Genomic DNA, 57,671 nt, shown 5'->3' with positions numbered 1-57,671 from the left:
ATAAAACACCATGGCAAGCGCCATGGAACATAGTTGCCCCAGCCTATGGGTCCATGTGGTGAGAAAAGCTGTTGCAAGTAAGACTGTTACTGCATTTACCGTCATCAACAGCGCGTAGCGACTCGTCCCGAGCATCTCGCCATACAAAGAAGCAAACTGGAGCGGAAGGGTGAAGGTGTTCTGGGCATAGGCAAGACCATAGAGCGCGAACAACCCAAAAAAGATGATAAGAACGGGAGGCATCCGCAGTGTCTTGCTGGAATGAGCCGTCTCCTTGGTATACATGGTTTCACTCTTTGGGATTCCAAAGATCAACAGGAGTGTAGAGAGGAAAATCAGCAAGGAGGAGAAAGCAAAGAGTAACACAATTGAACGTGCATAGAGGAAGGAAGCTGCAACAGGACCAAGCGCCACCCCGATATTCGTTCCCAGATAGAGAAGACTGAACGACTGGGAGAGTTGCTCGGGTCGGCTGAAGTCAGCAACCATGGTATTGGTGAGGGGAGAGGTGCCTCCACGGAAAGGACTGGAAAGAAGAATGAGGTATGGCACCAGATGGGGAAAAGACCTAACCATCAAGGCACAGGAAAGATATGAGATACTGACCACAACCTGACAGATTACCAGAGGAATTTTTCTCCCCCATCTGTCTGCTACATACCCACTGGAAAATTGGCCAAACATGGTGGCAATGACACTGCATGAGACGAAGAATCCCGCCTGGGCTGGAGTAAGATTAAGGTTACCGGTAAGAATAAGGACCAGGAGTAGCTGCACAAAATCACCGAACCTATTAATGATTCGGATGATGAAAAGAATATAAATATTCTTCTCCAGACCTCTATACAAAGAAAGACCCGTCACAGAAGGACGAGTCGTACGTATACTGCTCATGCTCTCCCTACCCGGTTTGGAGGGTAGGGATTGCTTGCTCTTTGGTCAACACTCGCTGTGGCCACAAGAGAAACATTTCTTGCAACCTTCAATATTCACGAACGTGACATTACCACAAATTGGACACATATCAGGTTTCACAGAGGAACCGGAAGCAGGAAGCCCAAGATCGAGCTGCCCGACCTCTTCCTCCTCATCTTCCTCATCAGGAAGGCGGGAGGCATCCCGGTCAGAGTCTGAGGAACCAATATGCTGTTGCAACACCTGTGCAACTGCATCAGGTAAGCTCATTACCCGATTTCTTCCGAATCCCATGGAGCGGCCACTGCCGATCCCTGAGAGCTGGCTGATAATCGCCTGGGCTCGTTGGTCGGGGGTCAGGGGAGAGGGCATGCGAAGCAGCAAGCTGATGAGTCTTCCAAGTCCCTCTGCATCGGCTGCAACATCACTTCCCACCTTTGCCACATTGATGAAGACCTCAAAGATATCACTAGGATTTGGGCCATCACAATTAACCGTGATGTATGCCGTTCCAATAGGAGTGGCCTTGCGATATGTGGTCCCCCTTAGGACAGTGGAACGTACCCGTGGCTTGGGTTCACTGGAACGAGTAACGACCGGAGTTTCCTTCTTCTCTTCTTTCTTGACCGTCAATACCTGCGTATCACGTGATCCATCACGATAGGTGGTTCCCCCCTTACATCCCAGATCATAGAGCAATTCATAGAGCTTCTCTGTCTGCTCAACCGTGTACTCCTTGGGAGTATTTCCTGTCTTGGAGATTGAAGAATCCACCCACTTCTGGATTGCTGCCTGCACCCTGACATGCCCTTCGGGAGCAAGGTCCATTGCAGAAACAAAGTAGTCTGGTTTCTTCTGCCCGGGATGAGCCTGTACCCAATCATCATACACCTTCACCCGTTCGATGTTCGTTCCCATCCTTCCTGTGCGTTCCCATTCCCAGAAATAATAGGGCTCAATCCCAGTGGATGTGTTTACCATCGTACCGGTGGTTCCAGTCGGAGCCTGGGTAAGGAGGGTGACATTTCTGAGGCCTTGTTCACGGACTTTACTACGGATCTCCTCGGGCATCTGCTTCATGAAGCCGCTCTCAAGCAACTTATCAGCATCAAAGAGGGGAAAGCTTCCCTTCTCTTTCGCAAGATCACAACTTTCACCATATGCTTCCAAACAGATGAACTTGTACAGCTCTTCAATAAAGGTCAGGGACTCATCGCTTCCATAGCCAAGTTCCATCTTGATCAACATATCGGCAAGTCCCATGGTCCCGAGTCCGATACGACGCTCACTCTGCTGCTGTTTCCTGTTCTCCTCGAAGAAGTAGGGGGTATCATCAATGACATCGTCAAGGAAGCGGACTGCCAACCGAACGGCCCTTCCCAAATCCTTGTAATTCACCTTCTTGTTCTCCACAAACTGGCTAAGGTTGATGGATCCAAGATTACAGACACCCCAAGGAGGAAGCCCCTGCTCCCCACAGGGATTGGTACTCTGGATGGAAGCGTAGTACCAGGAGTTGGACATCTTGTTGTAGCGATCGATGAAGAATACTCCAGGTTCGGCACTTGCCCAGGCGCTTTCTATAATAGCGTCCCAAATCTTTCGTGCCTTCATCGTATGGTAGACTTGGACCTTATGCCCACTGTTCTTCCATTTCTCAATATCTCCATCCCACTTTTCATTGTAGTCAGGGTCGGTGGTATCAGGGAAGTACGTATGCCAATCCCCATCACTGCGTACAGCGTCCATGAAGTCATCGGTAATTCCGACCGAGATATTTGCGTTGGTAATCTTGCCCATTTCCCGCTTTGACTCAATGAAATCAAGGATATCAGGATGCCAGACATTAAGGATCAACATCAAGGCACCTCGGCGGGATCCACCCTGTTCAATCAGGCCGGTTACGAAGCTGAAGAGCCCACCCCAGCTTACTGAGCCACTGGAACGGCCGTTTACGCCCTTGACGTAGCTGTGCCGTGGCCTGAGGGACGATATGTTCATGCCGACTCCCCCACCTCGGCTCATAATTTCTGTCATCTGGCCCAATGAGGCTATGATGCCACCACGACTGTCCTTCGGGGAAGGGATCACGTAGCAGTTGAAATAGGTCAGGTTCTGATCCGTTCCCGCACCGGTAAGAATCCTGCCTCCAGGGACGAACTTCCAGTCCTCCAGGAGCCAATTGAACTCTTTTTCCCATTGCTTTCGAACCTCCGGCTTCTCTTGGGAAGCAATACCTTTCGCTACACGAGCAAGCATCTGTGCTGGGTCGGTCTCAAGCGGCTTATCAACATCCTCACGTTTCACGTGCAAGACAGTGCCTTCATCAAGCTTGACGGTAATGGCATCCCCATCGTTCAATTCGGTAACCACTCCAATCTCTCGCTGACCAGTCTTCGGGTTGCTCACAGCAACCACGACATCCCCAACCTTCAACGTCTTCTTCTGGACGTCTTTCAATGCATAACGGTCGAGGAAAATCTTACGACCCAACGGGTTCAATTCATTCTTAGCAGCGCTCATGTAATCCCTCTATATATAAAATTAATTCACAATTCATGAAGACAAACACACCCCCTCGATTGGCAGAAATGCAATGCGAGGAAGCTGGTCGGACCTCGTCAATCCTCATCTACCATAGCATGGCGGACTGAACTTGGCAAGCAGGCAATACAACATTTATAGCGCTATATAAAGTTGCATAACGCTACATATAGTGTTATATAGGTTTTATAGCAATCATGTATCATGTCTTAAATAATGCATATTGGTGCCGTCGGAAAAGGACAAATAGAGAGAATCATTTTTCTTGTTATTCCTTGCTGGTAATGGGTGAACCATGATAAAAACACCCCCACAAAGCAGGTAAAAACACTATGCATATTTTGTGCTTCTTTGGGGGTCCTATCATAGGGTCAAACGTGAAATTATATCTGATGGCTAGTGCTATCTTACGAGTGAAGGGCCTCCAAACTAGGGGAGGCCCTCCTGATACACACCCCGAAGGGAAAAACCACTAGTAACCGAGCTGAACCATGGTATCGGCAACCTTCTTGAAGCCAGCAATATTCGCTCCCTTCACGTAATTGACATATCCATCATCTTCCTTTCCCTCGGTAATACAAGCTTGATGAATCTTTCCCATGATACCCTTCAGTTTCTCATCGACCTCCTCAGCACTCCAAGAAAGATGCATGGCATTCTGGCTCATCTCGAGACCACTTACCGCAACACCACCGGCATTTGCAGCCTTTCCAGGTGCATAGGGAATTCTCTGCTTGATGAAATAGGCTGCTGCTTCAGCCGTGCATCCCATGTTTGAAGTCTCCACCACGTACTTGATCCCATTGGCAACCAACGTTCTGGCATCCTCCAGGTCAAGCTCATTCTGGATGGCACAGGGGAAAGCAAGATCAACAGGGACCTCCCAAGGCTTCTTTCCTGCAACGAATTTTGCCCCAAAGCGTTCCGCATAGGGTGCAACAACATCATTGTTGCAAGAACGCAGATACTGCATGAATGCCCACTTTTCGGGCGTTCCTACTCCCTCTTCATCATAGATATACCCATCTGGACCACTGATTGCTACGACCTTGGCTCCCAATTCGGTCGCCTTCATAGCAGCTCCCCAAGCAACGTTTCCAAAGCCACTTAAGGAGATTCGTTTTCCTTCCAGACTGTCCTGATGCGTTTCAAGCATAGCTTGGGCAAAGTACATTGTGCCGTATCCAGTTGCCTCTGGGCGGACCAAGGATCCTCCAAAGCCGAGGCCTTTACCGGTCAACACACCAGTATTCTCTCCCCTGATACGCTTGTATTGTCCGTAGAGAAATCCAATCTCACGCGCTCCTACTCCGATATCCCCGGCAGGCACGTCTGTCTCAGGACCGATATATTTCTGTAACTCAGTCATGAAAGAACGGCAGAAGCGAAGGATTTCGCTGTCGCTCTTGCCACGGGGATTGAAATCACTACCGCCCTTGCCACCGCCCATGGGAAGTGTGGTCAGGCTGTTTTTCAGAGTCTGTTCAAACCCTAGAAACTTCAATGTTCCAAGGGTAACACTGGAGTGAAAGCGTAAACCTCCCTTATAGGGACCGATTGCATTGTTGAACTGCACGCGGTATCCACGGTTTACTTGAAGATTTCCTTCATCATCCTCCCACTCGACTCGAAAGGTGTACACACGGTCAGGTTCGGTCATTCTCTCGAGAATCCGATGCTTTTCATACACCGGGTTCTCATTGACCACGCTGAGAACACTTTCCACCACCTCGCCGACTGCCTGGATGAATTCAGGTTCGCCTGGATTCTTTCTCTCCAGTTCTTTCATTACTGATTCAAGGGTATACATACCTAGACTTTTCTCCTTGGTCTGTGCTGCAACAGGACGTTGCTTGTTCAAAAAGCGTAAACCTACCATACCAATATGTCAACGTTAAATTATGATAAGCGTGATTATATTTTATATAGTTACCCTATCTTACAAAAATATACAGTAAAATTGAATTTTTAATCAATTTTTTGAATATACTGAAATGATATGCAAACTCGGTCTATCATGATAAAATACCTGCTATGTATACACTTGACCCAACGTGGTTGCCGTTCAGTAACCTCATGCTGAAACATATCTACAACGTGCTGCTCATCTGCAACGACTATGACCGTTTTCTCTTGGAGGAAGACGGACGGGTTGAGGAGGAGTTATATCTCGAATATACCCAGCTTGGGCTGAACAATCCCCCAAAATTCACCCACACCAGTACAGCTGAAGAAGCGCTGAACCTATTGAATCAAAGGAAGTTTGATTTGGTGGTCACCATGCTTGACCTCGGGACCGACTCCGTTGAGCAATTGGCAACGACCATCAAGAAGATCGACCCGCAAATGCCGGTTATCGCACTTTCCCCCTCTTCAAGCCACAAGAGAAACAAGCTGATCAAGGGATCAGACGGCAAGGACATCGACTACTTCTTCTACTGGCAGGGGGACCCCACCATCTTCCTAGCCATGATCAAATTGGTTGAGGACGGAATGAACCTGGAACATGATACCCAGGAAGCGGATGTCCAACTCATCATTCTGGTAGAGGACTCTGTACGGTTCTATTCTTCCTACCTACCCATGATGTACACCACCTTGATCCAACAGAACCGCTCAGCCATCCTCGAGGCACTGAACAACTGGGGGAAAACCCTCAGGATGCGTGGCAGACCTAAGATTGCGCTTGCCAGGACCTATGAGGAGGCCCAGGAACTCTATACAAAGTATCGGCACAATATCCTGGGAATCATCACCGACATGTCCTATCTTAAAGAGGGAAAGCAAGACAAATATGCCGGCCTGCATCTTACAAAAATGGTCCACGCAAATGATCCTGAAATTCCAATCTTGATTCAAAGCAGCGACAACACTGTCCAGGAGATGGTAGAAGACGCAGGGGCCTACTTTCTATGGAAAAACAACTCAGCACTCCTGTTTGAACTCAATAAATTCATGACCAAGCATTATGGGTTCGGACCCTTCATTTTCCGCGACCCCGATACCATGGAGGAGATTGCCCGGGCTGAAACTATGCGCGACCTGCAAAGGGTCCTTCCCAAGATCCCGACGAAAAGCTTTGATTTCCATTCCAGGCGAAATGACTTTTCACGTTGGCTCAGGGCACAGAGCCTCTATGCCATTGCAGCAAGAATCAAGGACCTGAAAATTCCTGCAAACGGAGACGCAAAGGTAGTACAACAACAGATGACTGAAATCATCCGCAACTACCGCAAGGAAAGGACCAAGGGAGTCATAGCCCAGTTCAGTAGGAACAACTATGACGAGACCCTGTTCTTCAGCAGAATTGGGGGAGGATCGCTAGGGGGAAAGGGCCGTGGCCTCGCCTTCATTGACATGGTGCTACGGGCCGCCAAACTCCCGGAAAAATACCCGGATGTATATCTCTCCATTCCACGTACCGTAGTGGTAACCACCGACCAGTTCACCCAGTTCCTTGAAGAGAACGATCTGAATGATATCGCTTCAGGAGATCTTCCTGATGAGACCTTGCTTAAAATATTCCTCTCCAAACCACTGAGCAATGAGTTGGTACTGAACCTCGCTGAAATCGTCCAAGTTATCCACCAGCCAATCTGTGTCCGTTCTTCCAGTCTTCTGGAAGACTCACACTACCAGCCATTTGCAGGAGTATATGAAACGTGCATGCTTCCCAACCAAGGATCCGACGAGACAAGGCTCCAGGAACTCTGTGATGCGGTTCGCGCAGTCTGGGCTTCCACCTTCTTCCGTAGTGCAAAGGAGTACCTCAAGGCAACCGAGCATATGCTGGAGGATGAGAAGATGGCCGTCATTATCCAACAGGTCATAGGAAGCAACCATGGCCCTTACTGGTATCCAAACATCAGTGGGGTTGCCCGCTCCCTGAACTACTATCCCTTGGGAGGAGAAAAACCTGAGGATGGTGTTGGTATGCTCAGCTTCGGCTTTGGCAAATCGGTAGTGGACAACGGATCGGCCCTGCGTTTCAGCCCTACCCATCCAAAGCGACCAGCACAGTTCCTTGGAGGCAACCAGACCAGCAGCCAGAGTACCTTCTACGCCCTAAATATGAAAAACGGCTACCATCCGCTTGAAGAAGGGGGACTTGAGAATCTTGAACTGCTCAATTTCCGTGAATCATGGGCATATCCAGAAGCTATCAGATACATTGCAAGCACCTATGATTTGGCCAGTGGTATGCTTAGTGAGTCTGTCAGGACTGAGGGAGAGAAGGTCATAACCTTCAACGGCATACTGAAGTATGACGCATTCCCCTTGGCCTCTATCGTCAAGGATGTGCTTCAGTTGGGAACAGAGGCAATGGGAAAACCAGTGGAGATAGAATTTGCCGTAAACCTGAATCGAGCTGCCCCAAAGATGAGGGAATTCAGCCTTCTCCAGATTCGCCCGATTGCAGCAGGGAACGAGGAGAATGATGTAACCATCAGCGAAAAGGAACGAGAGAGGGCTGCCATCCATTCCCATGTGGTCATGGGAAACGGAAAGATAGACCACGTACAAGACATTATCTATGTAAAGGTTGAAAACTTCTCTGCCTCTGCAATGAGAGGAATGGCCAAGGAACTCGGCAAGCTCAATGCAGCAATGGTTGTTGCGGAGAGAGACTATGTATTGGTAGTAGCGGGAAGATTGGGTAGTTGTGACCCTTGGCTGGGTATCCCAGTGACTTGGTCGCAAATATCCCGAAGCAAGGTCATCGTTGAAACTGGTTTGCAGGGGTTCCAAGTGGAACCTAGCCAAGGAACCCACTTCTTCCAGAACATGACGAGTCTTGGATGTCTCTATTTAACAATAAACCCGGCATATCGATCTGGTTCAATGCAGTATGAGAAGCTTAAAACACTCCCGATGGTTTCAGAAACGGAACACTTCATTCATGCAAGAAGCGAAAAGCCATTGACCATAAAGGTCAACGGCTTCGACGGAGAGGGAGTAGTACTCATCGATTAATGCTCCGGATGGGCCTCTTTGTAGGCCCAGACCCAGATTGCCGTGTGAGAGTGGACTGCTGCCACAGCCTTCTCACTATTTCTATCCATAATCGCCTGATGTAACTGCCGATGTACCTCATCAACTCCCTCATGGATGGGATTGATGGTCTTGGTGAACAACTCGATTACGAAGGTATAGATATTCTCCACGATACTGTTGTGAGAAAACCGTGCAAGCAAGCGATGATAATGCAGGTCCAGGGCACCCGCTTTCTGGGCAGAAGCCTGTTCATCTCTAAGTGCCTCCTGGAACTCCCTCATTGTTTGATCGAGTAAGGCCAACTCGTCATCGCTTGCCGACTCGATGACTAATTTGACGATACCCTCTTCCAATAATTGCCTCACTTGGGTGAGTGATTTATAATCACGATCCTGGACGAGTATCTGGAACAGCTGGGGGTCGAAGAGTCGTTTGTTTGAAGCGCTGGAAACAAACGTTCCATGCCCTTGCTTGATTTCAACCACCCCATAGGCAGAAAGAATTTTCAAGGCTTCACGCACCGTACCACGCCCAACTTTCAGGCTCTCGGCAAGGGAGATTTCATTGGGAATCATATCTCCGGGAGAAAGCTTCTGGTCGATCAAGAGCTCCTTGATTTTCTCTATCACCAATTCAACCGCTGACTGGCGGCCTTCGTGTACCCTGAATATGTCTTCCATGGAAATAATTCCCCCTGCATACAGCACTGTATCATACCAAGAACCCGTGAGGAAAGCGAAGAATCATTAATCCTTGTAATCATCCCTGGAAGGGGAGAAACACTCTATGAGTTCAGTATCCTCAAGGATCTTGGAACCATGGGGATCCATCGAAGGGAAGTAGTATGCATCCCCAGCGTGCAGATCTAAAATCTCGCCATCGCCCTTGATGAAATGGATATGGCCCTTTACCACAAAGCCATTCTGGCTTTCTGGGTGGGTATGCATATCCAACGTGGATCCTTTCTCAAGGTAAAAATAGCAGATCATGCTATCCTGGTCATAGGTCAAGGTAACCCGTTCAATTCCCTTTGCACGTTCCACTCTCTTGTCTGTATGCAGATTTCCTCTATGTTTCTTCTGGTCCATTAGTTATTTCCCCTTCTCTCAGCAATCAAGGCAAGCAGGGCATTCCATCCCTTCTGGAACGAAGAGCGGAACAGCTCAACCCCGCCATAGTCGTAGTACTCATCAACAGTCATTCCATCAAGATCAAAAGCACGCTGGTAGTCAGGAAGTTCCTTTCTGAGCGTCAGTATCTGTTGTTCATCCAGAGTATTGCCGATACGATCAACCACCTCCTTGTCTTGTTCAATCAGGACATCGGCAGTCCCTTTCCAGTTGATGGTGATGCCCAAATCTCCACCCACCAGCTCAGTGAAATCTTCAAGCTTTCTCGCTCCTCCACCGATCATGATTCCTGGATAGCCTCTCTCTTTCATCAGCTTATACTCTTTCTTTGCGATGGATAGCCCTGCATATCCAGCCAACTCCTCATCAATGGATAGCCGTTGCTCCTTGATGACACGCTTGAAGTGGTCATCGAGGATACCGGTGATGTGGGTAACATAGAAAGGAGGGGCGTTCCCGCTCTCTTGGCTAACCTTCTGGTAGGCTTCACAAATGGCAATAGTCTGACTCAAACTCATAACCTCTGTTGCCATCGTGGGGATAGTATGCTCCACCATGGTGCGGATTGCCTCAATACCCCACTGAGTTACCGGTATCTTAATGCAGATATTCTCAGCAATCTTACGGTTCTCCAACCCTTCTTTTACAATCAAGCTGGTATCCCTCTCGGCAAACGGATTCCCTTGGATGGTGACCAATCCCTCTGTCCCCCCACTGGAACGATAGAGCGGAAGAAATACATCTGCAAGACGGCCTACCATCATCTGTTGAACCTTGGAGGCAAGAACTGAATCATCTTTCTCATAGGGAAGCAATAGATCAATCGTTCGTTTAACAACAAGCATGTCCTCTTCTGATTCAAAGAGCTTTGAAACATAACTTGGGTTGGTGGTGCAACCAATTGCACCTTCCTCTATCGCCCGCTTGGCTTGCTCAATGGTCGGGTTGTTGATCCAGAACCGAGTCTTGGTCTGCTGATGCACACGGTGAAAATAGGTAGATTTCATATACACACCTCTACTTGAAAAATAGTGACGGAAGCCACAGGGAAATCTGTGGAACATAGGTGAGAACCACCAATGCCACCAGAAGGGAGAACAGGTACGGCAAGACTGCTTTGAATACCTTCCCCACGGGAAGCTTCACGATTGGACTGAGCATATATACGCTCATACCAACGGATTCTCGGCAGTTGGACCACTCTTTTCCGCCTGCCCTTGTGCAAACAGAGCCGTTGCCAACAAGGTGACAAGCACCAATACAACAATTTTCTTCTTCATTTGTTTCTATCTCCTTTTGTTTGTATCCTCAGGTAAGCCTGAGGAATTATACCTTTGTATGTTTGATGGCCCTCTTGGCTCCCTCGACAATATCCTGTACAGACATACCGTAGGCATCAAGCAGTTCATCAGGGAAGCCGGATTCACCATACACATCCTGTAATCCCAAACGCACCAGATAGGCAGGGTTACCTTCTGCAATTACTTCTGCAATCGCACTACCAAGACCATTGATGATGGTATGGTCTTCAATAGTAACCGCACATCCTGTCTTTTCAAGAATAGTTGCAATTCCTGCTTGGTCTAATGGTTTGATGGTTGCAACCTCCACAACCTTCACCCCAACGCCCTCTTCTTTCAGCTGTTTTGCAGCTTCAATTACCCGGTTGGTAATAAAACCATGGCAAAAGAGCGCCACATCACTCCCTTCATCTATCAAGGTTCGAATCTTGCCTAAAGGGAATGGTGTCCCATCTGGAAAGACTTTCTCTTCACGCCCACTACCAATTCGTATGTATACTGGTCCCTCAATATCAACACTTGCCAGCATTGCTTGATAGACCTGGTTACCATCTGCCGGACAGAGAATGGTGAAATTGGGCATCGTCCTGAGAATTCCCACATCCTCAATGAACTGATGGGAGACTCCTTCCCGGTTTCCTCCGTGCAATCCACCGTTGGCCCCGACAAAACGGACTTTCAGGTTAGGATAGGATACAAAGGTACGCATTTGCTCACAAGCACGCATTGTCAGAAATCCTGCATACGTGCAGATGTAGGGCAAGAGGCCACTGGAAGCAAGCCCACTGGCTACCCCAACCCCGTTCTGTTCAGAAATCCCAAGTTCAATGACACGGTCAGGAAAGACTTCCAAAAAGGGTTCACCTTTCACCACTTTCAGTGAGTCGGTGGAAACAAATACGATATCCTCACGCTCTTTTGCCAAATGCAACAATGCATCCCTGAATCCAATTCTGGTACTGTCAACACTGCTCATACCACACCTCCCAGTTCCTTCATGGCTATACGGTACTCTTCATCGGTATAGACCCGTTTATGCCAGGAGTTCTCTCCTACCATGAAGGAAACCCCGTTTCCCTTGACGGTCTTGCAGATGATTGCAGAGGGGCGTTCCCTTTCTTCCTTGGCTTTCTCAACCGCATGCAAAATCTGGGAAATATCATGTCCGTCAATGCTTTGGGTATGCCATCCAAAAGCTTTCCACTTATCCTCAATCGGGTATGGGCCTGATATCTCTGAGACGGTTCCCCCACTCTGGTAGTTGTTGTTGTCTATGAATACTGTCAGGTTTGCTGCCTTCTGATGACTTGCGGCCATTGCTGCTTCCCAGATCATTCCTTCTCCAAGTTCACCGTCACCGGTAACTACATATACCAGGTTTGCTTGTTTCTGGATTCGAGCAGCCAATGCCATACCCAGTCCAATGGAAACCCCGTTTCCCAATGAACCTGTGGTTGCATCAAGACCTTTCGTCTTTGGTGCATAGGGATGCCCTTGCAACTTGGAATGAAGGTACCGTAGGGTATACAAATCCTCTACAGGGAAATAGCCTCTTCTTGCAAGTGCTGCATACAACACGGGACAGGAGTGTCCCTTAGAAAGCACAAAACGGTCGCGATCAATCATATCTGGGTTGGATGAATCTATATTCATCACCTCAAAGTAGAGGGCGGTAATAATGTCTGCAACTGAAAAACTGGGACCTGGATGACCATCCTTGGTTCGGTAAACCATCTCCACGACATCTCTCCTGAGCTGCAAAGAGATCGCATTCAACGCTTCAAGATCCATAGCTTCCTCCTACAATAGTCCCTTGATCTGCTCAACACCCAAGCGGGGGCTGCTGAGCACAGTCTTGCCGGTAAGTTCTGCAAGCGGCTTCTCCATTCGAGCCATAGAGCCTTGGGCAAGAAGGATTACATCACAGGAATCCGATACCTTTTTAGCCGTCTCTGCGATCAGTCGATCATGGGTTTCTGCATCCCCGGCGGTGATGGCAGGGAATGCACCATCAGCCAATGCACTGATGGTCTTGATTGATTTCCCTGCCTCCTGTGCACACCTTTGCAGCAACCGTATGGTTGGATCCAAGGTGGTAGGGAGTGTTGCCAGGACAGCGATTGAGTCAGAGAGTTCAATTGCCCGCCGAGCCATGGGTTCATCAATTCTAATAATCGGGATGGGAAAGAACTCTCGTGCCCCGTAGACAGCATCCCCGATGGAGGAGCAGGTGTTGAGAATCAGCTCAGCACCTGATGCACAGGCAATCTCATAGTATCCATAAAGCCGTCTCTTCACAGCCTTGGTCATACCACCTGCCTCAATGATGTCAGCAATCATGCTGTCATCAAGTATGTTCATCACCTTGTAATCACCAAGAATCTCTTTCATCAGATCTGACAATGGTTTCACCAATGCAGCTCCGGTATAAATAGCAGCAATCGTATGTTCAGCCATGCATACTCCTCCCAATTCCTATAACATCATACATCATACATATGAAGAATGAAGTACATTTCTCAATCTGTCAAGGAAAAATTCAAGGAGTCCCCTCTGAGGCAAGCAAAAGACCAGGACCCCTAAGCAAGGGGCCCTGAATAAAAACTTTGAATAGTATTATTGATTAATAGAGACCACGGATGTGTTGAGCCACCTTGTCCTGATAGAACTTCTCCAATTTCTGATGCAACGCATCTGAGAGAGGAGGAAGATCGGAGATTGCAGCATTATCCAGCACCTGAGATGGTCGGCTGGCACCCGGGATTACCACCGAAACTGCATCAAAGTCGAGTATCCAGCGAAGTGCCATCTGGGCAAGGGTCATCCCCTCAGGCTTCAGAGCCTTGAGCTCTTCAGCTAGCTCAACTCCCTTCTCAAACGGAATGCCTGCAAACGTCTCACCTACGTTGAAGGCAGCTCCATCGCGATTGAAGTTACGGTGATCACTCTTATCAAAGGTGGTGCTCTTCGTCATCTTGCCGGAGAGAAGTCCACTAGCCAATGGAACACGGGCAATAATGGAAACCTCTTTCTCCTTGGCCTTACCAAAGAGGTCGGTGATCAATTTCTGGCGGAAAATATTGAAGATGACCTGTAGAGACGCAATACCTTCCTGCTTGAGACAGACAATGCCCTCTTCCACAGTCTCAACACTTGCCCCGAAGTCAGCAATCTTTCCCTGCTTTTTCAAATCCCTGAGGACATCAAAGACGCTTCCTTCTTCCAGGACCGCTTGAGGAATACAGTGCAGCTGGATTAAATCCAAGCGTTCAACTCCGAGACGGGAGAGAGAGTTTTCAGTGTGGCGGATCATCGCTTCCGGGGTGAAATTCCCAGGCCATCCAGGATCTCCACCACGCCCCAATTTTGTTGCAACAAAGAAGGAATCACGACGAGATTTGAGGAATTTCCCAATAAACTTCTCGCTTCTTCCATCTCCATATACATCAGCCGTATCAAAAAAGGTGATTCCAGAATCAGCTGCAGTCTGGAGGATCTTCATGGCGGTCTCATCCTCTACGGTACCCCATGACCCACCAATCTGCCAGGTCCCCAGTCCAACCTCGGAAACCAAGGTCCTATTTGTACCAAACGGTCTTTTCTTCATAGTAACTCCTCCAATTTGTGTATCTCTCTGTATCTTAGGAAGCTCTCACACAAAAAGCAAGGAATACTGGCCTTAGAGCTGAGAGAGAAATGCATCCCATAACGTATCTTGTGGAGGATCGGCAACAATGGTTAGCTCTTCCTTGCGTACCGGATGAACGAAAGAGATGGATCGAGCATGGAGACAAATACCCCCATCGGGGTTGGAACGAGGAAATCCATATTTGAGGTCCCCCTTTATATGCAGACCAATTGCAGCAAACTGCGCCCTGATCTGGTGGTGCCTACCGGTATGCAGCTGTACCTCCAATAGATAGTAGGTCTTGCTTGCAGCAATGAGACGGTAATCCAGCTTTGCAAGCTTTCCTTTCTGCTTCTCCACAGGAAGCGCAACACTTTTGTTTGCCTTGGTATCACGGATAATATAGTGAAGCAAAGTCCCCTCTGTTTCATTGGGAACCTTATCCACAATCGCCCAGTAGGTCTTCTTCACAGTATTTCCCTTGAAAAGCTCATTCATTCTGACCAAAGCTTTCTCAGTCTTGGCAAAAATCACTAACCCACTGGTTGGACGATCCAAACGATGGGGAATACCCAGATAGACATTTCCCTTTTTGTTATAGGTAACTTTCAGATACTCTTTGACGAGGTCCGCGAGTGTTCTGTCTCCCGTCTTGTCTCCTTGTACCAATTCACCACCACGCTTGTTCACCACGATCAAGTGATTGTCCTCATAGAGTATCCGACCTTCCAGTTGCTCCATTATTCCTTCTCCATCTCATCATCGTCAAAGAGCGACGGTTCCCGTTGGTCTTCGTGTACCACTTCTTTCACTGCCCGCAGTCGTATGGATGCTACTTCCTTGACTGCAAGACGAACCCCGTTCGCCTTCACGCCTCTCTGCCGGTAATCTGAGAAGTAGAACTTCTCCTCCAGAATTCGTAGTCCCGGCTTTTTCTTATAGGTAAGGTTCAACTCAGCATTCTCAAAGGTGGACAGTTTGACTATCTTGAAGTTTCCTTCTGGAACTAAGGGATAGAGTTTTTTCAACTGGTAGCTCAAGATCTGACACCGCTTGATGAACAGGTATTTGTAAGTCTTCTCCTGGTAGATGATGGTAAAGGTAACCTTGGCAAGTTCATCCTTGTCAGCGAACCCACAGTACAGCATTCCCTTCCCGACGAATTCCTTCTCAGGGGCATCGATTACCTGATAGCTACCATCCTTTCGTATCACCAGGATACGGTCAAAGGGACTGACATCAAAAAGGGTGTTTCCCTTCTTTACATCATATCCCAGATACCCAGCGGTGGCATCATATCGCAAAGGCAGGTTTCGCTCTGCAACCTCTTTCACATCGACCATTTCAAACTTTTTGATGGTACTCTTTCGCTTGTGGTCCTCATCTGACATGAGCTGCTTCAATTCAGCAATGAAAGAGAGCGCATACCCGGTCAAATCGGCAAGCTTCTTTTCAATATCCGCAAGCTGTTCGTTGATCGTTTCGATTTCTTGATGGTTCTTTTCAATATCAAACAAACTGATGCGCCTGATGGGAATCTTCAGCAGACGTTCAACGTCCTCGCTATCAAGCGGACGAAGCAGTTTCTCAGAAAAAGGCTTGAACCCAGTGACTACTGCCTTGTCTACATCTTCTGCACTCCGTTTCTGTTCGATACGCTTGTAGATTCGCTCTTCAACAAAGATTCTTTCCAAGGTCCTATAGTGGAGCTTGTCCAAGAGATGGCATTTCTCCAACTTGAGCTCTGCCTCCAAGACCTCAACCAAGTGGTGTGCATGGAAATCCAGGATCTCATGCACCCCCATGATGGTAGGAGTATTGTCCCTGATAACAAGCGGATTGACTGAAAGCTTTGTCTCACACGCCGTATAGGCATACAAGGCATCAACAATCTCCTGTGAATAGGTATTTCGGGCAAGGCTGATTTCGATGTTTACCTTTTCGGCGGTATAGTCAGTGATGGAACTGATTTTCAGCTTTCCTTTCTTGGCTGCATCCTCAACTGAACGGATCATCATCTCACTGGTGGTTCCATAGGGGAGTTCCTCAATGATGATGCGCTTTGGATCCTTGGTATTCAGTTTTGCCCTGATCGAAACGGAACCCCGTCCATCTTTGTAATCATCAACATCAACAATGCCCCCCCCCGGGAAATCAGGGTAAAGTTCATAGGATTCACCCCGCAAAGAGGCCGCCATTCCATCAAATACCTCAAGAGGGTTGTGGGGAAGAATATAGGTGCTCATTCCTACAGCAATGCCACTTACCCCTTGGATAAGAACAACGGGAATCTTTGCAGGGAATACAACAGGCTCCTTGTTTCTACCATCATAGGATTCTACAAACTCGGTGAGCTCAGGATTGTACAGCACCTTCTTTGCAAAAGGGAGGAGACGGCATTCAATGTATCGTGCTGCGGCGGCTCTGTCCCCTGTCAAGATATTTCCGTAGTTTCCCTGTCGCTCAATGAACAAGTCACAGTTAGCAAGGTTTACCAAGGCCTCATAGATGGAGGCATCCCCATGCGGGTGATAGCGCATCGCCCACCCTACAACATTGGCAACCTTATGGAACTTACCGTCATCCATCTCAAACAGTGTGTGGATGATTCGTCTCTGTACAGGTTTGAATCCGTCAACAAGATCGGGAATCGCCCGTTCCTTGATGACATAGCTTGCGTATTCCAGGAAGTTCTCTTTGAAAATTGCGTGTGCCTGAGTCATCAGATTAGATTCTCCATAATGAAGTCGCGTCGTTCAGGGGTATTGCTACCCATATAGAACTCCATGGTTTTATGCATCTCATTCATTCCTACGATGGAGACCGGCAACAGACGCATATCCTCTCCGATGAATTGACCGAACTCCTTGGGATCTATCTCCCCAAGCCCCTTGAACCTGGTCACTTCAGAATTTCGAATCTGGCTTGTGGCATGGTCCCGCTCCTTCTCGCTGTAACAGTATACTGTCTGTGTCTTGTTACGTACACGAAACAGCGGAGTCTCCAGAATATAAAGACGGCCGGAAAGCACCAAATCTTCGAAATACGTCAAAAAATAGGTCATCAATAGGTTTCGGATGTGGAACCCATCGGTGTCGGCATCAGTTGCGATAATGACCTTACCGTAGCGTAGTCCTTCCACACCGTTTTCTATGCCAAGGGCCACCATCATGTTATAAAGCTCTGCATTCTTGTATATCTCAGTTTTCTTCTTTCCGAATACATTGACAATCTTTCCTCTCAGGCTGAATACGGCCTGGGTCATGACATCCCGCGTCTTGGTAATCGTACCGCTGGCACTATCTCCCTCGGTGAGGAAAATCATGGAGCTCTCACACGCTTCTTGGTGGGCGTTGCTTTGTCCCAAGTGGTACTTGCAGTCCTTGAGCTTGGGAATATTCAGACTGACCTTTTTGGCCGACTCCCTTGCTCCCTTCTTAACCTCGTTCAGTTCTTTGCGAAGCTTCTCATTGTTGAGAATTTTCTGATTGATCTTCTCCGCTTCTGCAGTATTTTTCAACAGGAAATCGATAATGGCGTCTTTCACTTCATTGACAATCCAAGTCCGAATTTCCGTATTACTGAGTTTGTTCTTCGTCTGGGATTCAAAGACTGGTTCCTTGATTTTGACAGCAATTGCACCAACCACGCCTTCCCTTACATCCTGTGGTGCCCAGTTCTTCTTGAAGTACTCGTTTATGCCTTTGAGAATACCCTCTTTGAAGGCACTTTGGTGGGTTCCCCCATCGTTGGTATGCTGGCCATTCACATAGGAAAAATAGTTCTCCCCATAGGACCCTGTTACATGGGTCAAGGCAAATTCAAGCTGTTTGCTCTGGTAGTGGATGATTGAATAAAGATTCTCCGTACCTACCTCTTTATCCAGAAGATCATACAGACCATTGGAGGATTTATAGGCACGATTGTTGTAGTTGATTGTAAGGCCCGTGTTCAGATAGGCATAGCTCCAGATCCTGGAGATGACAAAATCCTCATTATAGGAGTACTCACCAAACAGTTCCGGGTCAGGTGTGAAAAGGACTTCAGTTCCATCAGCTTCCTCTGTTTTGCCGGTCTTTTCTCTGATCAGTATTCCTTTTTCAAAAATCGCTGTGCTGTATTTCCCTTCACGATAGCTGGTGACCTGAAAATGCGAGGAGAGTGCATTCACCGCCTTGGTACCAACCCCGTTGAGACCGACAGAGAACTGGAAGACATCATCACTGTATTTTGCACCGGTATTGATGATTGAGACACAGTCAACCACTTTCCCGAGGGGAATCCCTCGGCCGAAGTCTCTTACCGATACCTCGCTCTCCTTCAATCGGATGACGATACGGCTGCCATAACCCATGATGAACTCGTCGATACTGTTATCCACCACCTCCTTGAGCAGGATGTAGATACCATCATCGACATGGGTACCGTTTCCCAACCGCCCGATATACATACCGGGACGTTTTCGAATATGCTCCAACGCACTGAGCGTAAGAATTTTCGATTCATCATATGTTGTCTTCGCCATGACTGAGCATTATAACAGAATTCTACAATGATAGCAAAATAGTCGACAGAATAATACTCTTGCAGGAAGGGATCTTAGTGCACTACCCTATATACATGAATACCATCCTCTTACTCTATCTAAGCATCTCCTTTGCCCACCTCAGCTTCCGATCTGAAGGTTACCAGACACTTGGCGATCTAACAAAGATTCTGCTGATGCCGATCTTGATTGTATATGTCATGCAACAAGGATCCTATCCCTTGATTGTCGCTGCGCTTCTCTTTGCCACCCTTGGAGATGCATTATTGACCAAGGGATATCAAGGCAGCTATTTTCTCTGGGGTATGGGCAGTTTCGCAATTTGCCATATTTTCTACAGCATCCATGTACTATCATTGGGGGTGGATTGGATTCTCACAGCCATTGCCTTTGCAGGGCTTCTGATTCCCTATGGTTTGCTGTATCGTTTACTAGGGAAGCAGAAGGGCTCTGCGAAGTACCTTGTGTATGCCGCACTGCTTTGTATACTTGCATCCCTGTTGACGGGGCTTGCTTCGCTGCTCTGCATCATTGGTGTATTGCTGTTCATACTCAGCGATACCATGATCGGTTTGAACAGTCTCTCCATGAAACAGGTAAGTAATACCAGTGAAATGGGAAGCTATATCCTTGCCCAACTTTTTCTGATTCTCGGATTAACCACTCTGTAGGAGAATACAATGAAACCTCATCACACACATCAACCACACCATACCTCGCATAAGAGAAAAGAAGGGTTGGCCGCCGGGTCCCTCGTCTTTGCGGGCGAAGGACAACCTGAGACGACGAAAATTCGCACCCACCTATACTCGGAGGAATCCTATCAGATGGTGGATGGGTTTGTACTGCCGGCTGAGAACCAGCGTTGCTGGATACAAATCAGTGGGCTCTCTTCCATCATGTCTATTGTGGAGGTGGCAAAGGCATTTTCCCTCTCCAACCTTAGTCTTGAGGATGTATTCTCAACTGATCAAAGACTGAAACTCGACAACTACGAGCACTATCTTGCCGTCACACTCAGAATCCTTGCAACGGCTACCACAAAAGATCAGCAACTCTCCCTCTTTCTCGGGAACAATTGGGTGCTCTCCATCACAGAATATGCCAGCGATGTCTTTCTTCCTGCTATACGCCAGTTGGAAGATTCCCAAGCAAAGCTGCAGGGAGGAGCGAGTAGCATACTCTTCCACACACTCGTTGATCGGGTGGTCGACCAATATCTGGTGAGAGCTGATGAACTGGAAAATGAAACCGATGAACTGGAACAGCTGGTAATTACCGCTCCCAATGATACGGATGCACCTGCCATCCATCGGCAAAAAGCAAAGATTCTTACACTCAGGAGAATGACCAGTCCTCTCAAAGATATTCTCGCTACCCTGATTAGGGTTGAGCACCCCTTCCTGGATAAGAATACCAAGATATTGCTCACTGATATCCAAGACCACGCCCTCTGGCTTGCTGAGGAGTGTGAAATGCTCAGGGAAACAGTCAGCAGCATCATGGAAGTCTATCTCTCCAGTCTCGATACAAAAATGAACTCCATCATGAAGGTCTTGACGATTATCAGCACCATCTTCATTCCTCTCACCTTTTTAACAGGTCTTTATGGGATGAATTTCTCTTACATACCCCTTGCAAACTACCGGTGGGGGTTCTACGGTATGTTGGTATGTTGTATGCTGGTGGTCTTCGGCATGGCTTATTATTTCTGGAGGAAACAGTGGTGGTAAGGGGCCCCTCTTACCCACATATCCATATAATGGTAACCAAGTAGCCAGAATCTCGACGGAATTGTTGCCAACGACAGGCATTATTTCGAGGAGCATTCGAACGTCTACCGGGTAGCTGTGAGTACAAGAATGGAACGTTGGATGAGTGCGCGCTCAGCAGAGCGAGGCTTAGAAGAAAGAGCACGAGAAGACTCCCGACTTTAGGCGGGAGATGCTAGTGCCCATACGTTTTTCTGATTGGCAATGAAAGGTATTCTCAAGAAAGGCTACCCCTGGCTTGGCGAGGCTCCAGCGGGATCTAAGCAGGAAAGCCAAAGGCTCCAGGAACAGGGAGAAGGCCAGGATACAGGTTGCCCGCATTCATGAAAAGATTGCCAACCAGAGGAAGGATACGATTGAGAAAGCCACAAGCATGATTGTTGATGACAACCAAGTCGACGCCGTGTGCATGGAGGATCTCAATGTCAAAGGCATGGTCAGGAACTTCAAGCTGGCCAAATCCATAGCAGATGCCTCGTTTGGATTCTTCCGGATGAGGATGGAGCAGAAGTGCAGGGAGAGAGGGAAGAGCTTCGTGCTGGCACCTCGCTTCTACGCGTCCTCGAAGACTTGCAATACGTGTAAAACAACAGAGAGGGATTTACCCCTCTCTGTCAGGGAGTGGATTTACCCATCCTGCGGGAACGTAACGTCTGTGGAGATGAACATCGTAGAAGCAGAAATAGTTCTTGGGAATGCTTTCCAAGAAGCTCCCTGCCTGTAGGCAGGAGAGTTGTCACGTGCGTTCCCGTGCCGTCTTCAGTGCAAGTGTCCACCAAGAAAGCTGGTCGATCATCTGTTCAACCAAGTTCTCGAGATACCCCAAATCCTTGATTTGCTTCTGACCGTTTATGATTTGAAAGAAATCATTGCCTTGAACCAGGACGGCTTGTCTGACGGGCGCCATCTGCAATTCAACACAGATGTCCCTCAAGTGTTGTACAGCACGTGCCCCACCGGCCGAACCATAGGAGAAATAGGCCGCCGCCTTACGATTCCATTCCGGATAGGCGTAATCCAAGGCATTCTTCAAGGCTGCGGTGATACTATTGTTGTATTCGGCGGTGATGAAGATGAATCCATCAAATTCAGCGACTTTTTTCTGCCATTTCTGTGCAATCGGATTGGTCGAGGGGACATAGGCATTCGATGCGACTTCGTCGAAGAATGGCATCGGATAGTCACGCAAGTCGATGATTTCGAAGGAAAGATCGGTCCGTTTCTTGGCGATGGACGCTACATAGGTTGCTGCTTGTTCTCCCACTCTCGTGGTTCTGGTACTGCTTATGATAATTCCAATTTTTGGTATACTCATGATTGTTCTCCTTAGAGGGAAAATTTCTTTCTCTTAAATATAGTGTACAATAATATTTTACAAACGTCAATTGATAGTCATATAGTTGTTCGAATTCCCGACTCAATTGTAACTAGGTCGGCTCATCTCCCTGTTCGGCATCCACTTCGGGTTTGCCGGTCTCCTGGATGTTCAAGGTCTTGCCATTCCAGAATACTCTATCTTGAAAAAGTTGACGAACAACCTGCCATCCATGGTCTTCTCGCCGTACAATCCTTTCGCTCGAAGTCAATTCGAAAGAGATTACCGACACCACTATGATGGACCAAAGGGGTAGTGGAGAGGGCCTACCAAAGCGTTGAGTTTTATAAAAAGACCTTGTTTTTTATAAAAGACAAGACTATCATTGATACAAATACATGATTTTCTATAAAAGATGGAGAATACCATGATACCTGCACCATTACCTCCACTCGTTGAATTGGAAACAAAACAGATCTTGAAGAAATTGATTGATGCAAAAAGCAATCTCTCCCAGCTGAAGGGACTATCACACTCGATTCCCAATCAGGAGGTATTGGTGAATACCTTGGTTCTTCAGGAAGCAAAGGATAGTTCAGAGATTGAAAATATCATAACAACCTATGATGACATGTTTGCAAGTCGGGATTCCGATGACTCGCAAACCTTCACCATTGCCGCAAAGGAAGTACGGTATTACCGTGAAGCACTACAGACAGGATATGATGCGTTGAAAAAACGAAGCTTGCTTTCCAGGAGTGACATCCTTGTTATTCAAGAGACATTGCAACAAAACCAAGCGGGCTTCAGAAAACTGCCAGGAACAGCCTTGGTCAATGATAGGACCAAGGCTGTTGTCTACAATCCTCCTGATCCTCAGCAGATTGATACGTTGATGGATAATTTCCTGTTGTATTTCAATGATTCTTCTGTATGGGAGCTTGACCCACTTGTAAAAATGGCTGTTCTCCATTATCAATTTGAATCGATCCATCCCTTTTACGATGGCAATGGGAGGACCGGTAGAATCTTGAACGTTCTCTACTTGGTAAAAGAGGGGTTGCTCGACTTCCCCATTATCTACCTCTCCCGATTCATCAATGTCAACAAAGGGAGATATTATGCTTTGTTGCAAGCAGTACGGGATGAAAACAAATGGGAGGAGTGGGTTCTCTTCATTCTTGAAGGAGTTGCAAGAACTTCCCTGACAAGTTGTACCATGGTGAGTCAGATACGTGATGCAATGCAATCCTATAAACATGAAATCCGAAGCAAATACCCAAAATTCTATAGTCAGGATCTCATTAACAATCTTTTCTATCATCCCTATACAAAAATCAACTACGTTTCCAAGGAGCTGGATACAAGTTACCAAACAGCAAGAAAATACCTTGAACTGCTTACTGAAGACGGACTATTGGAAAAACGGACTATCTGGCGATCAAGCTACTATATCAACAAAGCACTCATGACCATTCTCTATAATGCAGAACGTGATATGCTTCGTCTGTAGTACCTGCAGTTCGACAAGCAAGAACCGGAAAACTGCATATCAAAGATTGACTGCCGACGAGTTGGGTTTTATAAGAAATGGGGAGTCTGTATAAAAGACAGCATCGTCTTTTATAAGAAACGGGTATTTCGTATATAAGACGTATCTTCCGGCGGAGCGCAGGTGTAGCAGCCACAACCCCAAAGGCACCATTTCTTCTGTTTGAAAAATAGGAGGTAACTGCCCAGGTCTCCCAAGCAGTTTTTAGCCCAGGAAAGCCAGGGAGAATAAGGTGTCGAATAGCTGTGCCAAGGCATTGAACGCATTTCTTTCTAACTTTGTCGATAATGGAGGAAATCGTACAAAAGTTGGAGCCATCATCAAGGGAATGGGTACTCCCACTACCTTCTTTGTTGCCAAGTGAAAAGGATCAATGTACCGGTAGCTCATCCCCAAGAAGACCCTCCATATTCCCACCGGGGAGTGCACACCCAGTTAGCAGAACAGCAAGGAATCTGGATAGGGATACCTTTTTCCTTCTCCCCTTGACCATTACACTTGTCTGGTTGGTTAAACTGTTGCTATACTGACTCTATTATGGATGACCCGTTACCTAGTATAGGGTGCTCAATCGAACACCCGTTTTGTTTGTCAGTGGCCGGGAGGTGTACATGCACGTACAACTAACCGCCATCATCATTCTGTTAATTCTCTCTGGTATCTTTTCTGCCACAGAAACAGCATTTACATCGCTCTCCTTTGTGCAACTCAAGATTCTGGAAAACCGCAAAAAGCGTGCGGCCAAGTTGGTGTATACACTCAGCATGAAGCCAGAAGAACTTATCACCACCGTCTTGGTGGGAAACAATGTAGTGAATATCACGGTCTCATCCCTGGTCACTACGTTCTCCATTGAGTTCTTTTCCAGCCAGCCAGTTGGGTATGCTACCGGGTTGCTGACGTTGGTCATTCTTATTTTCGGCGAAATCACCCCCAAACAACTGGCCCTTACCCACAACATGAAAATTGCTGTCTTCATGGCCTATCCCTTGCGTTTCCTCGAGGTGGTACTATTTCCTGTAGTCTGGTTGCTTAGACATGTCTCTGCAATCATCACCAGTCTATTTGCTTCCCACGCAGAACCAACCATCACCACTGAAGGGGTAATGCATATGGTTGACGCAGCGGAGAATGTCGGCCTGGTGGACCGGTATGAATCTGATCTCATGCAGCGAGCCATCCACTTCAGCGAAACCCAGGTAAGAACCATCATGACCCATAGAACCAATGTCTTCTGTATCAGTGACGAGCTCACAATCCGTGATGCTTTTCCTTCTATTGTAAAAGCCGGATTCAGCCGTGTCCCTGTCTTCCATGGAAGTCCAGAGAACATCATCGGTATTGTGCTGGTCCGTGATATCCTCAGAACTCAGTTGCAGAAGCAGATGGGACGCCCGATATCTTCCATCATTCGCGAACCCTTTTTCGTCCCCGAGCAAATGCATCTTGATGATGTATTCTTCCGCTTCAAGAAAACCAAGCTCCAACAAGCGATTGTCCTGGATGAATATGGTGGATTTAGTGGTGTGGTCACCATGGAGGACGTAGCCGAACAGCTTTTTGGAGAACTCTATGATGAGCATGAGCGAAGGTATCCTGACCGCATCGTTGAGCGTGAGGAAAACCCAGGAACGTTCCTTGTCATGGCAGACACCCCGTTCCAACAACTTGTAGATGAACTGGATCTTGATACTGATGCCTGCAAGCAGAAAACCAGTACTGTTGCTGCCTACCTGCTCGACCAGATCGGGGACATCCCCAATGAGGGGGATGTGGTGCAGTCACAACTCGGCACCTTCAGAATCATCTCCATGAAGGGAAACAGGATGGAAGCAGTAGAATTTTCCCCCACTGTGGATGATGGAACCCTCTGAGAAATGCTTTCAAGCGTTGACTGAACAGCACTCCAAAGGTATGATTGCTCCCATGAGCAAATATCCCTTCAGTGAAATTGAAACAAAATGGCAACGATACTGGGAAGAGAACCAGAGCTTTGCCGTTACCGAGGACGAGAACGTACCAGCCCAGAAACGCATGTACGTTTTGGACATGTTCCCCTACCCATCCGGTGCCGGGTTGCACGTGGGACACCCGGAAGGCTACACCGCAACCGACATCTATTGCCGTTACCTACGTATGAACGGATACAACGTCCTACACCCGATGGGATTTGACTCATTCGGACTGCCAGCTGAAAACTACGCAATCAAGACAGGCACCCATCCCAAGGTAACCACAGAGAAGAACATCGAGAACTTCCGCAAGCAGATCAAGCGGCTGGGATTCAGTTATGACTGGAATCGGGAAATTTCTACTCATACAAGTGAATATTACCGCTGGACCCAATGGATTTTCCTACAGCTCTACAAACAGGGGTTGGCCTACGAGTCCCACACCCCGATCAATTGGTGCGACAATTGCAAAACCGGCCTGGCCAATGAAGAGGTCAAGGACGGAAAGTGTGAGCGCTGTGGAACTCCTGTTGTACGCAAGAGTATCCGCCAGTGGGTACTCAAGATTACAGCATATGCAGACAAGTTGCTCGCTGATCTGGACAGTGTAGACTGGCCCGAATCAGTGAAGCTCATGCAGCAAAACTGGATTGGAAGGAGTGAAGGAGCTTCTGTCATTTTCCAAATCGATGGAATGGAGGAGAACCTTGAGGTATATACCACCCGCCCTGACACCCTCTTCGGAGCCACCTATATGGTTGTTGCTCCAGAACACCCCTTGGTAGACAAACTTACCAGCAAAGAGCAGAAGGGCTCTGTTGAAGCATACCTTGAGGCTACTGCCAGAAAAAGTGATCTTGAACGAACCGATCTGGCAAAAGACAAGACCGGCGTTTTCAGCGGCAGTTATGCGATCAATCCAGTGAATGGAAAGAAAATTCCCATATGGATTGCTGACTATGTGTTGATCAGCTACGGTACCGGGGCCATCATGGCTGTCCCTGCCCACGATACCCGTGACTGGGAGTTTGCAAAGAAGTTCGACCTTCCGATCATCGAAGTACTCAAGAGTGCTGTTGATGTCCAGGAGGAAGCATGGACCGAGGATGGAATTCACGTTAACAGTGACTTCATCAATGGTCTCAATAAAGATGATGCCATTGAAACCATGATTGCATGGCTGGAAGAGAGAAAGGTGGGAACCAAGTCCATAAACTACAAGCTGCGCGACTGGGTCTTCAGCCGCCAGCGGTACTGGGGGGAACCAATCCCCTTGGTACACTGTCCAACGTGCGGTGTAGTACCAATTCCAGAGGACCAATTGCCCCTGCTGTTGCCTGAAGTTTCCAGCTATGAACCTAGCGGTACCGGCGAAAGCCCGCTCGCAAAAATTGATAGTTGGGTACATACCACCTGTCCTGTTTGTGGTGGGGAAGCAAAACGGGAAACCAACACCATGCCCCAGTGGGCTGGCTCATGCTGGTACTACCTGCGCTATCTCGATCCAAACAATACGAAGGAATTCGTGAGCAAGGAAAAGGAACAGTACTGGATGCCGGTCGATCTGTATGTCGGCGGAGCTGAGCACGCGGTACTGCACCTCCTGTACGCTCGCTTCTGGCACAAGGTACTCTTCGACCTGGGACTGGTTTCCACCAATGAACCGTTCAAACGACTAGTCAACCAGGGAATGATCACCAGTTACGCGTATCAGAGACCGGACAAGAGCCTTGTCCCAACGGATATGGTAGAAGAAGTAGAAACCGACGTCTTTGTGGAAAAGGAGACTGGGCAGAAGCTTGAACGAGTCATAGCCAAGATGTCCAAGAGTTTGAAAAACGTCATCAACCCTGATGAGATAATCCAGGAGTATGGTGCCGATTCCATGCGCATGTATGAGATGTTCATGGGACCTCTTGAGGTATCAAAGCCATGGGCAACCACGGGGCTGAATGGTATCTACCGATTCCTGGACAGGGTATGGAGACTCTATGAGGAACGAGCCATCACTGAGGGAGAACCCTCCAAGGACCTGAACAAGATCCTGCATAAGACCATCAAGAAGGTAACCCATGATACGGCAACATTGAACTTCAATACCGCTATCAGCCAGATGATGGTATTGGTCAATGAACTGTACAAGACCCAGGAGTTCCCCAGTGTGGTAGCAGAAACATTGGTGAAACTACTTGGCCCATATGTACCACATATTGCTGAGGAGCTCTGGGAAAAACTCGGCCACAAGGATAGCCTCACCAAGGTAAGCTGGCCTACCTTTGATGAGAAGCTGACCATCGATGATGAGATTGAGATGGTTTTCCAAGTCAACGGAAAAGTCCGAGCAAAGGAGACCATCTCCAAAGGCATGGACAAGGCTTCCGCTCTTGCAATGGCTAAAGAGCATGAGAAAATTCAGCAGTGGATCGAGGGAAAGACCATCGTCAAGGAGATTGTGGTTCCCGATAAGCTGGTGAACATTGTTGTTCGCTAGGTTCAGAGGGTTGGCCTGAAGAGTCCAACACATGAAACAAGTGGGATTGTCTTGAGCAATCCCACTTGTTGTTTGTATGTCTGGAAATTCTTCGTTGTGAAATAAGCTACAATGCCTTGACCTGTGATTTTTTCACTACGTAGCCCAAAGTAGCAATCGCTTGCTCTATCTTTTCCAGGTTGATGATTTCTTCATCAAAATTCAATGTAACCTTGCTCGAGTTGAACAGTACCTGGACACTCTCTTTCTGTACCCCTTGCAAGTTTTTAGTTGCGTTTTCAATTTTCAACAGACAGGAAGGACAGGTTAATGTTTCCAACTGGATAGTAGCTTTTTGCATAGTGTTAACTCCTTTTTTTGTTCTTGTACATGCAGTATATTTCTACATGAATGCTTTGTAATTGATTCAAATCAATTTTCAACGTTCTTTTGGCAATCGGTATCGAAGTAGTCTCATACCATTGAGAATTACAACCAAGATGCTCGCTTCGTGAACCAGCATGCCGATCGACATGTTCATCCACTCACTGAGGAACACACTTGCCAACAGGACCACTACCACGCCTACAGCGATAGCAATATTCTGTCGCATATTCGCAAGGATAGCCTTAGTCAATCCAAAGGCATGAGGCAGTCGGCTGAAATCGGAGTTCATCAGAACTACATCAGAAGTTTCAATGGCAACATCCGTACCACTGCCCATGGCAATCCCAATCTGCGCCAAGGCAAGAGAGGGACTATCGTTCACCCCGTCTCCGACAAAGGCAATAATACGGCCTTCCTTTTGCAGTCTTTTGATATAGGCAGCTTTGTCTTCAGGCAGCATATGCCCATAGGCTTCAGTCAATCCAAGCTGTCGAGCGACCACATCCACTGTCCCTTGATTATCCCCTGAGAGAACCACAAGATGCTTTACTCCCAGTTCCTTCAGTCTTTGTAAATGGCTCTTCACGTTTGGACGTACTTGGTCGCGAATACCAAACAAGGCTTGCATTTCCCCATCAACAGAGATCAGAACAAGTGAGTTTCCCTGTTGTTCGAGTCGTGCAATATCTTGGTGAGCTTGATCAGATATCTCTATCTGTTCCTCTTCCATCAGTGCAAGATTTCCGACCACTATCCTGTGTCCGTCCACCAGTGCAACAATACCACCACCTCGAGCAACATCAGTTTTTTCAATCTTGTAGGTGCCGATCTCTCCGAGTTTTTCAACTATTGCCTTTGCCAAGGGATGGTCAGACTCTTGTTCCACGCTGACGAGATACGCTGCAGTTTTCTCTTCCTCAGCTGTATAGTATATGGTATCTGCAACACTCGGGTTGCCAATGGTCAACGTTCCAGTCTTGTCAAAGACAATGGTGTCCACCTTGCTGAAATCATGGATAACCTCACTGCCCTTTAAAAGGACCCCATGGCGTGCACCGTTGCCGATGCCTGCGACATTCGAGACAGGAACCCCAATCACCAAGGCGCCAGGACAACCAAGGACCAGAATAGTGATGGCAAGTTCCATATCACGGAATATCAACCACACAACCACGGAAAGAATGAGGACGAAAGGTGTATAGTAAAGGGAAAATTTGTCGATGAACCGCTGGGTCTCAGATTTTGAGTCCTGCGCCTCCTCTACCAATTCAATGATTCTTCCAAAGGTGGTATCTTCACCAACGCGTTCAGCGATGATCTGGATGGTTCCATTTTCCAAGATGGTACCAGCAAACACGCGAGAGTCCTTATGCTTGCCGACAGGCACAGCCTCACCAGTGATGCTCGCTTCATTGATATAACCTTCACCTGACTGTACCATGCCATCCACTGGTACTTTCGCTCCGGTTTTTACCAGCAGGATATCCCCTACTGTCACCTCATCAATTGCCACCTCACCAAAAGTACCATCTTCCCGCTGTTTCCAGGCACTCTCTGGAGCCAATTCAGTCAATTCCTTGATTGCCGAACGGGTTTTCTGCAAGGTTCGTTGCTCAAGAAAAGCGCCAAATAGGAAAAGAAAAGTAACAATAGCCGACTCTTCAAAGTTCCTGATAACGAAAGCTCCTGCTACAGCAATCGTTACTAGCAAGTCGATGCTGACGACTTTCACCCGGAGTGCCTGATACGCCTGGATGGCTATCGGAGCTACACCCAGCACTGAAGCTAAGGCCAGCGACCACATTGCCAGGCTCTCATTGTGAAAACCAAATTCACTGGTAAAACCAAGGATGATCAGTAGGGCACTAACCCCTGCAATATTGTTCTTTTTTTCGAGGATGAATTTCTGCATTTGTTGCTCCTTCATGCTGATCACTCACTCCGGTGATAGGTTTCATCGAGTTCTGACAACATCCGATACACTGCCTCATAGCTTTCACAAACATCTTCAGGAATTCGATAATCCTGAGTGCTTCTTCTCAGTTGAGAAAAAAATTCCTGCAATTCAGTACTCTTTACATCTGCCTGCTCCATCTGTTTGTTCATGTTCTCAAATATCCTGCGAACTTCATGGAATTCAGGATGATTAGAGCCGTGAACCCTGTCTACAATAGGAATATATTGTTTCAAGACATTGAGGTATTCTTTCTTCAGTTGGGCGAATGATGCGGTATTTTTCATAGTGGCTTCTCCTTCATTACTTCTGTTTACATGAGTACCATAGCAAAGCCTGAAAGAATAATAATTGATTAGAATCAACTTTGGACGATTTCTTGGACATGAAGAATCGGGAATCGGATTACCGTCAGCTGAGCTTGCCCAACACCGTACAAGGGCCAGAGCAGGTATTGCCAGATCGGCCAATAAGTTGGTATTGGGAATCATCAGTGTCTCTCCCGAATTCTGGAAATCGGATTCAAGGGAAAAGGGAAGATTGCGAAATAGTTGGCTATATTCACATATGTATGCGTTTCAAGTGTTTGTATTCATGAAAATTGCATTAAACCGGAGGATGCCCTGTACCCTCTTTTTCATCTACTTTCAGGAACGTAAAGAGACAGGGCTATTGCTTCATTCCCTTGAATTTAGCAAAAGTCCTACTCGTTACAGCTCAACCGAGAGTTCGAGAATAATGGTACTTTTCAGATCAGATTCCCCCGCCCTTAGGGGTCGGGAGAGTAAGGCATGCAGGGAACAGAGCCGAATGGTTTTTCTTTGTTGACCGGTTGCCACATATTCAGCACAAAAACCGTCATGTAACTGCCTACCATCATCATTCACCATTTGATACAACACGAACGTATTACCATTGGTAAGTGGGGAGTAGGAGATATAGACACTTCCCCTTCCACGATGCTTTACCTGAATGTACAATTCGGCGACCGTCACTTCCTTTGGAATACTGCGATCATTGTCCTGCACAAGGACAAATTTGGCACCTGTGGGGGAAGGGTCTTGCAATGTAATAGCTGCAACGAGCGGATGCAATGAAACCATGCAAGCGAGAAAGAACACGCCAAAGAGAATTGCTTGGAATTGCATGGAGCTTCTAATCCTCTGCCTCATATAGCATACCTATCCAGAAACTTGTGTCAGCAGTATAGAGAATACATACCATCTTCTGCAATATAGAATACACAATCTATCTATATCACTCCTCCAGAATAGGTTAGCGTATTTTATCTTATGACATATTAGTGCTATCCGAGCACCTTGGCAAGACCACCTTTGCTGGTTTCTCTGTAGAGGGAAGGAAGCGCTTGCCCGGTCTCCATCATCACTTCAATGACACTGTCAAAAGAAACTTTGTGACGACCATCACCAAGAAGGGCGTACGTGCAGTGGTCGATGGAGCGCATGGTAGCAAGAGCATTTCGTTCAATGCAGGGAATCTGGACAAGGCCCCGCATTGGATCACAGGTCAATCCCAGATGGTGTTCCAGTCCCATCTCAGCAGCGTACTCTATCTGGAAAATAGAACCCCCTAGCAGCTGCGTAGCTGCAGCTCCCGCCATAGCGCAAGCCACCCCAATCTCTCCTTGGCAACCAACCTCTGCCCCGCTTATTGATCCATTGGTCTTTACCACGTTGCCTATAACTCCGGCCGTCAGCAACGCACGCAGGAGGCGGACCTTGGGAAACTTATACTGCTTAGCCAAGTAATACAGGACACCGGGGAGCACACCACAGCTTCCGCACGTTGGAGCAGTGACAATCTTTCCACCACCTGCATTCTCCTCACTGACTGCAAGGGCATAGCTGATGGCGAAGGCAGGATTCCCCATTGCAGCAGTGAACTCACCAGCCTTGGAGTTGAACTGGTTTGCCTTGCGAGCAAGCTTCAAGCCGCCTGGAAGCACACCCTCGGCATTCACCCCTCGCTCGATTGCATCAATCATCACACCCCATATCTCATCCATATAGTCCAGAATTTTTGAATCCTCAAACTGGAGTGCAAACTCCCAAATCTGCATCCCTTCTTCCCCGCAATAATCCAGGATCTGGCGCATTTTGGAATAAGCCCTGGGATATACTTCCGCCGCCTGGTCGGCCTGCTCACCTTCCAGAACAATCTTTCCCCCTCCCACACTGTAGTAGGTGTTCTCAAAAATTACTTCTCCTGCATCAGAAAGGGAGCGAAGGGTAAGTGCATTCGGATGGAAGGGTTTCTCAATTTCTGGATACCAGATAATTTCGACATCCTTCCCCTCGGAGGAAAACACCTCTCGCAAGGCTTTGTCAGTCAAGTGTCCCTTCCCTGTAGCAGCCAAACTTCCGTACAGATCGGCTTCAAACCGCTGACAATCGGAATGAAGGGAGAGGAAGTGTTGTGCTGCAGAACGAGGGCCCATGGTGTGGCTGCTTGAGGGGCCATACCCGATTCTATAGAGTTCACGCAAGGATTCCATGTCCAAACTCTATCTGTTTATACCAAAAATGGGAAGCTCTTTTACCACAGGGGAGCTTTTGAGAGACTACTCATATACGAACCATCCTTGAGGTCCGTATACAGCGAAAGACAAAGAGAATCTTCCCTGTTGAGAAACCGTTGCAGTCCCCCTTCCAGTTCAAGGGTTAGTTCTTCTCCCCATCTATTCCAAAAGGGTTGTTGGCTTATCCGCTCAGGAACCCAGTATCCAGAGGGAATATCCCGTACGATTACCTCAAGTTTTTCATAGTACTGTAAATCCGGAGGGATTCCCTCCCCGTTGAGCAGGGAAACCACCAAGGCATTCCCATCGAGCAAGGAAGCATCCCCTACCTCCTCGGCTAGGTAGGTTGCGTTGATATGCTCTACCGCTTCAGGATTGAATTGATAGGAATCGAGAAGCAACTTGGCAAGTTCTCCTTGTTCCTGGGTAAGTGTTACCGACGTGGTTTCCCCTGGATGGTAGAACCCCCCATAAGGATGCAGAAATGAGAGAGGATACGCACAGAAAACGGTCAGGGAATCCCTTGGGACTACGAGCGTGACCGTTTTCTGTCCCTCCTTGAGGTGGATGGTATTCCGTGTCCCTTCCCCATTGGTGTACACCAATGTATGCCAGAGAGGACGATGAGACACCTCCCCCCAAGGATGGGTTTCCTGCAAAGAAACCGTAATGCGTTGTTCGTGTAAAAAATTTGCCTCACACCCAATACAAAGAAAGAGCAGGAGGCAACAAACTAATGCTCTCACACCTTGTAAGAGCTATAAGAGGGCTTCTTGCTTCAGCTGCTTTCGATATTGCTCTCTCCAAGAGGCAAAGAGAAGCTTTACTTCTTCACTTTTATAGTCGGCATAGGTCCAGGGAAAGCTTTGGAACTGTTTGTTTGTATACAACAGCGTGAGTTCAGCATAGATACCATCCGCCAATGGAATGCGGTGGGCACGATTCTTGGTAGTAGCGAGAATGAGGTTGGCCAAGCTCAGCAAACCAGGGTCCAGGTTTACCCTCCTGCCTCCCTGCTGTGAGAACTCCAACTCCAATGCATTGGTCTCCCGTTTTATCGTGGACAGCCGTGAAGGATCGATGAGATGGGCAAAGCTCAGATACAACCGCAAGGGTTTTCCTCCCATCTCATCGTCATAGTAGTCGGTATATGTGAATACTTTGGGCTCAGTACAGTCCAAGAGAAGACCGTAGTGCGCAACAAGCTGTTCGGTCACAAGAGAAATCATCTCTTGCTGTGAAACCAGCACCCCCATCACCAACCGATGGGGCAGGAATCCCTGCTCCTTACCCATATCAAAGTGTACTGGAGTAGGTCCCTAGGACCCGAATCGAGTGACAGATACCACCAAGCTCTTCAAGTGCAACGTTGAATGCACCTGCCTCTCCAAGTTCCGTCTCCACGAAAAAGGAGTACTCCCATGGCTTTCCAGGAATAGGGCGGCTTTCCAGCTTCTTCATATTCAAGCCATGCTTGGTAAGAACCAACAAGGCCTGGAAGAGAGAGCCTGGACGGTCGGGAACAGTGAACCGCAAAGAAGCACGATTGACCTGGCTTGCCGAACGGAACACACTGCTTCGCTCTTCCCTGCAAATGATGTAGAACCGTGTGTAGTTGCTGGAGTTGCTTTCAATGGCCTCATCAAGGACCTCAAGGCCATGTACTTTTGCTGCGGGGAGCCCTGCAATAGCTGCCTTGTGAATATCTCCACACTCTTTTACATAGGCGACTGCACCAGCGGTATCGAAGAAAGGAATTGCCTTGGCATGAGCCATCTCCTTTGCAAGATAGTCGGCACACTGTGCCAACCCTTGTGGGTGGGAGTAGATTTCCTTGATAGTTTCCTTTTTTGCACCGTGCAGTGCAATGAGATTATGGATGATCCTGATCTGTTGCTCTCCCACAACCTCGATACTTGGATGTCTATCCAGGAGGTCAAGATTCTCATACAACGTACCACCCAAGGTATTCTCCATGGGAATCATGCCATAGGAAGCTTTACCTTCCATGACCGCCTCAAAGACATCTGCAAAGTCATTGCAAGGAAGCACCTTGGTACTCTCATCAAACGCCCGTTGGATTGCAAGTTCGCTGTAGGCCCCACGCTCTCCTTGGAAGGCAACCACCAACTGATCCTTCTCCAGCAACTGTTCCTTTGCATTGGGAATCGTTATGGCAGAAAGACGGGGAATTCGTTCCAAAGACTTTCCCACCACCGAGCTCAATGCCTGGATATCACGCATCAACTTCTCAAACTGGGAGGGATAGAGAGATTGGGGACCATCACTAAACGCTTTCTCTGGATGGTTGTGTACTTCAACGATCAGACCGGAGGCACCACTGGCAACCAAGGCAAGACTCATCGGAGAAACCATATCCCTCACCCCTGTTGCATGGCTTGGGTCGCCGATGACCGGTAAATGAGTCATCTTCTGCACCATGGGGATTGCTGAAATGTCGAGGGTATTCCTTGTAGCCCGCTCATAGGTACGAATACCTCGCTCGCACAGTACTACCTGGTCGGTGCCGCTGCTCATCAGGTATTCGGCAGCCATCAGCCATTCCTCAATAGTGGCACAGAGCCCTCGCTTGAGGAGAACCGGCATACCGGTCTTGCCTACCACCTTGAGCAGTTCAAAGTTCTGCATGTTCCTCGCACCAATCTGGAACATGTCAAGGTACTTTGCCATCATCGGTACATCTGAGGGGTTTACGACCTCACTGATAATCGGCATGCCGAACTTTTCACCGGCTTCCTTCAGATACTGCAGGCCTTCCTCTCCCAAACCCTGGAATGCATAGGGGCTGGTTCTGGGCTTGAATGCACCTCCCCTGAGAATGACTGCACCTGCTTCTCGTACTGACTCAGCAATACTCATGATCTGTTCACGTGACTCTACTGCACAGGGACCAGCAAAAATGGCGATACGGTTGCCACCGATTTTCACCTTGCCCACGGACACAATGGTGTCCTCTTTCTTCAGCTCTCGCGAAGCAAGTTTATATGGCTTGCTGATGGGGACCACACTGGCCACACCTTCAAGCATCTCCACTTCCCTGATATCAACGGTACTCTGGCCCACTGCACCAAAGACAGTCTCTTCCTGTCCAATGATTTCTTTGACAGTGTAGCCTTTTTTAACAAGGAAGGATCTAATCGCTTCCCTTTGTGTGTCACCAATGTTCTTTTGCAGTACGATTATCATGAAAATACGCTAGAGTGTAATACTAAAAAGGTCAAGTAATCATTGCCTTTTTTGCCTTCCCATGGTAGGAGACGGACCATGAATGATGCATATTGGGATTCTGTTTTTGCCCTGTTCAAGCAAGCAATAGAGAAAGAGGGTGGCATCTTTCCTTCAGTCTCAGTGATTGCAGAGAGGGAGAATGATCCGTTTCGTGTGCTTATAGCTACCATTATTTCCTTGAGAACCAAGGATGAGGTGACTCTCGATGCAAGCACAAGACTCTTTACGCTTGCGAAAGACCCAGAGCATATGCTGAACCTCAGTGAAGAGGAGATTCAGAAGGCAATCTATCCTGCAGGATTCTATAAAACCAAAGCAAGAAATATCAGAGCCATCTGTACGATACTCCTTGAGCACCATGGTGGAGTCGTCCCAAATGACCAAGCAACGTTACTCTCCCTGCCAGGGGTAGGGATCAAAACTGCAAACCTCACCCTCAACCTAGGCTTCCAGGTTGATGCCATCTGTGTGGATTGTCATGTCCACCAAATCGCTAACCGCATGGGATGGGTGGAGACAAAGACCCCAGAGCAGAGCGAGAAAGCCCTTCAAGAAATCATGCCAAGAAGGTTCTGGATCCCGCTCAATGAACTATTGGTGCGATACGGACAGCTTATCTGTACTCCAGTCAGCCCATTCTGCAGCAAATGCCCACAGGCGGGGCACTGCCCAAAGATTGGGGTACAACGTAGCCGCTAGAAAACTTCTCGGACAATCCTGGCTACCCTGTCTGCCTTTCCAAGGGTGTAGAAGTGTACCCCGGGAACGTCATGGGCAATCAAATCCTTCGCCTGCTTGATACACCAGTACTCCCCAATCTCCCTGATTTCTGAGAGCTTAGTCGCACCATTCAACAGAGAAACAAGCTCATCGGGAAAATCCACATGGAATGTCTGGGGAATGGTGGCAAGATCCCGCTTGCTCCCAATTGGCTTGATACCAGGAATGATGGGCACGGTAATGCCTTCATTCCTGCAGGCTTCAACAAAGCGGTAATACACACTATTGTCGAAGAACATCTGGGTGACAATATACTGGGCTCCACTATCTACCTTTTTTTTCAACATTTGGATGTCATGCGTTAGGTTTGGAGCCTCTCCATGCTTCTCTGGATAGCCGGCAACACCGATGCAGAAATGGGTTTTTTGCGCATTCTGAAGTTGGTCATCCAGATAAATCCCCTCATTAAGACGGGCAATCTGGGTAACCAGATCACTTGAGTGGTCATACCCGCCTTTTACCGGTACGAAACGCTTCACCCCACTGGGAGGATCTCCTCTCAGGGCCAAAATATTTTCAATTCCCAGAAAATTGAGTTCCACCAATGCATTTTCAAGCTGGTCAGCATCCATACCCCCACAAATCAGATGTGCAACTACGGGAATCTGGAAGGTGTATTGTATCAATGCTGAAAGTGCAACCGTCCCAGGACGCTTGTGTACGGTTCGCCGCTCCAAGAGCCCATCTTCCCGTTCCACGTAGACCACCTCCTGCTGGTGATTGGTCACATTGATGTACGCTGGGTCAAATTCACTGAGTGTGCGTACTGATTCCAGAAGTGTCTGGACATCCCCTCCCTTCAATGGGGGGACCAGTTCAAATGTAAACAGGGGTTTCTTTGCCTCGTTTAGGATGTCGATTACTTGCATGGCTTCAGTATTCCATACCACTGAGGAGTCTGACAAGCATCTGCCTGTCCATACTTTTCCGCTTCGCATAGAGAGAAAGCTGTTCTTCACTGACATGCTTGAGGGCAAAATAGCGAAGGTTCTCTCCTCCGATCAGCATTCCGCACACTGAGGAGGGAGGATCCATGGCAAAACTTTCGGTAAGCTGTACTCCGATCTTATTGGTTGCATCAAGCAACCTGAACAGGGTGCTCTTTTCACTATGGTCATTCCAGGAAGGATACCCTGGGGCGGGCCGAAGATAGGAGGAACACTGTTCTCCCCACATAGAAACAATCAACTGCTGTGCTTTCTCTGCAAGAGCTTCGGCAAGGCGGTCGGCAAGGAGCTTCAGAGAAAGATGACGCATGGTCTCCCCTCTCTCCTCCAAATCCCTGAGATAGGGAGCCAAAAAGAGCGAACTGGTAGTAACAAACAGCCCCACAGTATCCTCCTCTGCAATCATATCCGCAATACAGAGGTTGCTCTTCTCATCACGCAGGAAGTAGAATGTCTCTTTACCAACCTGCACTGACAACCGGTCACTCTTGGCTGGGAATAAACCATAGACAATCCGGCATCCACGTTCGAACAAAAGACGGACTTGCTCCTCTGCAAGAAGCTCTTTTGCATGGTTGATGAGCTTCTCTCCCTCTTCACTGGAAGAAGGAACCTTCCATGCAGCACAGTACATGTTCCAGTTGATAAGGCCGATTAAATCAGAAAGGGGAATATGGGTGAGGGTATTCACCCCATAGGTTTTAGCCTTGGTTCCCAGTCTCTTCTGTTCACTCTGTTCCAACGAAGATGCATAGCGGCCAGAGGAAGGTGCTTTCCTCTCCTCTCTTGATTCCTGATGATTTTCCCTGAGTTGACGATAGCGCTCTCCCACCTCATGGAAGAACGTAAGACGATTGGGGCCCACTACCTCATTGGCAGCCAAGGCCATGGCTGAGGCATCTTTTGTCTGTATGACCGGATTCGAGTAGCGTACCGAAAGCTTTACTGCGGTGTGCAGTTCACTGGTAGTTGCCCCTCCTACAAAGATTGGAATGGTGGAGCCTCTCTCCTCGAAGAGGGAGATGACTCCCTCCATCTCCTTCAGGGAAGGGGTGATCAGCCCACTGAGCCCGACGATATCTGCCCGGTGCTCGACGGCTGCATCATAGATGGCCTGGGCTTGGACCATCACCCCCAGGTCGATGACAGTAAATCCATTGCATTTGAGGATGAGTGCAACGATATTTTTACCAATATCGTGTACATCACCCTTGACGGTGGCGAGCACAGCAAGCTTCTTTTGGTTCCTTGTTTCGTGCAAGTTCTTCTCTAAATATTCAGTAATGCGTGGCTGGAGGATATCAACAGCGATTTTCATCGTTCTTGCACTTCGAACCACCTGGGGAAGAAACAGCTTTCCTTTCCCAAACAGACGACCAACTTCCTTCATACCATCCATCAAGGGGCCTTCCACCAATGAAAGAGGATTTTCTTCATCCACCTCTTCCAGATCCTGGGAGAGATAGGTATGATCCCCTGACACCACAGCATCATAGAGGCGCTCATATGCGCTTCTTTCAGCACGTGCAACAGCTTTCTTCTTTGGGGAATCCTCGCTTTGCATCGTCAGAGCAAGATTGATGAGCTCAGCCCTGATATCTGCCAAATCGCCGCCCTCTGCCATCAGGGCATGCTCAATGGTGGTACGAACATCCTTGTTCAATGTCTGAACATCAATCAGCCCTGCAGGATTTATGATTGCCATATCAAGGTCAGCCAACTCCAGCAGAAGCGCATGCATTGCAGAGCGAAGGGCATCATTTCCACGGAACGAGAATGAGAGATTGCTCACCCCTCCACTGGTGTGGCAGCGAGGATAGAGACGCTTGAGTTCACGAGTGGCGAGAATGAAATCCCGTGCATACGTATCATGCTCTTCAATACCGGTGGCAATAGAAAGGACATTGGCATCGAAAATGATATCTTCATCCCTGATTCCTGCCTGCCCAAGCAGAGCATAGCTCCTGTTTGCTATAGCAATCTTTCGCTCATAGGTAGCGGCTTGTCCCGCTTCATCAAACAGCATGACTACCATGGCATGGCCATAGCTGGCAATTTGCTTTGCATGGGAGATGAAGCGTTCCTCCCCCTCTTTTAGACTGATCGAGTTGACGATTCCTCGTCCCTGGACCTCTCCCATCGCAGCGGAGATAACATCCCAATCCGAAGAGTCGATCATGATGGCAGCTTTTGCTACTGAGGGATCACTTGCGATGTGGCGTAGGAAGTGTATCATACTCTGTTTTGCATCAAGCATGGACGCATCCATGCAGATATCTAGAACAGAAGCGCCAAGGGCTACTTGTTCACGAGCAATCTGGAGTGCTTCCTCCCATTTTTCTTCCTTGATCAGGCGGGCAAATTTTCTCGACCCTGCCACATTGGTTCGCTCTCCAATCAAGAGGAGTTTCCCCGCTTCCTCTTTGACAATGTCCATCCCACTCAAGGAAAGCGAAGAGGCAATTGTAGGAGGTTTCCTTACGACAGCCTTTTTCGATACTTCCTTCAATGCCTTGATGTGAAAAGGGGTGGTACCACAACATCCCCCGAGAATGTTCAGATACCCCTTTTGCAGGGTGGGAGCAAGTTCATCGGCCATCTGCTGTGCCTGCAGCTGATAATTCCCTTCCTTGTCCGGGAAGCCGGCATTGGGATGCGCACTGACATAGAAGGGACAGATTGCAGAGAGTTTTTCGATAAGGGGAAGCATCTCAGTCGGTCCTGTGGAGCAGTTGAGTCCAAGACTGAAAAGCGGGAAAGGAGCAAGGCTTGCCACGAAGGCTTCCAAGGTCTGGCCGCTGAGGGTTCTTCCACTCTGATCGCTGAAGGTTACGCTTACCATCAGGGGGAGCTTCCGCTGTTGCGCTTCCATTTCTTGGAGGCAGGCAATGATGGCACTCTTGGCTACCAAGGTATCAAAGACCGTCTCAATAAGGAGAAGGTCAACCCCTCCTTGCAACAATGCACGTGCCTGCTCTCGGTACATCGCCAGGAAGGAGGAAAAGTCTTTTTGTCGGTATGCTGGGTCCTCTACCTTCTCTGAGAGGGAGAGAGAACGGTTGGTAGGGCCAAGGACTCCGGCAACGAAGGCATACCCGTCGTGGGTCGCTTCAAAGTCTGCAGCAGCTTCACGTGCTATCTCACAGGCCGCCTGGTTGAGAGCTTCCACCTCCCTTGAAAGACCATACTCTGCAAGATTGAATGCGTTCGCACAGAAGGTATTGGTTTCAATAATGTCTGCACCAGTGGATAAATACTCCTGGTGAATCTGGTAAATGACATCCCCTCTGCTAAGGTTGAGCAGTTCATTACAGCCAGGAGCGGAAAGATCTTCCAAGGTATAGTCCTCAACATCCAGCCCCTGCTTCTGAATCATGGTACCCATAGCTCCATCGAGGAGCACTATTCTCTTTTCGAGCAACGCTTGCAAGTATTCACTTCTATTCATGTCAGGTACCTACCTTCAAACAGCCTCCAACGGCCAACATATCTTCAAATACCACTACAGAAGAGAGAACCTCTTCCTCTTGTGTGAGCGCTTCACACACCTTTCTGACATCCTCTTTTCTGGTAACACGGTTGCAGTAGGCAGTAGCATAGGCATCGGCAAGAGCAGCATCATTACAGGCAACCATAACGGCATCAGCCTTACCGAAACTGACGGAGTGACCAATCTTTCCTGAACTGGTACAGACTCCCATCGGGCCATAAGAGGGATCAACAATGACAGAAAGCTTCCCTGCAAAAGCGCTTGTGGGTGCAAAAAGCTGTACAGAGAGAGGTTTCAAGACATCAATATACAAATCGCCTCCATTCTCAACTACAATTTCTGAGAGACCGAACTGCTCTTTGAGATGCTTTCCAAGGCGCTCTGCAATTGCCCCTGCTACACTGGCCATTGGACCGGTCCCTGAACGCTCTCCTGCGCTGAACATGCTCGTTAACAGCTCTGATAATTCTCCCTTTGAATGTAAGGGAACAAAGCTGGTAAACAGCCGTGGATCCCCATAGTCGAGAAGCTCCCTTCTCAGTCGTCTCAAAAGGGTGGCCGATGCCTGTTGCAATGCACTCCTATCAGCATTACCTTGATACCCAATCCAGACATCACTCTCCCCCACAGAGAGGGAAATCGAAGAGAAACGGGTATCTCCCATGCCTTGACGATAGGCCCTTCTCTGATACACCGCTAAGCCTCCCGTTCGTGCGATACCTCAAACAGGCACATCGGGCAGGCGTGGACACAGAGACCACAGACAACACAGTGTGATACATCAAATTGCAACCTTGCCTCTGCGTCCATCCATAAAGCACCAGAGGAACAGACAGCCGTACAGGCACCGCAATCAATGCACTCATCTTGGTTGAAGAGCAACTCCTTGACCATTTCTGAGACGATGACTCCGATCTCACTGAGATATATGACACTTGCATCCAAGTCCTGTTCGGTTCCACTCAGTTCTACAATGAGCTTCCCTCCACGACCACTGGCAACATCAGCATTGAGTATATTGATGTCCACATCGTAGGAGCGGGCAAGCTTACTTACAATGGGTTGCTCCACCAAGGTGGGGGAGAATAATAATGCGTATCGTTTTTTCATTTCTCACCCCCTTCTCGAGGAACCAACGGTTTTACAAAACTGTCAGTAGGGAACATATGCACTGGTTCAGAGAGGAAAAATCGTTTCTCTCTGATCCAAGAAGCCAGAACTTCGGCAATTTCCCGTGCCTTTGCAAGGGATGAGAGCGGAGCTGTCTTGACTTTCTTTCCATCACTCAAGGTGACCGATCCACTGGCAAGTTGGGAATATGAACATGTGGCAACCGATGGGTGCCCATCCTGCCCATAGTCCAGGATATTGGTTATGATCTTCTCATTCGATATGGCTAGATGTGCTGCCATTTTCTCATCGAGGACAGGAATAGGGATTCCTATACCGACGAACATCGAGACACCATACTTCTCATAGTATGCTGAGCGGATGTACTCCCTCGACATCTGTTTTGCATCCCCAATGACAGCAAGGGTTGCACCAGGAAGGGTAGGAATACCTTCTGCAGTCCGCTCCCTTCTAGTATTGAACTGGGTTCCGTTCCACACCACATACCCTTCCGTCCCACCAAGGAAGATCCGGGTTCCCAAGCCGATGGTTCTCAGGTAGGGATCATTAAGCAAGGGGCTCAGTTCCCCACTGGTAGAGTAGGTTATGTTTGAGAACCTGGGAAGAAGGCTCCCCATGTAGGTGTACTTGATCCGGTTTGTACTGTTGGTCGCCGCCGCATAGTTCTGGTAGGCGTTTCTGGGATTGAAGAGATAGAACTCGTTGATTGTATCCTTGTTGATATAGGTATCAATCTCCTTGGTAGGATAACAGTCGGTTCCTTTTCCCCTGGCATGCAGGCGGACATCCTTGCCATCGATCAGCTCCTCAATGACATTCGCACCACCATAGCGAGCATCAAACTTTGATTCGCTGGTAGCACCTATGTAGGTATCCACTGCAGCAAGTCCTTCGTAGGCATTCACCCCATTGAGGGTAATTTCCTCCATACGGATTCCTGGCGACCAGTGCCCAAAGTTGATGATTGCCCCACTGGAGCACATCGGGCCAAAGGTGGCAGTAGTGACAATATCCACCTCTTCACTGAGCTCTTTCAGGTCCTTCTCTTTCGCCATCGCGGAAAAGTCTTCCGCACTTACCACGACAACCGTACCTTTGTTAATTTTCTCATTGATCTGGGCAACTGTCTTTGCCATAGGAGCTCCTATTCGTCACTCAACCCTTCCAAGGTCAAGACTGGGATCAGATGATAAGCAGGGACCTCATAGGGATGACTCTCCAAGAGCGCATCTACCACTTGGGCAGCACATTCATCATTAACCACCAATTCTAGTCGCCACTCCCTTTCTTGTGCAAGCTCTCCTACATCCCCAATGAAAGGAGAAGATCCTTGCAAGGGACGAAATTGGCCCGTTCCTTGGCTTTGGTAGCAACAGGAATCATAGGATCCCATCGTTCCAGCCCCTGCTTTGAAGATTGCCTCTTTCACCACCTCAAGATGGGAATCAGGAACATAGGTTACCAGTATGTACACCTTTTCTCTCCTTCTGTTTGTCCGTATGATATGAAGTATGGTAAAACTTCTGGTATTTCTCGGCAACCCTGGCAAAGCGTATGAGAAAACCCGGCACAATGTTGGCTGGATGGTTTGTGATTATGCATACCCGTCAGCATCTTGGTCACAGAAATTCAATGGGAAGATTGCTCAGGTTGAGAACAAGAGGCTCCTCAAACCTCATACCTATATGAACGAAAGTGGCAAGTCAGTTCGCTCTTGCATGGATTATTTCGATTATGCAGTACAGGAAGTCCTGGTTGTCCATGATGATCTGGAGCTTCCATTTGGAACCATCAGAATGCAATGTGGAGGAGGGCTGCAGGGACACAATGGATTGAAGTCAATCAAGAGCCATATACAAGACGACGGGTTCATCCGACTCCGCATAGGAATCGGGAGACCAAAACATGGATCGGTTTCCTCTTTTGTATTGCAACGCTTTTCCCCTGAGGAAGAGATTTCCCTGCCATTGATTCTGGACAAAGCAAGATATATGCTTAGTGACGATATTTACACACTTCCTGTCACAAATACATTAGTCTAACAGCAGGGGTTTTCTATTACCAAATATAACCGGGTATAACCAACCGTTTCACCACAGGCCGAGCCTGTGGATTTCTTCAACTATTAACTTCTATGAATGGTGATTTTAGTACAACCTTAGATGTTTCAAGAAAGCTTTTTATAGTATGATTATTTCTATTAACTATCTGGTTAATAAGGTGATCTACTGCTTTAATTGCAATTTCTGCGGGGTTTTGTTCCATAATAAGTATAGAATTTATATGTTTATTAATAAGGTCTGTTTCTAATGCTGCAGGGTAGTTAAAGGAAAATTTATCAAATGTTGCAATATCTATTTTTTTTTCAATATGATTACCATGCTGATCCAATATTTTGAGGAAAAATAATAGATCCCAACTTGTTGCTAAAAAAACAGCATCTATTTTTTTAAGACATGAGAAGTCTGAATTTATTGGTTGCTTTGAAATAGGCCTATCTGAATACAAATATTCCTTCTGAGATACGAGGCCACATTCAAGCATAGCTTTTTGATATCCTGCGAATCTGTCTAGTTGACCAGTGGTAAAGAGGGATTTTCCATGAAATACAAATAAAATATTTTTATTTCCTTCCTCTATTAATTGTTTTGTGAGATTGTAAGCACCAGTAAAGTTGTTGGTAGTTACAAAGTTGAAATCATGGTCTGGGATATATCTATCCACAAATACAAAAGGCTTCCCTTTTTTATCCAAATGTTTAAAGAAGTCAATATTTGCATTATTATCACATACATTGACTATTATACCCTTAATGAAACTCTTTTCACTTAATTCTAAAAATTCTCTTTCTTTTATTATATCTTCATGTGAATTTAGAATAAGAACATTAAATCCTCGTTGATTTGCACGTAACTCTATTTGCTCAGTTAAGTCGGCAAGAAAATCAAATTTCAAGTTAGGTTGTATAAGAGCTATCAAACTAGAATTAGTTTTGGAGTGAACGATGCTAGAAATAGAACTTTTATCATCTCTTAATTCTTTTGCCAACTGAATAATGCGTTCTCTTTTTTCGGATGATACGCTTACTTCTTTATCATTTAGTATTTTCGAAACTAATGATATAGACACATCTGCTTTTTCTGCAATCTCTTTAAGGGTTATTTTCAAAACATGCACTCCAAGCCATTAAATTATATTTATAAGAATTATACATTAGTATGAGTAAAAGTCAATGTTTAGTAAATTTTACTTTAATTTGATTTAATTAAGGTACATTTTCTTAATATTAGTAGAGAAATTTATCCTATCTTCTTATAGATAAAAGTTGATACCTTTCTCTTTAATTTATACTAAAAACTTATATTTTATTAATTTGGAATGAAATATAAGGTTGCATCCAATAATAATTAGCTTAATGCCAACTTGTAATCAAATATACTTAAAATAAAATAAAAAAATTATTTGACTTGATTATTATACTCTGTTAAACTGTCCATATTGTTAGTTTTATCATCTATGTTACCGTTTCATACAAGGAGTAATAGGTTGGAAAAGGATTTGATTTTAAAAATGAATTCAGTAACTAAACGCTACCCAGGTGTAACAGCTTTAGACAATGTAAGTTTTGAAGTTGAAAGGGGTAAAGTTCATGCTCTTGTTGGAGAAAATGGTGCTGGCAAGTCTACATTAATGAATATCTTATCTGGTGCTACAAGCATGGATGATGGTGAAATCTTTATTAATGGAAAAAAAGAGATATTTACATCCCCTGAGGATTCCATAAAACATGGTATTGCTATGATATATCAAGAACTCAATCTTGTAGATGAATTAACAGTAGCTGAAAATATCTTTTTAGGAGTAGGCCAGGGGCGTTCAATCCTTTTTCATAAGAAGCAGATGATCGAAAAAGCAGAGGTATTGCTAAAAAAGTATGGGATCGATATTAAAGCGGATGCACTCATTAAAGATTTAAGTATAGCAAAGCAACAAATGGTAGAAATAGCAAAAGCTTTATCAAGAAAAGCCACTATTCTTATTATGGATGAACCAACCTCTTCTCTCTCCTTAAGTGACACTGAGCATTTGTTTAGTCTCATCAAAAATTTTCAAAAACAGGGAATGACCATTGTCTACATCTCTCACAGGATGGAAGAAATCTTCTCTATCTGTAATTCAGTTACCGTCTTATGTGATGGGAAATTAATCAACAATTGGAATTTAAAGGATGTGGATGAGAATATGCTAATCTCAGCCATGGTAGGACGGGAAATAACTCAACTATTCCCTAAAGAGCATTTTGCCCTTGGTGAACCTGTCCTTCAAGTTGAGAGTTTTACAAAGGATAAAGTGTTTAAAGATATTAGTTTTGATGTGAGAAAGGGTGAAATTTTTGGAATGGCGGGGCTTATTGGCTCTGGTAGGACAGAAATTTGCTTATCAATATTCGGTGCCATGAAGCATGACTCTGGAACTATTACAGTTCATGGAAATAAAATCATAAATAAACACCCATCAGATGCTATGAAAAATAGAATAGCATATGTACCCGAAGACAGAAAACTTCTTGGTCTTAATATGAAATCAAGTATTAAAAATAATATGAGTATCACGAATGAAGACAAGATTTCTAAATATGGTTATGTCCTTAAGGATAAAGAACGTACATTCGTCGATTCTATGATTGAGCAACTGAAAGTAAAGTGTTTTTCAAAAATGCAAAATATTGGTGGTTTAAGTGGTGGGAATCAACAGAAAGTAGTTCTTGCTAAATGGATAGCAAGAGATATTGATGTTCTTATCTTAGATGAGCCTACAAGGGGCGTTGATGTCGGGGCAAAAGAAGAGTTACACAGAATCATAGTAGAACTTGCAAAATCTGGTCTTGCTATTATTTTAATCTCATCGGAATTACCCGAGGTTTTAGGGATGAGTGATCGTATTCTTGTCGTCTATGAAGGAACAGTGGCTGGGATAGTAGATGCATCAAATTCAACACAAGAGACAATAATGAAGCTCGCTTCTGGGCGACATGATGTGTGATAAAAAATAGTAGAAACCATAAGGGAGAGTGGGATGACAAATATCAGAGAATTGAAAAGAAAAATAATATCTTTTCCTCAATTTAGTATTCTTTTGTCTTTTGTAGCGATGCTTTTGTTTTTCAGCATATTTGCTGAAGGGTTCTTTTCAGTAAGGAATTTCACAGGAGTATCTAGGCAAGCAGTAGTTCAAATGTGTGTAGCTATTGGGATGACTTTTGTCCTAATTTCAAATGAGATTGATTTGTCAGTAGGTTCTATTGCAAACCTTTCTGGTACAATTATGGCAGGGCTTATGGTTCGTAATGGCCTCTCTCCTGCATTAGCTATTGCGTTAGGACTGGGACTCGGAACTTTTTTAGGAGCCGTTAATGGAGTAGTAGTAGCATATATAAAGGTGCCATCATTTGTAGCCACTTTAGCTATGATGATTACTGCTCGTGGCCTCTCTCTTGTCTATAGTAATGCACGTCCTATAAATGAACTTCCTGATTCAATCCTCTATATCGGTCGAAACTATGTAATGGGAATCCCTATCCTTGTAATAATTGCAATTGTATTGGTTCTAGTAGCCGCTTTTATTCTCACTAGAACAAATTATGGACGCCATATATTTGCTGTTGGTGGAAACGCAGAGAGTGCACGTCTTTCCGGTATTCATATTTCTAGGACTAAGTTAAGCGTATTTGCAATAAGTGGATTCTGTGCAGCATTAGCTGGAATGGTGATGATAATGCGACTCGCTTCGAGCCAGCCAACAATGGGTGATGGTCTGGAGCTAGATGCCATTGCAGCAGCAGTGTTAGGTGGTACGAGTATTAGTGGTGGTAAGGGATTTGTTCTTGGAACTGTTATCGGAGGATTATTCCTTGTATTCCTCACAAATGGCTTTAATATCTTTGGTCTCTCTTCATTCTGGCAGCAGGTGTTCAAAGGAATCATATTGGTATTAGCAGTAAGCCTTTATGAGAGAAAGAAATAATAACTCTTACAATTGTTAAAAAAGTTTTAGATAGGAGGTAGTGTAAAAGAATTTAGAAAATTTTCCAGTAAAAAGTTTAATAATTGTAAGTTTTATAAAAAATATTTTAGGAGAAAAGTATGATGAAGAAAATTGGTATGTTTATTTTAGTTGTATTATTGGTATCTACATTTTCTCTTTCAGCACAAGGTGCTAAAGAGGAATCAGACACATTGCGATTGGGGATATCTTTAATGACGTACGAGCACGAGTTTATGCAAGATATGCTTGCTGCTGTAAAAAAATATGCTGCAGAAAATAATATTGAATTATTTGATGTAGATGGAAGAAACGATGTTTCTGTTCAATTATCAGGGATTGAAGACATGCTCAATAGTAAAAACATTGACGGTCTATTACTAAACCCTGTTGATACTGACGCTATTGCACCTGCTGTGCTTGATGCTAATGATGCAGGCGTTCCAGTAGTTACAATGGACGTTGGTTCTTCAAAAGGGGACGTTTATGCACACGTTGCATCTAACAACATTGAAATTGGTAAATTAGCTGGTAATTATGCGGTTGATCTACTTAAAGAAAGAAATGGGAACGTAGAAGGTAAAATTGTTATTTTTGGATTCTCAAAAATTACTTCAATGCGTGATAGAGTAGCTGGATTCAAAGAAGTCCTAGCTGACTACCCTGCAGTAGAATTAATCGAAAGAGAACCAATCAAATTATCAGTTGATGACACACTAAAATTAGCAGAGGACACATTTACCACATACAGTAATGGTGAAATTGATATCTATTACGGTTCAAACGCAACAACTCTTGCTGGTCTTGTCGCAGCACAAGGAAACTCAGGAAGAACTGATTTCCAATTAGTTGGTGTTGATGATGACCCTGCTTTTATTAAAGCACTACAAAGCGCTGACAGTACTCTTGAGGCATTCGTAGCACAAACTCCTACCGATATTGGAGAAACAGCTGTGAACCTCATTATTGATGCAATTAACGGTAAAGAAGCTGACAAAAAAGTAGTTGCAACAACTATCACTCTTGTTACAAGAGATAGTGTGAAAGATTACATGAAAGTAGTTGAAGAAAGAGCTGAATTATTAAAGGCTTATAGATAAACTGATTTCACACTCGGTTGGCTCTTACTAAGAGCCAACCATTCTTTTGCTTACAAAATTTACTTTTAGATTATTATCTACTTACTTGAAAACCTTCTAAAAAGAGAGAGGGTAAAAGGATTACTACTATGTCATTGTACAAAAGAGAACTTGTCCCAAACTATAAAGAATCAAGAGATTTTGGAGATGGTAAAGTTTTAGATATTATTGCAACAGATCAGCTCCTTGCTGGAGAATTGGAACTTCCTCCCTATTCAAAAGCGGGGTATGATGGCGGCCATGAAGACGCTGATGAAGTGTTTTTCGTTTATCAAGGAATTGCAAAAATAGAATTTCCTTCCCTTAACCAATCCCAAGTAGTCCATACAGGGAGCTACATTATGATGCCTCGTGGAATTCCCCATGTAGTTCATAATACAGAAGATGAAGTATTGAAATTAACTTATTTTCAAATTGTAAAATAAATAAAAAAATTAAAAATAACAAAAAGGAGGTTGCATGAAATTACTTACAATTGGTGGATTACTTGTTGAAATAATGCGTAAGAATATTGATGAACCTTTTACAGAATCTCACAGCTTTGTTGGACCATTTCCTAGTGGGGATACTCCAATATTTATAAATGAAGCTGCTAAATTAGGAAATGAATGTACAATTATTGGAACTGTCGGTAACGATGGATTTGGTGATTGTATTGTAAATAGATTACAAGAAAGTGGTGTAGATACATCTGTGATTAAAGTAAAAGAGGGATACACAACAGGAACTGCATTTGTTGCATACTTTGGAGACGGCACCAGACAATTTTTATACCACTGGAGACACTCAGCAGCGGGTATGATCACAGAAGAAGATATTGATGCTATCGATCTTACAGAGTTTGATTGGCTCCATGTTACAGGAATTACATTAGCTGTGAATAATCACTGCAAGAAGGCTGTAGAGAGACTTATTGAAAAATTACCATCTACTACTACTTTAAGTTTTGATCCAAATATTAGACCAGAAGTCTTATCTGCAGAGGAAATCAGAGTCCTTTGTGAGCCTATCATTAAAAGATCAGAATATATTTTCCCTAGTGCAACTGAAGCAAGTATGCTTACAGGATTGAAAGATGATGTAAGTGGATGTAAAGAATGGGCAAAGCAGGGAAAGACTGTCATTCTCAAAAATGGTGAAAAAGGGTGTATTGTCTTTCATAAAGATGAAATGTTAGAAATACCTTCATTCAAAGTTGAAGAGGTCGACCCCACCGGTGCAGGAGACACATTCTGTGCAGGGTTTGTAACAGCAATAGGGGATGGAATGAGCTTGTATGATGCAGGAAGGTTCGCTAATGCAGCAGGGGCACTATCGGTGAAGAATAAAGGACCTATGGAAGGAGCTAGTACAAAAAAAGAAGTAGAACTATTTCTTAAGGAACAAGAAAGAACAACTACGCATTAACAAATAACAAAGTTGTTATGCGAATACAGGGAGATTATAATGGTTATAGATATGCATGCATATCCTGGATTTATCAGAGAAATTAGTGATGATCCAAGTAGAGTCGAATTTAGAAGAAAACATTTCTTTCTCTATAAACAACACGTTTGGCCTCTTGAACTAGTAACAAAACAATTAGATGCTGCCGGTATAGACAAAGCAGTAATATTGCCAGAAGACATAAGAAGTCGATATGGTGACACAATTGTATCAAATGAAGAAGTTAGAAAGTTGGTAGATTTAGTGCCAGAAAGGTTCATAGGGTTTGCAAGTGTCGATCCAAACTGTGATGATGCAGTTGAAAAGTTAATCCATGCTTTCGTTACTATGAAGCTTAGTGGATTAAATTTAAACCCATCAAATCAAGGTTTTTTTCCCAATGATGAGAAAATGGATAAAATATATGAAGTGTGTGTAAAATACAATAAACCAATTATGTTCCACTCTGGCATGACATGGTTAAAAAATGCACCAAGCAAGAATTCTCACCCACTAAATTTTGAAGAGGTTGCAATTAAATATCCAACACTTAGAATCTGCTTAGCTCATTTTGGATGGCCCTGGGTTATGGAAACAGCCATGTTGCTATTAAAATATGAGAATATCTTTGCAGATACCTCACTCTTATATTTTGATTCTCCAAAGCAATTCTTCGATACAACATTCAATACACAACTTGGTCCTTACTGGATAGATAGGATGTTAGCAGACAGAGTAATGTTTGGATCTAACTACCCAAGAATTGAACAAAAAAGAATGATAGAAGCTTTGGATGTACTTCATTTAAGAGAAGAAAATAAAAAGAAAATACTTGGAACTAACGCTCTAAGATTTTTAGGAAGGTGAAGCAATGGTTGAACATTATGACTTAACAATACTTACTGATGACGATTACGATGTTAAATATATCGGAGAGCAAGTAAAAGAAATTATAAAAAAATCAAAGATATCTGATGGAATTATCTCAGTAATAACATCTCATACCAGTACAGGGATTCTTGTCACTGAGCCCTTGGAATGTATAGTGAGTGATTTAGAAGTGTTACTTAGACGATTAGTCAAAGATGATGAAGAATATGCTCATGCTCACTTTTTACCAACATACGGAAGAACCTCTGCAAATGCTCCAGGACACTTAAGAAGTATTCTTACTGGCAATAGTTGCATGTTCCCTCTACGTAAAGGTAAGATGCAAATGGGGGCAGCTCAAGACATTCTTCTTATGGAGTTTGACGGACCGCAAGAAAGAATGGTATTTGTAGAAATAATTGGTGAATAAATAGGCTCTGTTTTCGAAGAGTATTGAATCGCTACCCCGCAGCAGGGAATGGCAATGGTGGCTTATGGAATATTTCCTGATATGTGGAGCACTTGCCGAGTTTCTGCAGCTTGTCCGATAACAAGGTTTTCAGATCAAGACGGTCCACACCGGGGTTCTCAGCCTCAAACCCATTCCAGGCGAGATAGTTGTCGAGGTATTTCGTCGAGACACCCCTGAAGGGAGCCAGCAAGCCCTTCAGGCGACTGTGCAGGTTGTTGATCTTCTGCAGGTTGTACCGTCCACGTGCCTCACAACCCTTTATTCCAGCCTTGAGCTGTACCACGGGCAGGCTGTTCAGGTCACAGAATGTGAATGTCAAGGAGTTTTTTCTCTAATTGGGTAAGGAGTTTTTTCCTTGATTACCCTTCGGTGACTCGGTGCTCATCCAGGTTGTCCAGACGATCCGTGAACACGCCAGGGCAATCGATGTCTGTTCCCGCTATGGAGGCGATGAGTTTACTGTCCTGCTTCCCGATACTACCGTCAAGCAAGCCTATCATGTCGCACGTTCGCACGTAGGATTCTTGACGGAGTGGGACCTTTGCATATAATGGAAGGAAAGCCGGTGTCTGTGAGCATCAGACTGGTCGCGTGGGAATTCGGTATGGATGAACACGTGACCATGGAGTTTGCCGACAGGGCGCTTTATACAGCGAAAGTACATGGAAAGGGTAGGATTGCGGTCCACGAGGAACCCAATCCTAACATCTGAACCAACCGAAGGAGCATGGTATGAAAGATGATGCGAAACAATAGATTTCCACTATCGATGCATATTGAACAATGCAATCCCAGTGTCCAGCCAGTTTTGGTCGAGATGTATTCGATCATACGGGGAGCAGTGCCATAAGCTACCGAGAAGATCAGCTATGGAATGCCTGCGTTCTTCTTGAAGAAGAATCTCGTGTACTTCGCGGCTTTGAAAAACCATATCGGATTCTATTCGACTCCATCGGGTGTGGAGGCTTTCAAGGATGAGCTTGGACAGTACAAGAGGTCGAAAGGCACGATTCAGTTTCCATTGGAAAAACCGCTACCCGTGGAGTTGATCCGCAATATCGTGATTTTCCGGATGAAGGAAGTGCTCGGCATATAGTTGGGTATCAATAGTTGAATACCATATCACCTCTCTATTCTGATGGCAGATTATGTCTCTTTTGTATGATATGATTTTCTTGTATAGTGACTCCAACCTTTCCTTCAATCCCAGATATTATTAGGAGGCCTTTATGATTGTTAGAGAGTTCATGGATTTGGTCCGTTCAAACAAACACGATAATAAGCGGGTTGGGGTATTCAGTATCTGTAGTGCACACCCAGTTGTACTAGAGGCTTCACTCCTCCATGCGAAACGTAATGACTATCTGCTTGTGATTGAAGCGACATCCAACCAAGTAAATCAATTCGGTGGTTACACCGGTATGAGACCCGTAGACTTTTATGATTACATACGTAGGTTGGCTAAAGGCACTGATTATCCGTTTGACCGCATTCTTCTTGGTGGAGACCATCTTGGTCCCAATATGTGGAAGAACGAGAATGCCGAAATCGCTATGGAAAAAGCATGTGAAATGATCCGTCAGTATGTGGTGGCAGGATTCAGGAAGATTCATCTGGACGCAAGCATGTTCTGCAAGGATGACAAAGGTGATAGAAGCAAACCGCTTGACGACAAGATAGTCGCTGAACGAGCTGCCAGGTTATGTAAAGTGGCAGAGGAAACTTGGAGCGCTTTGGACAACAAGGGAGAACCTCCCTGTTACATCATCGGAACCGAGGTTCCTATTCCGGGTGGAATGACCTCCAATCACCACGGAGTCAATCCCACTGAACCGGAAGCAGCAGTCAAAACAATTACTGTCACCCGGGAAGTCTTCGTGAATAATGGTCTCGAATCGGCATGGGACAGGGTGGTAGGCTTGGTCATACAACCTGGTGTTGAGTTCGGAGATGACACGGTGGTTATGTATGATCCGGACAAGGCACACGAATTGCATCAGGCACTAGCCAAATATGATTCTCTCGTCTGTGAAGCACACTCGACCGATTACCAGACGGAGGGAGCCTTGTCATGCTTGGTGGAAGACCATTGCTGCATACTTAAGGTCGGTCCTTGGGTAACGTATGCGTATCGTGAAGTCTTATTCGCGCTGGAATCTATCGAAAAGGAACTTGCCGGCAAGCAGGATTTCACAAAGATTTCAACCCTTCGGAAAACCATCGAGGAAGTTATGGTGGAAAATCCGCAATACTGGAAAAATTACTATGCAGAAGGGCCGGATCTACCGCTCACCATGGCATATAGCTACAGTGATCGGGTACGGTATTATTGGGAACAACCGAAAATCAAGGATGCAGTCCAGTTGCTTCGAAACAATTTGAAATCGATTGAAATACCTCGATCCTTGTTGAGCCAATACTTGCCCATCGAATATCTTGAGATCATGGAAGGAAAACTTTCGGTGGATTTGGATGACATTATATATCGACACATTCAGTTGGTTCTTGATACCTACAGGAATGCTTGTGGATGACAACTCGATAGCTAAAACCTAGTCGGTTTCGATTCGATCGCTGATTCCTTCTAGAGATCGGCGATTATTACTTCTATCCCGGTAGCTTCTATTTTCCTTCGCATCGAAGAATCGATTCCACTATCGGTAAAAAGTTTTGTGACTTTGGATAGGGGGGATATAACAGCTGGTGCCACCTTGCCCATTTTGCTATGGTCTGCCGCAACCCAGACTTCCTTTGCTTGGTGTATGAATAATGCAGCAGCGTGCGCTTCTTGCATGGTATATGTGGAGATACCCCGCTCCATGTCGATTCCATCGACGCCAATCAAGGCAATGCTGAGATTGAGTTCAGATAGTGTTCTGTCGGCGATATGCCCAACCATCTCATAAGACCGGGAACGGAGTGTTCCCCCAGAAACCACAATCTCGACCGATTTTGAGGATGCAAGTTCCATTGCAATGTTGATTGCGTTGGTGACAACAGTGATTTGTTTCTCTTTCAGATGCTTTACAATCGACATGACAGTTGTCCCGCCCGTGCAACCGACAACGCTGCCTTCGGGTATACATTCGGCTGTAGTGATTCCAATAGCCCTTTTTTCTTGGATATTTGCCATGACTTTCGTGTGAAAAGGTAGTTCCTCCTCGGAGTCGATGGAACGTGCTCCACCATGTGTCCGTTTTAAAACACCAATCTTGTTCAGGGCATCCAAATCTCTTCTTACAGTTGCTCTCGAAGCATCCAAGACGATAGTCAACTCATCTACATCAACGATTCCCTTTTTGGCGAGTTCACTCTGTATAAGTTCAAAACGTTTTTCTCGTATCATCGTGGTCCTCTACTTTTTAATAATAGACTGCTAAATAATAGACCGTAATCGATTATGATTCAATATATGATTTTTCCAATTAAAATAAAATCAAAAACAATCAAATATTTGTAAAAACACATTGACAAATGATTGAATTGCTTTCAAAATATAGGCATCTTACGTTGAGAGGGTTGTATGAAAAAGACACTGACTGGATTGGAAGAACTTCTTGGAAAAGCAGGGGCGGAACGCTCCGGATATATACATACTGCTTCGGAAATCCTTAGCCAACCGACCATGTGGCGTGAAACATGGGAATGTGTCAACAAAGCATCGACGCAACTAAAAGCATTGCTAGGTGATAATCCCCGCTTGGTACTCTCTGGTGCCGGCAGCTCACATTTTGTCGGTGTTTCGGTTGCTCCGATGTTGAGAAAAGTTTTTCCCTATGCCGAAGCTGTAAGTTCCACAGATATCGTCATGGATCCCGAATCGGTATTTCCCAAACAGGAATTCATCCTAGTGTCATTCGCAAGATCCGGTAACAGTCCTGAAGGGATAGCAGCGGTCGATTTGGCTGAGAAGCTATGTGCAGGCAACGTGAAGCATCTCGCCATCACATGCAATCCGAAAGGAGAACTGGCCAAGATTGTTGGAGCCATGGGTTCAAAGGGATATGTTCTGAATCTACCCGAAGGGACCAATGACAAGGGCTTGGCAATGACTTCTTCCTTCACTTCAATGGTTCTTGCAGGATTACTTTTGCAGTACATCGATAAAGATAATATTACCAGTAGCAGAGCTGATGTCGATGCACTATCCGAACTCGGCCAGCATATTCTGGGAAAGTTCGATGAAGTTGCCCGTCGGATATCGAACGAAGATTTCGCCAGAATCTATTTCATCGCATCAAGACCGTATTTCGGGGGTGCTTTGGAAGCTCATTTGAAGGTGCAGGAACTTAGTGGTGGTTCTATCGTAGCATATGCATCGGACACGTTGGGATTACGACATGGGTTCATGGCATCCATCGACGATCAAAGTATCGTTGTGCTCACAAGTTCATCGAACGCTTATCGGAAACAATATGAATTGGATATCCTACGAGAAATCAAAAAGAAGAAGCTGGGGAAAATGGTGGTTGTGATCGCCGATGACAAGAGTGATTTCGAAGATTTCGCGGATGTGGTGGTAGAGTTGAATGCTTCCGCTCCGATTTCCGATGGATTCCTGTCCATCATCACAGTGCTTCTTGGCCAAATGATTGGATTCTATGTTTCAATGGTAAAAGGATTGGATCCCGACTATCCGTCTCCAAAGGGAATTATCAATAGAGTTGTCGAAGGGATTCGTATCTATCCCTACCCAGTTCCCGACGGATCGTTTTGATGGGTAGTGGGATAAAGGAATTGTGTGTAAAGAGTAATCATACCATTAAACCGATGAATGAGGATTGCTGATATGAAAAGTTTCAAAATAAATTCACAACTTTTCGAAAGAGAATCGGTATTGGCAATTATTTTGCTGATTCCTGCGCTGGTGGTCATTTTTGGTGTCCTGATATTTCCGTTGGGTACTTCGTTGGCTCTGAGTTTCACCGATTTGAAGCTGACAAACCCCGATAGCGGAGGTTTCATCGGATTCAGGAATTTCGTTGAAGCACTGAAGAATCCTCTCTTCTGGTCATCCATAGGTCGAACTACAATCTTTGGAGTCTCGACAGTATTGACAGAAGTTTTTCTGGGAGTAGCAATAGCATTGTTGCTCAACCAGAAATTCAAGGGGCGAGGATTCGCCC

At 46.0% G+C, this 57,671-nt stretch carries 53 protein-coding genes and 1 pseudogene (2 of these 54 cut by a window edge); 22 read left to right on the top strand and 32 right to left on the bottom strand.

Annotated features, from left to right (window positions below; translation table 11 throughout):
• From DYP60_RS00785 to gdhA, 3 genes are all read right to left on the bottom strand, one after another.
• A protein-coding gene (locus DYP60_RS00785) for an MFS transporter (RefSeq protein WP_117328960.1) crosses the window boundary here: on the bottom strand, nt 1-894 show its 5' portion. It extends 318 nt beyond the left edge of the window; 894 of the gene's 1,212 nt are visible here — the first part of the coding sequence; the start codon lies at nt 892-894; the stop codon falls past the left edge of the window.
• A 45-nt stretch (nt 895-939) separates the two neighbouring features.
• The gene (locus tag DYP60_RS00780; RefSeq protein ID WP_117328959.1) at nt 940-3,438 is read right to left on the bottom strand and encodes an adenosylcobalamin-dependent ribonucleoside-diphosphate reductase; all 2,499 of its coding nucleotides are present in this window, start codon (nt 3,436-3,438) and stop codon (nt 940-942) included.
• Nucleotides 3,439-3,931: 493 nt separating this feature from the next.
• On the bottom strand, nt 3,932-5,269 hold the full coding sequence (gdhA, locus tag DYP60_RS00775) for an NADP-specific glutamate dehydrogenase (protein WP_117328958.1): 1,338 nt from the start codon (nt 5,267-5,269) through the stop codon (nt 3,932-3,934).
• A 224-nt stretch (nt 5,270-5,493) separates the two neighbouring features.
• On the opposite strand from gdhA, the gene DYP60_RS00770 reads away from it, so the two are divergent.
• Nucleotides 5,494-8,433, top strand: coding sequence for a PEP/pyruvate-binding domain-containing protein (locus tag DYP60_RS00770; protein ID WP_117328957.1), 2,940 nt, complete (start codon nt 5,494-5,496; stop codon nt 8,431-8,433).
• Here DYP60_RS00770 and DYP60_RS00765 read toward each other — a convergent pair.
• The 11 genes from DYP60_RS00765 to DYP60_RS00715 all read right to left on the bottom strand — a co-directional run bounded on the left by DYP60_RS00765 (nt 8,430) and on the right by DYP60_RS00715 (nt 19,038).
• Nucleotides 8,430-9,134 (bottom strand): FadR/GntR family transcriptional regulator, encoded by a 705-nt coding sequence (locus DYP60_RS00765; RefSeq protein WP_133299259.1) that lies wholly within the window; start codon nt 9,132-9,134, stop codon nt 8,430-8,432. The two genes, DYP60_RS00770 and DYP60_RS00765, sit on opposite strands and share 4 nt — an antisense overlap.
• Before the next feature lie 66 nt (nt 9,135-9,200).
• Nucleotides 9,201-9,542 carry a cupin domain-containing protein gene (locus DYP60_RS00760; protein WP_117328955.1) on the bottom strand — a complete coding sequence of 114 codons (342 nt, stop codon included), beginning with the start codon at nt 9,540-9,542 and terminating at the stop codon, nt 9,201-9,203.
• Nucleotides 9,542-10,591 (bottom strand): transaldolase family protein, encoded by a 1,050-nt coding sequence (locus DYP60_RS00755; RefSeq protein WP_165849458.1) that lies wholly within the window; start codon nt 10,589-10,591, stop codon nt 9,542-9,544. The genes DYP60_RS00760 and DYP60_RS00755 overlap by 1 nt, the downstream gene beginning before the upstream one ends.
• Before the next feature lie 10 nt (nt 10,592-10,601).
• The gene (locus DYP60_RS00750; protein WP_237446309.1) at nt 10,602-10,757 is read right to left on the bottom strand and encodes a hypothetical protein; all 156 of its coding nucleotides are present in this window, start codon (nt 10,755-10,757) and stop codon (nt 10,602-10,604) included.
• A gap of 153 nt (nt 10,758-10,910) precedes the next feature.
• A complete protein-coding gene (locus DYP60_RS00745) occupies nt 10,911-11,861 on the bottom strand; it encodes a transketolase family protein (protein WP_117328953.1) in 951 nt (316 codons plus the stop codon).
• The gene (locus tag DYP60_RS00740) at nt 11,858-12,676 is read right to left on the bottom strand and encodes a transketolase (RefSeq protein WP_117328952.1); all 819 of its coding nucleotides are present in this window, start codon (nt 12,674-12,676) and stop codon (nt 11,858-11,860) included. Before DYP60_RS00740 ends, DYP60_RS00745 begins: the two co-directional genes overlap by 4 nt.
• A 9-nt stretch (nt 12,677-12,685) precedes the next feature.
• On the bottom strand, nt 12,686-13,342 hold the full coding sequence (locus DYP60_RS00735) for an aspartate/glutamate racemase family protein (protein WP_117328951.1): 657 nt from the start codon (nt 13,340-13,342) through the stop codon (nt 12,686-12,688).
• 166 nt (nt 13,343-13,508) lie between these two features.
• On the bottom strand, nt 13,509-14,492 hold the full coding sequence (locus DYP60_RS00730; RefSeq protein WP_117328950.1) for an aldo/keto reductase: 984 nt from the start codon (nt 14,490-14,492) through the stop codon (nt 13,509-13,511).
• 72 nt (nt 14,493-14,564) lie between these two features.
• Entirely contained in the window at nt 14,565-15,254 is a 690-nt protein-coding gene (locus tag DYP60_RS00725) for an RluA family pseudouridine synthase (RefSeq protein ID WP_117328949.1), read from the bottom strand.
• The gene (locus tag DYP60_RS00720) at nt 15,254-17,236 is read right to left on the bottom strand and encodes a DNA topoisomerase IV subunit A (RefSeq protein ID WP_117328948.1); all 1,983 of its coding nucleotides are present in this window, start codon (nt 17,234-17,236) and stop codon (nt 15,254-15,256) included. Before DYP60_RS00720 ends, DYP60_RS00725 begins: the two co-directional genes overlap by 1 nt.
• Nucleotides 17,236-19,038, bottom strand: a complete 1,803-nt coding sequence (locus tag DYP60_RS00715) for a DNA topoisomerase IV subunit B (protein ID WP_117328947.1) — start codon at nt 19,036-19,038, stop codon at nt 17,236-17,238. The genes DYP60_RS00720 and DYP60_RS00715 overlap by 1 nt, the downstream gene beginning before the upstream one ends.
• Nucleotides 19,039-19,133: 95 nt before the next feature.
• On the opposite strand from DYP60_RS00715, the gene DYP60_RS00710 reads away from it, so the two are divergent.
• The 3 genes and pseudogenes from DYP60_RS00710 to DYP60_RS00700 all read left to right on the top strand — a co-directional run.
• Nucleotides 19,134-19,730 carry a lysoplasmalogenase family protein gene (locus DYP60_RS00710; protein ID WP_117328946.1) on the top strand — a complete coding sequence of 199 codons (597 nt, stop codon included), beginning with the start codon at nt 19,134-19,136 and terminating at the stop codon, nt 19,728-19,730.
• Between the two features lie 9 nt (nt 19,731-19,739).
• On the top strand, nt 19,740-20,792 hold the full coding sequence (gene corA / locus DYP60_RS00705) for a magnesium/cobalt transporter CorA (protein WP_117328945.1): 1,053 nt from the start codon (nt 19,740-19,742) through the stop codon (nt 20,790-20,792).
• A 268-nt stretch (nt 20,793-21,060) separates the two neighbouring features.
• Nucleotides 21,061-21,555 (top strand): annotated as a pseudogene (locus tag DYP60_RS00700) (RNA-guided endonuclease InsQ/TnpB family protein); the annotation flags it as partial.
• Between the two features lie 12 nt (nt 21,556-21,567).
• On the opposite strand, the gene DYP60_RS00695 reads toward DYP60_RS00700, so the two are convergent.
• Complete coding sequence (locus tag DYP60_RS00695) at nt 21,568-22,146, bottom strand: NADPH-dependent FMN reductase (RefSeq protein WP_117328943.1); 579 nt, start codon at nt 22,144-22,146, stop codon at nt 21,568-21,570.
• Between the two features lie 427 nt (nt 22,147-22,573).
• Between DYP60_RS00695 and DYP60_RS00690 the strand changes: the two genes are divergently transcribed.
• From DYP60_RS00690 to leuS, 4 genes are all read left to right on the top strand, one after another.
• On the top strand, nt 22,574-23,659 hold the full coding sequence (locus DYP60_RS00690; protein ID WP_237446310.1) for a Fic family protein: 1,086 nt from the start codon (nt 22,574-22,576) through the stop codon (nt 23,657-23,659).
• A gap of 271 nt (nt 23,660-23,930) precedes the next feature.
• Entirely contained in the window at nt 23,931-24,062 is a 132-nt protein-coding gene (locus tag DYP60_RS14600) for a hypothetical protein (protein ID WP_276308944.1), read from the top strand.
• 247 nt (nt 24,063-24,309) lie between these two features.
• Complete coding sequence (locus DYP60_RS00680) at nt 24,310-25,572, top strand: hemolysin family protein (RefSeq protein WP_117328940.1); 1,263 nt, start codon at nt 24,310-24,312, stop codon at nt 25,570-25,572.
• A gap of 52 nt (nt 25,573-25,624) precedes the next feature.
• A complete protein-coding gene (gene leuS / locus DYP60_RS00675) occupies nt 25,625-28,141 on the top strand; it encodes a leucine--tRNA ligase (protein WP_240622802.1) in 2,517 nt (838 codons plus the stop codon).
• 106 nt (nt 28,142-28,247) lie between these two features.
• Here the strand turns inward: leuS and DYP60_RS00670 are convergent, their stop codons facing one another.
• From DYP60_RS00670 to aroF, 8 genes are all read right to left on the bottom strand, one after another.
• Nucleotides 28,248-28,481 carry a heavy-metal-associated domain-containing protein gene (locus tag DYP60_RS00670; protein WP_117328939.1) on the bottom strand — a complete coding sequence of 78 codons (234 nt, stop codon included), beginning with the start codon at nt 28,479-28,481 and terminating at the stop codon, nt 28,248-28,250.
• A 78-nt stretch (nt 28,482-28,559) separates the two neighbouring features.
• Entirely contained in the window at nt 28,560-30,419 is a 1,860-nt protein-coding gene (locus DYP60_RS00665) for a heavy metal translocating P-type ATPase (RefSeq protein WP_117328938.1), read from the bottom strand.
• 20 nt (nt 30,420-30,439) lie between these two features.
• The gene (locus DYP60_RS00660; RefSeq protein WP_117328937.1) at nt 30,440-30,748 is read right to left on the bottom strand and encodes an iron-sulfur cluster repair di-iron protein, ric; all 309 of its coding nucleotides are present in this window, start codon (nt 30,746-30,748) and stop codon (nt 30,440-30,442) included.
• A gap of 423 nt (nt 30,749-31,171) precedes the next feature.
• Complete coding sequence (locus tag DYP60_RS00655; protein WP_117328936.1) at nt 31,172-31,609, bottom strand: hypothetical protein; 438 nt, start codon at nt 31,607-31,609, stop codon at nt 31,172-31,174.
• 158 nt (nt 31,610-31,767) lie between these two features.
• Nucleotides 31,768-32,976 carry an L-serine ammonia-lyase gene (locus DYP60_RS00650; RefSeq protein ID WP_117328935.1) on the bottom strand — a complete coding sequence of 403 codons (1,209 nt, stop codon included), beginning with the start codon at nt 32,974-32,976 and terminating at the stop codon, nt 31,768-31,770.
• A 41-nt stretch (nt 32,977-33,017) separates the two neighbouring features.
• Complete coding sequence (locus DYP60_RS00645) at nt 33,018-33,659, bottom strand: hypothetical protein (protein ID WP_133299258.1); 642 nt, start codon at nt 33,657-33,659, stop codon at nt 33,018-33,020.
• Nucleotides 33,660-33,758: 99 nt separating this feature from the next.
• Nucleotides 33,759-34,295 (bottom strand): DUF4416 family protein, encoded by a 537-nt coding sequence (locus DYP60_RS00640; RefSeq protein ID WP_117328933.1) that lies wholly within the window; start codon nt 34,293-34,295, stop codon nt 33,759-33,761.
• Nucleotide 34,296: 1 nt separating this feature from the next.
• Nucleotides 34,297-36,207: a 3-deoxy-7-phosphoheptulonate synthase gene (aroF, locus tag DYP60_RS00635; protein ID WP_117328932.1), complete on the bottom strand. Its 1,911-nt coding sequence runs from the start codon at nt 36,205-36,207 to the stop codon at nt 34,297-34,299.
• A gap of 78 nt (nt 36,208-36,285) precedes the next feature.
• On the opposite strand from aroF, the gene DYP60_RS00630 reads away from it, so the two are divergent.
• The gene (locus DYP60_RS00630; RefSeq protein WP_117328931.1) at nt 36,286-36,948 is read left to right on the top strand and encodes an endonuclease III domain-containing protein; all 663 of its coding nucleotides are present in this window, start codon (nt 36,286-36,288) and stop codon (nt 36,946-36,948) included.
• Here the strand turns inward: DYP60_RS00630 and DYP60_RS00625 are convergent.
• From DYP60_RS00625 to DYP60_RS00600, 6 genes are read right to left on the bottom strand one after another with little or no spacing between them, the layout of a single operon-like run.
• Nucleotides 36,945-37,898 (bottom strand): methylenetetrahydrofolate reductase, encoded by a 954-nt coding sequence (locus DYP60_RS00625; RefSeq protein WP_117328930.1) that lies wholly within the window; start codon nt 37,896-37,898, stop codon nt 36,945-36,947. The two genes, DYP60_RS00630 and DYP60_RS00625, sit on opposite strands and share 4 nt — an antisense overlap.
• A gap of 4 nt (nt 37,899-37,902) precedes the next feature.
• On the bottom strand, nt 37,903-41,424 hold the full coding sequence (metH, locus tag DYP60_RS00620; protein WP_117328929.1) for a methionine synthase: 3,522 nt from the start codon (nt 41,422-41,424) through the stop codon (nt 37,903-37,905).
• A gap of 1 nt (nt 41,425) precedes the next feature.
• A complete protein-coding gene (locus tag DYP60_RS00615; RefSeq protein WP_117328928.1) occupies nt 41,426-42,160 on the bottom strand; it encodes a UPF0280 family protein in 735 nt (244 codons plus the stop codon).
• A 2-nt stretch (nt 42,161-42,162) separates the two neighbouring features.
• The gene (locus DYP60_RS00610) at nt 42,163-42,576 is read right to left on the bottom strand and encodes an NIL domain-containing protein (protein WP_117328927.1); all 414 of its coding nucleotides are present in this window, start codon (nt 42,574-42,576) and stop codon (nt 42,163-42,165) included.
• Nucleotides 42,573-43,733 carry a homocysteine biosynthesis protein gene (locus DYP60_RS00605; RefSeq protein ID WP_117328926.1) on the bottom strand — a complete coding sequence of 387 codons (1,161 nt, stop codon included), beginning with the start codon at nt 43,731-43,733 and terminating at the stop codon, nt 42,573-42,575. The genes DYP60_RS00610 and DYP60_RS00605 overlap by 4 nt, the downstream gene beginning before the upstream one ends.
• An 8-nt stretch (nt 43,734-43,741) precedes the next feature.
• Nucleotides 43,742-44,071, bottom strand: coding sequence for a YqfO family protein (locus tag DYP60_RS00600; protein WP_117328925.1), 330 nt, complete (start codon nt 44,069-44,071; stop codon nt 43,742-43,744).
• 37 nt (nt 44,072-44,108) lie between these two features.
• Here DYP60_RS00600 and pth point away from each other — a divergent pair, with 37 nt between their 5' ends.
• On the top strand, nt 44,109-44,639 hold the full coding sequence (gene pth / locus DYP60_RS00595; RefSeq protein ID WP_117328924.1) for an aminoacyl-tRNA hydrolase: 531 nt from the start codon (nt 44,109-44,111) through the stop codon (nt 44,637-44,639).
• Between the two features lie 76 nt (nt 44,640-44,715).
• On the opposite strand, the gene DYP60_RS00590 is transcribed toward pth, so the two are convergent.
• Nucleotides 44,716-45,765: a LacI family DNA-binding transcriptional regulator gene (locus DYP60_RS00590; RefSeq protein WP_165849457.1), complete on the bottom strand. Its 1,050-nt coding sequence runs from the start codon at nt 45,763-45,765 to the stop codon at nt 44,716-44,718.
• 378 nt (nt 45,766-46,143) lie between these two features.
• On the opposite strand from DYP60_RS00590, the gene DYP60_RS00585 reads away from it, so the two are divergent.
• From DYP60_RS00585 to DYP60_RS00555, 7 genes are all read left to right on the top strand, one after another.
• Entirely contained in the window at nt 46,144-47,640 is a 1,497-nt protein-coding gene (locus DYP60_RS00585) for a sugar ABC transporter ATP-binding protein (protein ID WP_165849456.1), read from the top strand.
• Nucleotides 47,641-47,673: 33 nt separating this feature from the next.
• Nucleotides 47,674-48,621 (top strand): ABC transporter permease, encoded by a 948-nt coding sequence (locus DYP60_RS00580; protein WP_117328921.1) that lies wholly within the window; start codon nt 47,674-47,676, stop codon nt 48,619-48,621.
• Between the two features lie 119 nt (nt 48,622-48,740).
• Nucleotides 48,741-49,739, top strand: a complete 999-nt coding sequence (locus DYP60_RS00575) for a sugar ABC transporter substrate-binding protein (RefSeq protein ID WP_117328920.1) — start codon at nt 48,741-48,743, stop codon at nt 49,737-49,739.
• Between the two features lie 128 nt (nt 49,740-49,867).
• Complete coding sequence (locus DYP60_RS00570; protein ID WP_117328919.1) at nt 49,868-50,203, top strand: cupin domain-containing protein; 336 nt, start codon at nt 49,868-49,870, stop codon at nt 50,201-50,203.
• Nucleotides 50,204-50,237: 34 nt separating this feature from the next.
• Nucleotides 50,238-51,185 carry a sugar kinase gene (locus tag DYP60_RS00565; RefSeq protein WP_117328918.1) on the top strand — a complete coding sequence of 316 codons (948 nt, stop codon included), beginning with the start codon at nt 50,238-50,240 and terminating at the stop codon, nt 51,183-51,185.
• Nucleotides 51,186-51,224: 39 nt separating this feature from the next.
• Complete coding sequence (locus DYP60_RS00560) at nt 51,225-52,070, top strand: amidohydrolase family protein (RefSeq protein ID WP_117328917.1); 846 nt, start codon at nt 51,225-51,227, stop codon at nt 52,068-52,070.
• 4 nt (nt 52,071-52,074) lie between these two features.
• Nucleotides 52,075-52,503, top strand: a complete 429-nt coding sequence (locus tag DYP60_RS00555; RefSeq protein WP_117328916.1) for a secondary thiamine-phosphate synthase enzyme YjbQ — start codon at nt 52,075-52,077, stop codon at nt 52,501-52,503.
• 31 nt (nt 52,504-52,534) lie between these two features.
• Here DYP60_RS00555 and DYP60_RS14785 read toward each other — a convergent pair whose 3' ends face one another.
• On the bottom strand, nt 52,535-52,864 hold the full coding sequence (locus tag DYP60_RS14785) for a hypothetical protein (protein ID WP_117328915.1): 330 nt from the start codon (nt 52,862-52,864) through the stop codon (nt 52,535-52,537).
• A gap of 58 nt (nt 52,865-52,922) precedes the next feature.
• Here DYP60_RS14785 and DYP60_RS14700 point away from each other — a divergent pair, with 58 nt between their 5' ends.
• The 3 genes from DYP60_RS14700 (at nt 52,923) to DYP60_RS00535 (ending at nt 55,079) form a co-directional block, all read left to right on the top strand.
• Complete coding sequence (locus DYP60_RS14700; RefSeq protein WP_117328914.1) at nt 52,923-53,096, top strand: diguanylate cyclase; 174 nt, start codon at nt 52,923-52,925, stop codon at nt 53,094-53,096.
• Between the two features lie 311 nt (nt 53,097-53,407).
• A complete protein-coding gene (locus DYP60_RS14410) occupies nt 53,408-53,641 on the top strand; it encodes an iron chaperone (protein ID WP_276308948.1) in 234 nt (77 codons plus the stop codon).
• Between the two features lie 133 nt (nt 53,642-53,774).
• The gene (locus tag DYP60_RS00535; protein ID WP_117328913.1) at nt 53,775-55,079 is read left to right on the top strand and encodes a class II D-tagatose-bisphosphate aldolase, non-catalytic subunit; all 1,305 of its coding nucleotides are present in this window, start codon (nt 53,775-53,777) and stop codon (nt 55,077-55,079) included.
• A gap of 50 nt (nt 55,080-55,129) precedes the next feature.
• Here the strand turns inward: DYP60_RS00535 and DYP60_RS00530 are convergent, their stop codons facing one another.
• The gene (locus DYP60_RS00530) at nt 55,130-55,891 is read right to left on the bottom strand and encodes a DeoR/GlpR family DNA-binding transcription regulator (RefSeq protein ID WP_117328912.1); all 762 of its coding nucleotides are present in this window, start codon (nt 55,889-55,891) and stop codon (nt 55,130-55,132) included.
• 177 nt (nt 55,892-56,068) lie between these two features.
• On the opposite strand from DYP60_RS00530, the gene DYP60_RS00525 reads away from it, so the two are divergent.
• Together DYP60_RS00525 and DYP60_RS00520 are read left to right on the top strand one after the other, a co-directional pair.
• Nucleotides 56,069-57,262: an SIS domain-containing protein gene (locus DYP60_RS00525; RefSeq protein WP_117328911.1), complete on the top strand. Its 1,194-nt coding sequence runs from the start codon at nt 56,069-56,071 to the stop codon at nt 57,260-57,262.
• A 72-nt stretch (nt 57,263-57,334) separates the two neighbouring features.
• On the top strand, nt 57,335-57,671 hold the 5' end (the start) of the coding sequence (locus DYP60_RS00520; protein WP_117329111.1) for a carbohydrate ABC transporter permease. 575 nt of this gene lie beyond the right edge of the window; only the first 337 of its 912 coding nucleotides appear in the window; it begins with the start codon at nt 57,335-57,337; its stop codon lies off the right edge, out of view.

It is taken from the genome of Sphaerochaeta halotolerans, from assembly GCF_003429665.1.
Taxonomy (GTDB): Bacteria; Spirochaetota; Spirochaetia; order Sphaerochaetales; family Sphaerochaetaceae; genus Sphaerochaeta; species Sphaerochaeta halotolerans.
This window is presented reverse-complemented; position numbering and strand designations above follow the sequence as displayed.

Bases quoted from the DNA above. Each gene is read 5' to 3' on its own strand.
- DYP60_RS00780 (WP_117328959.1), bottom strand. From the start codon at position 3,438: ATGAGCGCTGCTAAGAATGAATTGAACCCGTTGGGTCGTAAGATTTTC.
- gdhA (WP_117328958.1), bottom strand. From the start codon at position 5,269: ATGTATACCCTTGAATCAGTAATGAAAGAACTGGAGAGAAAGAATCCA.
- DYP60_RS00770 (WP_117328957.1), top strand. From the start codon at position 5,494: ATGTATACACTTGACCCAACGTGGTTGCCGTTCAGTAACCTCATGCTG.
- DYP60_RS00765 (WP_133299259.1), bottom strand. From the start codon at position 9,134: ATGGAAGACATATTCAGGGTACACGAAGGCCGCCAGTCAGCGGTTGAA.
- DYP60_RS00760 (WP_117328955.1), bottom strand. From the start codon at position 9,542: ATGGACCAGAAGAAACATAGAGGAAATCTGCATACAGACAAGAGAGTG.
- DYP60_RS00755 (WP_165849458.1), bottom strand. From the start codon at position 10,591: ATGAAATCTACCTATTTTCACCGTGTGCATCAGCAGACCAAGACTCGG.
- DYP60_RS00750 (WP_237446309.1), bottom strand. From the start codon at position 10,757: ATGAGCGTATATATGCTCAGTCCAATCGTGAAGCTTCCCGTGGGGAAG.
- DYP60_RS00745 (WP_117328953.1), bottom strand. From the start codon at position 11,861: ATGAGCAGTGTTGACAGTACCAGAATTGGATTCAGGGATGCATTGTTG.
- DYP60_RS00740 (WP_117328952.1), bottom strand. From the start codon at position 12,676: ATGGATCTTGAAGCGTTGAATGCGATCTCTTTGCAGCTCAGGAGAGAT.
- DYP60_RS00735 (WP_117328951.1), bottom strand. From the start codon at position 13,342: ATGGCTGAACATACGATTGCTGCTATTTATACCGGAGCTGCATTGGTG.
- DYP60_RS00730 (WP_117328950.1), bottom strand. From the start codon at position 14,492: ATGAAGAAAAGACCGTTTGGTACAAATAGGACCTTGGTTTCCGAGGTT.
- DYP60_RS00725 (WP_117328949.1), bottom strand. From the start codon at position 15,254: ATGGAGCAACTGGAAGGTCGGATACTCTATGAGGACAATCACTTGATC.
- DYP60_RS00720 (WP_117328948.1), bottom strand. From the start codon at position 17,236: ATGACTCAGGCACACGCAATTTTCAAAGAGAACTTCCTGGAATACGCA.
- DYP60_RS00715 (WP_117328947.1), bottom strand. From the start codon at position 19,038: ATGGCGAAGACAACATATGATGAATCGAAAATTCTTACGCTCAGTGCG.
- DYP60_RS00710 (WP_117328946.1), top strand. From the start codon at position 19,134: ATGAATACCATCCTCTTACTCTATCTAAGCATCTCCTTTGCCCACCTC.
- corA (WP_117328945.1), top strand. From the start codon at position 19,740: ATGAAACCTCATCACACACATCAACCACACCATACCTCGCATAAGAGA.
- DYP60_RS00695 (WP_117328943.1), bottom strand. From the start codon at position 22,146: ATGAGTATACCAAAAATTGGAATTATCATAAGCAGTACCAGAACCACG.
- DYP60_RS00690 (WP_237446310.1), top strand. From the start codon at position 22,574: ATGATACCTGCACCATTACCTCCACTCGTTGAATTGGAAACAAAACAG.
- DYP60_RS00680 (WP_117328940.1), top strand. From the start codon at position 24,310: ATGCACGTACAACTAACCGCCATCATCATTCTGTTAATTCTCTCTGGT.
- leuS (WP_240622802.1), top strand. From the start codon at position 25,625: ATGAGCAAATATCCCTTCAGTGAAATTGAAACAAAATGGCAACGATAC.
- DYP60_RS00670 (WP_117328939.1), bottom strand. From the start codon at position 28,481: ATGCAAAAAGCTACTATCCAGTTGGAAACATTAACCTGTCCTTCCTGT.
- DYP60_RS00665 (WP_117328938.1), bottom strand. From the start codon at position 30,419: ATGCAGAAATTCATCCTCGAAAAAAAGAACAATATTGCAGGGGTTAGT.
- DYP60_RS00660 (WP_117328937.1), bottom strand. From the start codon at position 30,748: ATGAAAAATACCGCATCATTCGCCCAACTGAAGAAAGAATACCTCAAT.
- DYP60_RS00655 (WP_117328936.1), bottom strand. From the start codon at position 31,609: ATGCAATTCCAAGCAATTCTCTTTGGCGTGTTCTTTCTCGCTTGCATG.
- DYP60_RS00650 (WP_117328935.1), bottom strand. From the start codon at position 32,976: ATGGAATCCTTGCGTGAACTCTATAGAATCGGGTATGGCCCCTCAAGC.
- DYP60_RS00640 (WP_117328933.1), bottom strand. From the start codon at position 34,295: ATGGGTAAGGAGCAGGGATTCCTGCCCCATCGGTTGGTGATGGGGGTG.
- aroF (WP_117328932.1), bottom strand. From the start codon at position 36,207: ATGATAATCGTACTGCAAAAGAACATTGGTGACACACAAAGGGAAGCG.
- DYP60_RS00630 (WP_117328931.1), top strand. From the start codon at position 36,286: ATGAATGATGCATATTGGGATTCTGTTTTTGCCCTGTTCAAGCAAGCA.
- DYP60_RS00625 (WP_117328930.1), bottom strand. From the start codon at position 37,898: ATGCAAGTAATCGACATCCTAAACGAGGCAAAGAAACCCCTGTTTACA.
- metH (WP_117328929.1), bottom strand. From the start codon at position 41,424: ATGAATAGAAGTGAATACTTGCAAGCGTTGCTCGAAAAGAGAATAGTG.
- DYP60_RS00610 (WP_117328927.1), bottom strand. From the start codon at position 42,576: ATGAAAAAACGATACGCATTATTATTCTCCCCCACCTTGGTGGAGCAA.
- DYP60_RS00605 (WP_117328926.1), bottom strand. From the start codon at position 43,733: ATGGCAAAGACAGTTGCCCAGATCAATGAGAAAATTAACAAAGGTACG.
- pth (WP_117328924.1), top strand. From the start codon at position 44,109: ATGGTAAAACTTCTGGTATTTCTCGGCAACCCTGGCAAAGCGTATGAG.
- DYP60_RS00580 (WP_117328921.1), top strand. From the start codon at position 47,674: ATGACAAATATCAGAGAATTGAAAAGAAAAATAATATCTTTTCCTCAA.
- DYP60_RS00575 (WP_117328920.1), top strand. From the start codon at position 48,741: ATGATGAAGAAAATTGGTATGTTTATTTTAGTTGTATTATTGGTATCT.
- DYP60_RS00570 (WP_117328919.1), top strand. From the start codon at position 49,868: ATGTCATTGTACAAAAGAGAACTTGTCCCAAACTATAAAGAATCAAGA.
- DYP60_RS00565 (WP_117328918.1), top strand. From the start codon at position 50,238: ATGAAATTACTTACAATTGGTGGATTACTTGTTGAAATAATGCGTAAG.
- DYP60_RS00560 (WP_117328917.1), top strand. From the start codon at position 51,225: ATGGTTATAGATATGCATGCATATCCTGGATTTATCAGAGAAATTAGT.
- DYP60_RS00555 (WP_117328916.1), top strand. From the start codon at position 52,075: ATGGTTGAACATTATGACTTAACAATACTTACTGATGACGATTACGAT.
- DYP60_RS00535 (WP_117328913.1), top strand. From the start codon at position 53,775: ATGATTGTTAGAGAGTTCATGGATTTGGTCCGTTCAAACAAACACGAT.
- DYP60_RS00530 (WP_117328912.1), bottom strand. From the start codon at position 55,891: ATGATACGAGAAAAACGTTTTGAACTTATACAGAGTGAACTCGCCAAA.
- DYP60_RS00525 (WP_117328911.1), top strand. From the start codon at position 56,069: ATGAAAAAGACACTGACTGGATTGGAAGAACTTCTTGGAAAAGCAGGG.